This window comes from Coleofasciculus sp. A1-SPW-01, assembly GCF_040217205.1.
GTDB classification, from domain to species: Bacteria; Cyanobacteriota; Cyanobacteriia; order Cyanobacteriales; family Coleofasciculaceae; genus Coleofasciculus; species Coleofasciculus chthonoplastes_A.
In genome coordinates, this window is sequence record NZ_JAVJNP010000006.1 from 1 (window position 1) to 57671 (window position 57671).

General features: G+C 45.4%; 47 protein-coding genes and 1 pseudogene (1 of these 48 running past the window's edge). 26 read left to right on the forward strand and 22 right to left on the reverse strand.

Features of this window, described 5'->3' with window-relative positions:
• The 7 genes and pseudogenes from RH949_RS00415 to RH949_RS00445 form a co-directional block, all read left to right on the forward strand.
• Positions 1–286, forward strand: a pseudogene (locus RH949_RS00415) (photosystem II D2 protein (photosystem q(a) protein)); the annotation flags it as partial.
• Between the two features lie 475 nt (positions 287–761).
• Positions 762–1046, forward strand: coding sequence for a 4a-hydroxytetrahydrobiopterin dehydratase (locus tag RH949_RS00420; protein WP_446351590.1), 285 nt, complete (start codon positions 762–764; stop codon positions 1044–1046).
• Positions 1047–1298: 252 nt separating this feature from the next.
• Complete coding sequence (locus RH949_RS00425) at positions 1299–3140, forward strand: iron uptake porin (protein ID WP_446351591.1); 1842 nt, start codon at positions 1299–1301, stop codon at positions 3138–3140.
• Positions 3141–3297: 157 nt separating this feature from the next.
• Entirely contained in the window at positions 3298–3735 is a 438-nt protein-coding gene (locus RH949_RS00430; protein ID WP_446351592.1) for an RrF2 family transcriptional regulator, read from the forward strand.
• 101 nt (positions 3736–3836) lie between these two features.
• Positions 3837–4541 (forward strand): J domain-containing protein, encoded by a 705-nt coding sequence (locus tag RH949_RS00435; protein ID WP_446351593.1) that lies wholly within the window; start codon positions 3837–3839, stop codon positions 4539–4541.
• Positions 4542–4681: 140 nt separating this feature from the next.
• On the forward strand, positions 4682–5554 hold the full coding sequence (locus tag RH949_RS00440) for a 6-pyruvoyl trahydropterin synthase family protein (protein ID WP_006099672.1): 873 nt from the start codon (positions 4682–4684) through the stop codon (positions 5552–5554).
• Between the two features lie 414 nt (positions 5555–5968).
• Positions 5969–6484, forward strand: a complete 516-nt coding sequence (locus RH949_RS00445) for a CAAD domain-containing protein (RefSeq protein WP_006099737.1) — start codon at positions 5969–5971, stop codon at positions 6482–6484.
• Between the two features lie 360 nt (positions 6485–6844).
• Here the strand turns inward: RH949_RS00445 and RH949_RS00450 are convergent, their stop codons facing one another.
• From RH949_RS00450 to ruvC, 4 genes are all read right to left on the reverse strand, one after another.
• Complete coding sequence (locus RH949_RS00450) at positions 6845–7258, reverse strand: DUF309 domain-containing protein (RefSeq protein WP_446351594.1); 414 nt, start codon at positions 7256–7258, stop codon at positions 6845–6847.
• A gap of 69 nt (positions 7259–7327) precedes the next feature.
• On the reverse strand, positions 7328–7693 hold the full coding sequence (locus RH949_RS00455) for a ferredoxin-thioredoxin reductase catalytic domain-containing protein (RefSeq protein WP_006099813.1): 366 nt from the start codon (positions 7691–7693) through the stop codon (positions 7328–7330).
• A gap of 310 nt (positions 7694–8003) precedes the next feature.
• Entirely contained in the window at positions 8004–9170 is a 1167-nt protein-coding gene (locus tag RH949_RS00460; RefSeq protein WP_446351595.1) for a DUF58 domain-containing protein, read from the reverse strand.
• Positions 9171–9232: 62 nt separating this feature from the next.
• Entirely contained in the window at positions 9233–9748 is a 516-nt protein-coding gene (gene ruvC / locus RH949_RS00465) for a crossover junction endodeoxyribonuclease RuvC (protein WP_006099867.1), read from the reverse strand.
• Positions 9749–10198: 450 nt separating this feature from the next.
• On the opposite strand from ruvC, the gene RH949_RS00470 reads away from it, so the two are divergent.
• Together RH949_RS00470 and RH949_RS00475 are read left to right on the forward strand one after the other, a co-directional pair.
• Positions 10199–11569, forward strand: coding sequence for a gluconeogenesis factor YvcK family protein (locus RH949_RS00470; RefSeq protein WP_446342111.1), 1371 nt, complete (start codon positions 10199–10201; stop codon positions 11567–11569).
• 10 nt (positions 11570–11579) lie between these two features.
• Complete coding sequence (locus RH949_RS00475; RefSeq protein WP_006099832.1) at positions 11580–12044, forward strand: bifunctional alanine racemase/tRNA (adenosine(37)-N6)-threonylcarbamoyltransferase complex ATPase subunit type 1 TsaE; 465 nt, start codon at positions 11580–11582, stop codon at positions 12042–12044.
• Positions 12045–12293: 249 nt separating this feature from the next.
• On the opposite strand, the gene RH949_RS00480 is transcribed toward RH949_RS00475, so the two are convergent.
• From RH949_RS00480 to RH949_RS00510, 7 genes are all read right to left on the reverse strand, one after another.
• Positions 12294–13232 (reverse strand): ParA family protein, encoded by a 939-nt coding sequence (locus tag RH949_RS00480; RefSeq protein WP_006099660.1) that lies wholly within the window; start codon positions 13230–13232, stop codon positions 12294–12296.
• 400 nt (positions 13233–13632) lie between these two features.
• Positions 13633–14496: a ParA family protein gene (locus RH949_RS00485; RefSeq protein WP_446351596.1), complete on the reverse strand. Its 864-nt coding sequence runs from the start codon at positions 14494–14496 to the stop codon at positions 13633–13635.
• A gap of 213 nt (positions 14497–14709) precedes the next feature.
• A complete protein-coding gene (locus RH949_RS00490; RefSeq protein WP_446351597.1) occupies positions 14710–17328 on the reverse strand; it encodes a DNA translocase FtsK in 2619 nt (872 codons plus the stop codon).
• Positions 17329–17458: 130 nt separating this feature from the next.
• Positions 17459–19444: a P-loop NTPase fold protein gene (locus RH949_RS00495; RefSeq protein ID WP_446351598.1), complete on the reverse strand. Its 1986-nt coding sequence runs from the start codon at positions 19442–19444 to the stop codon at positions 17459–17461.
• 59 nt (positions 19445–19503) lie between these two features.
• Positions 19504–20367 (reverse strand): transcription factor RcaD, encoded by an 864-nt coding sequence (locus RH949_RS00500; RefSeq protein ID WP_446351634.1) that lies wholly within the window; start codon positions 20365–20367, stop codon positions 19504–19506.
• Positions 20368–20539: 172 nt separating this feature from the next.
• Positions 20540–21526: a glycosyltransferase family 2 protein gene (locus tag RH949_RS00505; protein WP_446351599.1), complete on the reverse strand. Its 987-nt coding sequence runs from the start codon at positions 21524–21526 to the stop codon at positions 20540–20542.
• Between the two features lie 54 nt (positions 21527–21580).
• The gene (locus tag RH949_RS00510; protein ID WP_006099736.1) at positions 21581–22537 is read right to left on the reverse strand and encodes a glycosyltransferase; all 957 of its coding nucleotides are present in this window, start codon (positions 22535–22537) and stop codon (positions 21581–21583) included.
• A 144-nt stretch (positions 22538–22681) separates the two neighbouring features.
• On the opposite strand from RH949_RS00510, the gene RH949_RS00515 reads away from it, so the two are divergent.
• The 5 genes from RH949_RS00515 to RH949_RS00535 all read left to right on the forward strand — a co-directional run bounded on the left by RH949_RS00515 (position 22682) and on the right by RH949_RS00535 (position 28880).
• On the forward strand, positions 22682–23662 hold the full coding sequence (locus tag RH949_RS00515) for a glycosyltransferase (RefSeq protein ID WP_446351600.1): 981 nt from the start codon (positions 22682–22684) through the stop codon (positions 23660–23662).
• Positions 23663–23842: 180 nt separating this feature from the next.
• Positions 23843–24775: a glycosyltransferase gene (locus tag RH949_RS00520; protein ID WP_446351601.1), complete on the forward strand. Its 933-nt coding sequence runs from the start codon at positions 23843–23845 to the stop codon at positions 24773–24775.
• Between the two features lie 178 nt (positions 24776–24953).
• A complete protein-coding gene (locus tag RH949_RS00525; protein ID WP_446351635.1) occupies positions 24954–25919 on the forward strand; it encodes a GDP-mannose 4,6-dehydratase in 966 nt (321 codons plus the stop codon).
• Positions 25920–26122: 203 nt separating this feature from the next.
• Positions 26123–27337 (forward strand): glycosyltransferase family 4 protein, encoded by a 1215-nt coding sequence (locus RH949_RS00530; protein WP_446351602.1) that lies wholly within the window; start codon positions 26123–26125, stop codon positions 27335–27337.
• A gap of 325 nt (positions 27338–27662) precedes the next feature.
• A complete protein-coding gene (locus tag RH949_RS00535; protein WP_446351603.1) occupies positions 27663–28880 on the forward strand; it encodes a glycosyltransferase family 4 protein in 1218 nt (405 codons plus the stop codon).
• A 212-nt stretch (positions 28881–29092) separates the two neighbouring features.
• Here RH949_RS00535 and RH949_RS00540 read toward each other — a convergent pair whose 3' ends face one another.
• The 3 genes from RH949_RS00540 to RH949_RS00550 all read right to left on the reverse strand — a co-directional run bounded on the left by RH949_RS00540 (position 29093) and on the right by RH949_RS00550 (position 32140).
• Positions 29093–30475, reverse strand: a complete 1383-nt coding sequence (locus RH949_RS00540; protein ID WP_446351604.1) for a cytochrome c biogenesis protein — start codon at positions 30473–30475, stop codon at positions 29093–29095.
• Between the two features lie 3 nt (positions 30476–30478).
• Complete coding sequence (locus RH949_RS00545) at positions 30479–31219, reverse strand: cytochrome c biogenesis protein CcdA (protein WP_446351605.1); 741 nt, start codon at positions 31217–31219, stop codon at positions 30479–30481.
• Between the two features lie 270 nt (positions 31220–31489).
• Entirely contained in the window at positions 31490–32140 is a 651-nt protein-coding gene (locus RH949_RS00550; RefSeq protein WP_006099779.1) for a DUF1361 domain-containing protein, read from the reverse strand.
• 318 nt (positions 32141–32458) lie between these two features.
• Here RH949_RS00550 and RH949_RS00555 point away from each other — a divergent pair, with 318 nt between their 5' ends.
• Positions 32459–33265 carry a metallopeptidase TldD-related protein gene (locus RH949_RS00555; RefSeq protein ID WP_446351606.1) on the forward strand — a complete coding sequence of 269 codons (807 nt, stop codon included), beginning with the start codon at positions 32459–32461 and terminating at the stop codon, positions 33263–33265.
• Positions 33266–33412: 147 nt separating this feature from the next.
• On the opposite strand, the gene RH949_RS00560 is transcribed toward RH949_RS00555, so the two are convergent.
• The 4 genes from RH949_RS00560 to RH949_RS00575 all read right to left on the reverse strand — a co-directional run bounded on the left by RH949_RS00560 (position 33413) and on the right by RH949_RS00575 (position 35853).
• Positions 33413–33607 (reverse strand): hypothetical protein, encoded by a 195-nt coding sequence (locus tag RH949_RS00560; RefSeq protein ID WP_446351607.1) that lies wholly within the window; start codon positions 33605–33607, stop codon positions 33413–33415.
• A 43-nt stretch (positions 33608–33650) separates the two neighbouring features.
• On the reverse strand, positions 33651–33812 hold the full coding sequence (gene pirA, locus RH949_RS00565; RefSeq protein ID WP_006099655.1) for an arginine synthesis PII-interacting regulator PirA: 162 nt from the start codon (positions 33810–33812) through the stop codon (positions 33651–33653).
• Between the two features lie 255 nt (positions 33813–34067).
• Positions 34068–34661 (reverse strand): cysteine hydrolase family protein, encoded by a 594-nt coding sequence (locus RH949_RS00570; protein ID WP_446351608.1) that lies wholly within the window; start codon positions 34659–34661, stop codon positions 34068–34070.
• A 409-nt stretch (positions 34662–35070) separates the two neighbouring features.
• Positions 35071–35853: a lipoate--protein ligase family protein gene (locus tag RH949_RS00575; protein WP_446351609.1), complete on the reverse strand. Its 783-nt coding sequence runs from the start codon at positions 35851–35853 to the stop codon at positions 35071–35073.
• Between the two features lie 397 nt (positions 35854–36250).
• Here RH949_RS00575 and RH949_RS00580 point away from each other — a divergent pair, with 397 nt between their 5' ends.
• The 9 genes from RH949_RS00580 to RH949_RS00620 all read left to right on the forward strand — a co-directional run bounded on the left by RH949_RS00580 (position 36251) and on the right by RH949_RS00620 (position 48846).
• Positions 36251–37450 (forward strand): response regulator, encoded by a 1200-nt coding sequence (locus tag RH949_RS00580; protein ID WP_006099787.1) that lies wholly within the window; start codon positions 36251–36253, stop codon positions 37448–37450.
• A gap of 84 nt (positions 37451–37534) precedes the next feature.
• Positions 37535–37900 (forward strand): response regulator transcription factor, encoded by a 366-nt coding sequence (locus RH949_RS00585; RefSeq protein WP_006099927.1) that lies wholly within the window; start codon positions 37535–37537, stop codon positions 37898–37900.
• 116 nt (positions 37901–38016) lie between these two features.
• The gene (locus RH949_RS00590; RefSeq protein WP_006099921.1) at positions 38017–38382 is read left to right on the forward strand and encodes a response regulator transcription factor; all 366 of its coding nucleotides are present in this window, start codon (positions 38017–38019) and stop codon (positions 38380–38382) included.
• A 119-nt stretch (positions 38383–38501) separates the two neighbouring features.
• Positions 38502–39077: a chemotaxis protein CheW gene (locus RH949_RS00595; protein ID WP_006099762.1), complete on the forward strand. Its 576-nt coding sequence runs from the start codon at positions 38502–38504 to the stop codon at positions 39075–39077.
• Between the two features lie 447 nt (positions 39078–39524).
• Entirely contained in the window at positions 39525–42371 is a 2847-nt protein-coding gene (locus RH949_RS00600) for a methyl-accepting chemotaxis protein (RefSeq protein ID WP_446351610.1), read from the forward strand.
• A gap of 230 nt (positions 42372–42601) precedes the next feature.
• Complete coding sequence (locus tag RH949_RS00605) at positions 42602–46087, forward strand: response regulator (protein ID WP_446351611.1); 3486 nt, start codon at positions 42602–42604, stop codon at positions 46085–46087.
• Positions 46088–46220: 133 nt separating this feature from the next.
• On the forward strand, positions 46221–46754 hold the full coding sequence (locus tag RH949_RS00610; RefSeq protein ID WP_006099970.1) for a chemotaxis protein CheW: 534 nt from the start codon (positions 46221–46223) through the stop codon (positions 46752–46754).
• A 331-nt stretch (positions 46755–47085) separates the two neighbouring features.
• The gene (locus RH949_RS00615) at positions 47086–47679 is read left to right on the forward strand and encodes a Uma2 family endonuclease (RefSeq protein ID WP_446351636.1); all 594 of its coding nucleotides are present in this window, start codon (positions 47086–47088) and stop codon (positions 47677–47679) included.
• 321 nt (positions 47680–48000) lie between these two features.
• Positions 48001–48846: a dual specificity protein phosphatase family protein gene (locus RH949_RS00620; protein WP_446351612.1), complete on the forward strand. Its 846-nt coding sequence runs from the start codon at positions 48001–48003 to the stop codon at positions 48844–48846.
• Positions 48847–49002: 156 nt separating this feature from the next.
• Here the strand turns inward: RH949_RS00620 and RH949_RS00625 are convergent, their stop codons facing one another.
• The 4 genes from RH949_RS00625 to RH949_RS00640 all read right to left on the reverse strand — a co-directional run bounded on the left by RH949_RS00625 (position 49003) and on the right by RH949_RS00640 (position 53767).
• Positions 49003–49578, reverse strand: a complete 576-nt coding sequence (locus tag RH949_RS00625) for a Uma2 family endonuclease (protein ID WP_446351613.1) — start codon at positions 49576–49578, stop codon at positions 49003–49005.
• Between the two features lie 59 nt (positions 49579–49637).
• On the reverse strand, positions 49638–50975 hold the full coding sequence (locus RH949_RS00630) for a leucine-rich repeat domain-containing protein (RefSeq protein ID WP_446351614.1): 1338 nt from the start codon (positions 50973–50975) through the stop codon (positions 49638–49640).
• Between the two features lie 181 nt (positions 50976–51156).
• Positions 51157–52701, reverse strand: coding sequence for a leucine-rich repeat domain-containing protein (locus tag RH949_RS00635; protein WP_446351615.1), 1545 nt, complete (start codon positions 52699–52701; stop codon positions 51157–51159).
• Between the two features lie 181 nt (positions 52702–52882).
• Complete coding sequence (locus RH949_RS00640; RefSeq protein WP_446351616.1) at positions 52883–53767, reverse strand: leucine-rich repeat domain-containing protein; 885 nt, start codon at positions 53765–53767, stop codon at positions 52883–52885.
• A gap of 490 nt (positions 53768–54257) precedes the next feature.
• Between RH949_RS00640 and mutS the strand changes: the two genes are divergently transcribed.
• Together mutS and RH949_RS00650 are read left to right on the forward strand one after the other, a co-directional pair.
• The gene (gene mutS / locus RH949_RS00645; protein WP_446351617.1) at positions 54258–56978 is read left to right on the forward strand and encodes a DNA mismatch repair protein MutS; all 2721 of its coding nucleotides are present in this window, start codon (positions 54258–54260) and stop codon (positions 56976–56978) included.
• Between the two features lie 568 nt (positions 56979–57546).
• Positions 57547–57671 carry the 5' portion of a hypothetical protein gene (locus tag RH949_RS00650; RefSeq protein ID WP_006099798.1) on the forward strand. 514 nt of this gene lie beyond the right edge of the window, so 125 of the gene's 639 nt are visible here — the first part of the coding sequence; its start codon is at positions 57547–57549; its stop codon lies beyond the right edge, outside the window.

Genomic DNA, 57671 nt, shown 5'->3' on the forward strand with positions numbered 1-57671 from the left:
GATTGCCTTTTCCAACAAGCGCTGGCTGCACTTCTTCATGCTGTTTGTCCCAGTGACAGGCTTGTGGATGAGTTCAGTGGGTGTGATTGGCTTAGCGGTAAACCTGCGGGCGTATGACTTCGTGTCCCAGGAAATCCGGGCGGCAGAAGATCCCGAATTTGAGACATTCTACACCAAGAACATTCTGCTTAACGAAGGTGTCCGAGCTTGGTTGGCGCCTCAAGACCAACCCCACCAGAAGTTTGAATTCCCTGAGGAAGTTCTACCTCGCGGTAACGCACTCTAATAAGTTGGGTTTAGTCATCAACTTTGCTCCCCTGCCTTCGGGTAGGGGTTTTTTTCTGTTCATGGTTAATATGACGAATGACGAAAAACTTTCCTGGCTTCCCCTTGCCAAATCTAAATGGTGTGTTATTCTAATTGAAGGTGAATAAACACCAAATAACTAACGGATTAAAAAACCGTACAGGGATTAAGGAGGTGATGCCCATGAGCGATAGTAGTAAAAGCATGGGTCATCTGATTGGAGTTAGCCGGCTGTGCGCCGGGGCTGTTCTCTAACAGTTAGCTCAGTTCTCTTCGGAGAACTCATATATTGAGAAACTGGGCTGGTTAAGGAGTTCCTTCCGGCAGTCTGGTTTCAATCAGAAGACCCGCTAGACCGCTCTCACTATAAGTGCTATAGATTTTATCTAAGTGCTTCCCGTGAGAGCGGATAGTTTTTTGGGCATTTTTTTAAAGTTGAAGGTGGGAGAAAAGGTATGGCTGAGTTACTCAGTGACGCAGAAATTCAAGAAAAAGTCAAGTCATTAGAAGGCTGGACTGTTGAAGGCAAAGAGTTACACACAACTCGCCAATTCAAAGATTTTGTCGAAGCGATCGCCTTTGTCAATAAGATTGTTGAACCCGCAGAAGCGGCTGGACATCATCCTGATTTAGCGATTTCGTATAACAAGGTGACAATTAGTCTCACCACCCATGATGCTGGGGGTTTGACAGCTAATGACTTTGAGATGGCTCAAACGCTGTCCCAGTTAAGCGCATAGCAGTAAAACGCTGATATGGCAAGGGCTTAAGTACCAGTTTAAAAAGCTTGACATCTAAGACTGCTTGTGTAATAAGCAGCCATTTTAGATATATAATTGGCAGTATTAGCAAAAGCTGACTGACTGGCAGATGGACAAGAGTTCCAAGATGAACCGGAAAATTAAGCGAAAAAATACCATCTGCCAATAGACGATGTACCATAGTGCGAGAAGGGCAATCAAATTCTTTCTGTAAAGGTGTGAGGACAGAAGATGTCGAAATTACTGTGGAAGTCTCTACTTATTAGCCCAGCGGTATTAGGTGTAACCTTGGTTGCATCTACGGTGGGAGTACGTGCAGCCGATAGCGCCAATCTGCCTATCACTGACACTCAAACAGCAACGCCAGAAGTTCAGTTCGATGGTGTTGCTGATATTACGGTTTCAGAAGAAATTGCGGTTAATCCGGAACAGTTAACTCCAGCCAGTCTAGAGGTGAAGCCAGAGGTACAACCGACCTTGGCTCAAGCTGTACCTGCTGCGCCCAATGACGCTGAGATTTTAAATCAAATCAATGACTACAGCAGCGAAGGCGGAAACTCCAGCGGGCAAGTGACAAGTGTGGGTCAGTTACGCGATGTTTCTCCGGGAGACTGGGCGTATGAAGCGCTACGCAGCCTAGTCGAACGCTACGGTTGTATCGCTGGGTATCCAGATGGTACATACCGGGGCAATCGGGCGCTGACTCGTTACGAATTTGCCGCTGGCTTGAATGCTTGTTTGAACCAAATTGAGCGTTTGATTGGTACGGGTGGTTTTGACGATTCTGAGTTAGAAACCCTGCGGCGCTTAATTCAGGAATTTGAAGCGGAACTAGCAACCCTAGGGGCGCGAGTTGATAATCTAGAAGGTCGTGTGGCGTTCTTGGAAGATAATCAGTTTTCCACGACGACTAAGTTACGGGGTGAAGTGATTTTTGCGCTCACCGACGAGTTTAATTCTGACTTTGACAATAACACTGTATTCCAAGACAGGGTTCGTCTAGAACTTAATACGAGCTTCACCGGTCAGGATCGGTTAGTGACTCGTCTAGCTGCCGGAAATGCAGATCTACTGAATACGGGTGCAGGTTTTGAAGCGACTCAAACCTTCAACATCGGAAATACAGATGGCAATGATGTCATTGTAGACTGGCTAGCATACTACTTTAATTTTGGCAGCTCCAAAGTTTACGTAGCTGGCGCAGGTGGGATTCATAGCGACTATGCTCCTACCCTGAATCCTTACTTTGAAGACTACGACGGTGGTAATGGTGCATTGTCTGCTTTTGCTTCTGAAAGCCCCATTTATCGTATCGGTGGTGGTGCAGGTGCAGCTATTAGCTTAGGTGCAGGTCCACTAGAACGAGTCTTAGGACCAAGTACATTGACTCTCGGTTACTTGGCAGGTCCTGGTGCAGAAAATCCCGGTGAAGATTTGGGGATCTTCAACGGTGAATATGCGGCACTAGCCCAGTTAAATTTCAACCTTGGTGATCGGATTGGTATTGGTGCGACTTACGTCCACGGTTATCATAATGCTGGCAGCGCCATATTTGATATTGGTGGTGGTGGTTCTGATGAGGGCTTCCCCAACTTTGGTAATGGTATTGTCGGTACTGGGCTCGCTAATAACCCAGGTTCCTTTGCCGGGGACGCCAACGACCGAGTTCCTATGGTAACTAACAGTTACGGGATACAAGCAGCATTCCGCTTGAGTGAAACAATTTCAATTAGTGGCTATGGTGCCTACACCGATGCAATCCTAATTGGTCGAGGCGATAGTGAAATCTGGACGTATGGTGCTGGCGTAGCCTTGTCTGACTTGGGTAAGGAAGGTAACGTACTCGGTATTTTTGGCGGTGTACAACCCTACGCCGGAAGTATTAATACTCCAAGCGATAATTTTGGACGAGAGGATGACGAGTTACCCTGGCACGTTGAAGCTTTCTACAAGTACCAACTCACGGATAATATCTCGGTTACTCCAGGTGTCATCTGGCTGCTTAATCCCGATCAGGATGACAATAATGAAGATGCAGTCATTGGTACCCTGAGAACGACTTTCACGTTCTAAGTCAATTCCGCAAACGGCAAAACTAGCCTGAAAATTCGCGAATGATATCACCCCGCCAGCAAGCGGGGTTTTTTCAGCTTGTCTAAGCTAAACCAACAAACCCCACCGGAAAACCGGGGTATACTGGGAATGATTGACCTGACATGAATCAATTTCTGTGGAACTCTCCTGTAAGACTGAATACACCCTACTTGCTCTCTTAGAACTCACGGGTCATTACAATCAGGGAGAACCCTTACAAATCCGACAGATTGCCGCGCAACAAAATATTCCCGATCGCTATTTAGAACAACTTCTGGCAACCTTGAGACGGGGCAATATAGTCCGTAGCCAACGGGGGTCTAAAGGCGGCTACCTCCTAGCGCGGGAACCCTGGACAATTACTCTATTGGATGTTATTAACTGCCTAGATGGTTCAACCGCCACAACGTCTGGTAGCCAAACCAATGCGATAACTGAAGCCAGTGCTATCGTCCAAGAAACATGGCAAGAAGTCCGCGATCGCACTAATGATATCTTGCGAGACTATACACTGCAAGATTTATGGGAGAAACTGAATAACAGGCAACAGTTGAACATTATGTATTACATCTAATATTACGATGTCCCTGTTTCCCGTTCCCTAACAAAGGACATAAAACGTAGCTTGCTTCTTTTTGGGAGTGAGTGTGACATAAGACGAATGACGAATGACAAATGACGAATGACAATCATTACCACACATTAGATATCCATCCGCAAGCAACAGTCCAAGAAATTAAGCAAGCCTACCGACGTTTAGCTAAACGCTTTCACCCCGATAGCCAAACTAAAACCGCTAACTCGGACAAAATTATCGAGATCAATGGGGCGTATGAAGTTCTCAGAGATCCTCAGCGACGCCATTCTTACGATCAACAGCTTTTCTATCCCCAGTTTTCATCCAAACGCCGCACTCACCAACAGCGTCACGAAGCGGCTCGAAAACAGTATAAACGTCAACGGGCGCGATCATACAATACTGACACTCACCTAGAAATCTGGTTGCAGCAAGTCTATAAACCAGTGAACCGATTGATTATTCCCATTCTCAAATCCCTAAACACTCAAATCAATCAACTCGCGGCTGATCCCTTTGATGACGAACTCATGGAAGACTTTCAAACCTATCTAGAAAACTGTCGTCATGATCTCAATCAGGCTCAGATTACCTTTCGTTCCCAACCTAATCCCGCCCCTGTTGCTGGTGTTGCAGCTTCCTTGTATTACTGTCTCAATCAGTTGGGAGATGGTATTGATGAGCTAGAACGGTTTACCTTCAATTACGACAAACATTACCTGCATACCGGTCAAGAACTCTTCAGAATCGCCACCAGCTTACGCCACGACGCTCAAGATGCCATTAAGCATCTAAATTATTAATTATAAATTCTATAATGAATGATTAACAAAAAACGAATTGCCAATGACAAAGGACGAATGACCAATTAACCAATATTCGTTTATTCTAGAAATAATGCTAATTTACAGAAATTTAAGATTCTGACTTGCCTCAAAAACGCATGAAATGCATCATTAACCGCCGAGCCCAGTTCTCTGCCAGTCATCGCTATTGGTTACCTGAACTGAGTGAAGCTCAAAACCAGCAGCAATTTGGTCGGGGTGCTCAGTTTCCTGGTCATGGACATAATTATGTCCTATTTGTTTCCCTTGAAGGTGACCTAGACGAATACGGTATGGTGCAAAACCTATCGCAAGTCAAAAAAGTGATCAAGCAAGAGGTTACCAGCCAATTGGACTATGCCTATCTGAATCATACTTGGCTAGACTTCCAGGAAACCCTACCTACGACCGAAAACATTGCGCGTGTCATCTGGCAAAAGCTAGCACCTTATTTGCCGCTTGTCAAGATACAGCTATTTGAACATCCAGAACTTTGGGCTGATTATTTAGGAAACGGAATGGAAGCATATCTCACCATATCGACCCACTTTAGCGCCGCTCATCGGCTGGCTCATCCCCAACTCAGTTATGACCAAAACTGTGAAATCTACGGCAAATGCGCTCGTCCCAATGGTCATGGACACAATTATCATTTAGAGGTAACCGTAAAAGGGGAAATTGACCCACGTACTGGGATGATTGTCGATTTGGGAGCCTTGCAGAAGGTAATCGATGATTATGTCGTCGAACCCTTTGACCATACCTTCCTGAACAAAGACATCCCTTACTTTGACCAGGTTGTGCCGACGGCAGAAAATATTGCCATCTATATTCGGCAATTACTCCAGTCACCGATTCAAAAATTAGGAGCGAAACTGCATAAAGTTAAACTCATTGAAAGTCCCAATAACTCCTGTGAAGTCTATTGTACAGGTGACACATCATCGGTAGAACCGGACGCGATCGCATCTCCTGTTCTAACATTTGTTTAGGGGAGAGTACCCCATCTACTCTATGATGATGTTGGTCTAGTAGTCAGCGCTCAAACCCCTGCCCCTGCCTTCCATAGTCGTTAAGAGTATAGATCCCCGGCTTTTTAGAGAAGTCGGGGATCTGGGTGCTGTTTGGCTTCCGGATGCTTCTTTCCCATTCACGTAACGAGTGAATAGAAGAGGGGAACATTGACATTCTCCCACCGTTAAATCAAAGATTGTAGCGGGATCATTCTCGCTGATTGAGGTAAATGAGCCAGGTATGGCAGAGTTTGAGTATCAGTTTTTTGCTTTCACCGAAGTCATGAGAAAAACTTTTGGTAAGATAGGCGAAAGCTTAATATTCTGCCTATTATACCCATCCTGCTCAGACAAACGATAAAATGTCCTACTTGAGGTCACAGTAGAGGAACTATGGAACCGAATCCACAAAAATCTGAATATACTGAGGGTAATCCCCCAGAGGTCAAGACGGCTCAAGCCGACGCTACAAAAAGCCCAGAGTCTAAAGTAGATGTCAATGTTGACCAACCTGGGACAGTTGCCCAACTCCCGCCTAATAATCAAGCCAAGCTTCCCGCTGCGGGTCAAACCACGGATCAAGCTTGGCAGGAATGGGTACAGCCTGTGTTTGACTTCCTGTCCAAACTTCCGGCGATAATCAGTGCATTTTATTACGAGTACCAACAAGCCATCATTTTGATTGGGCTAGTGATAGCCGGCTTTATCACCGTGTATGTTACCCTAGCTGTACTGGATGCCATTAACGACATTCCCTTATTAGCCCCAATTTTTGAACTTGTTGGGATTGGTTACACAATCTGGTTTATTGCCCGTTATCTTTGGAAAGCTGAAAGTCGCCAAGAATTGGCTCAAGAGTTTGATTCTCTTAAAGGGCAATTGCTTGGCAAAGACTCGACTCAGAGTTAAGTTAATCTCTATCCCTACCTGAATCTCGGATTTGGGTGGGGATAATTCTAAAAAACCAGTCCTGGGACTTATGAATAAGGGCGGGTTTTGTTGTTCTGTTATTGGTGAGGAGGGCGGGTTTTGTTGTTCCGTTATTGGTGAGGAGGGCGGGTTTTGTTGTTCCGTTATTGGTGAGGAGGGCGGGTTTTGTTGTTCCGTTATTGGTGAGGAGGGCGGGTTTTGTTGTTCCGTTATTTCAGCAATAGCTGACTTTAGTCCCTAAACCCGCCCCTACAGTCCCTAAACCCGCCCCTACAGTCCCTAAACCCGCCCCTACAGTCCCTAAACCCGCCCCTATAGTCCCTAAACCCGCCCCTACAATTAACTTAAATTAACTCGAGTAATTTTAGGTAAACGAACAATGTCTGACGCCCCCTCCTGACTGAGTTGATTTGCTGTTAATGATTTTACTAAATCAGCAATGCCTTCTGCTCCGATTTTTTGCAGGGTTTGCAAAAGCTGATAACTATGGCTAATTAACTCTGTAACCTGAATTTCCTCATAAATAGGTTGGTAGTCACCTAAGCGTCTAATTCCCTCCCCAAGCAAGATGACAGCGCCACGCCAGTTAAGATTATTGAGATGGTAGCAAGCTACCGAAATTTGTAATATACCTTGATAAAACTGTTTGTTTGGTTCGGCAGCCTCCATCCACAATGCCTCTAAGGTGTCATGACAGGCATAAAATTCCTGTTGATTAAATTGCTCGACACCTTGCCAAAATTGCTCAGTCATAGGTGATTAATTCCAGAGTATGAGTCATTGGTCATTTAGAGTTGAAAATGACCAATGACTTAAAGACAATTAAGCCATGCTATCTCGAACGGATTGAAGCTCCTCGATGGTAATTTCCTGCTGTTCTCCAGAAAATTCGTTGTCTGGTGTCAAAAACAACATACAGTGGCATTCTTTGCGCTCACGCATGGGGATGCAAGGACAATTCCAGTAGGTGGCTTTCACCTCCGCTTCTTTGTCTTCGTAATGACGGCATGGACATAGGGGTGAACCTAAATCATCTTTGTGTTTCGCTAATCCTTCGATGACGACAGCCGTTACCGACGGGTCAGCACAAAAGTAGGTGTCTGTTCGTTTAGCATAGGTTTCGGCGAAATTCTTCATCGCCGCCAGTGTTTTCTCATTGGAAAGATTTGTGCTTTCTGATGTACTCATAAGTAAAATTCGCTAGATACCTTATTCCTTAGTGTGGTTGTTCACTTTTCTTTGCATTTTAACGCAAGCCTTCTAAGTAGGGCTTGCTGCATAACCCAAAAACCTTGAGCCATCAATGCTTTGAGCAGTAGAGAAGGTTGTTCATCTTCAAGGAAATGTGAGACTATCTATCAAAACTATGGCGATAGAATCACCGAAAATGTACCCCTGCTCCCCCTGCGTCCCCCGCTTCCCCCGCTCTTCCTGCTTTTTACCTTAAGTTGACACCAAGGGTACTGCTCACCCGCCTCATCTGAGGGTGCCATTCCGGTTAAATCCGGCTAAGGGACTGTTGTAGCTGACGTTGTAAGGGTTCCTCTTTATCAATAATTTGACCCGCGCAATTGGTCAGTCCTGAGGTGTGCCGTTCAGGTTGGGCTACTGTGGATGGTGACCAAAATAACCAACGACTACCCGGCGGAAGGGAATTGAGACTGGCGGATTGTTGGGTGAGCCAAATTAAGGGAAGATGGGGAGGATCGCCAGCGTCTGCATCTTCTCCCGGTTGGGTCGCAGCTAGGGCTTCTAAGACAACTTGATTTCCGTGTAATAATCCGGTTCTAGCTGTCCAGAGTCTAGCGTCAAGCTGACGAGAACAGGCATAGAAATAGAGGGAGGCGGCGGCAATCACGGCTGATTCAAAATCCTCGGATTGCCAACTTACCGCACTATCAAGGCAAATTACAATTTCTTGAGACCCCGTAAAGACTTCTAACTCCCGTACCATCAATTCTCCATACCGGGCGCTGGTACGCCAATGAATCAGACGAGTTGGATCACCTACGCGGTAAGGTCGTAGCGATCGCGTCAGGTCTTCTGTGGCGGATTGAGAACGGCGATCGCTTAACAGTTGTAGACTATCATCTGTGCCAATTTCGTCAACGATTGGACAACTGGTTAAGGGTAATACCGTAGGATACACAATTGCTGTGGCTGGCGCATGGCGGCTACGACGACACCAAAATAATCCTAAGGGGTTTCCAGTTCTTAGTTGGATTTCATGCCAGTGGTAGACGCCCCGCTTAGTGGTGGAATGGAAATAAACCCAGTGATAGACCCCCCTCGGCGCAATCGTTTCGATCGCGGTTTGCACGGGTTTTCCCAGTTCCGATTGGAGAATGTCCTGAACTTGTAATAACGTTTTGGGTTTAGGGGTAGGATTTTCAATATCGATTTCAATGGTGAGTTCGTCACCCACACTAACCGGAAAGAGGGGACGGCGGTGGACTTGAAGATGACGTAGCGATCGCGGCGGTAAGATAACCGCTAACCCCAATAGCGCAAACGTTATACCACTGATGACATACAGCCACCCTGACATAGTATTGGTCGCCGCGCCAAAGAAACAAATCGCAATACCCGCTAATATCCATCCAGCATAAGCAGGAGTGACCCAATGGGTTTCTAACCAATCCGTGATTCGAGTGATGATGCCCATTTGACACACTCCTTACACCGCTTAGGCTTTTATCTTCTCACATTAAATCAAACAATAGATTATTACTGCTGGTGAAACCATGCCGTTAACGCCACCGCCAAAGCATCGGCTGCATCATCTGGCTTAGGTATACTCTCTAAATTTAACTCTCGCGCCACCGCTTGCTGTACCTCGTGCTTGTCTGCATTCCCATAACCTGTCAACGCTTGCTTCACCTGTCCAGGTGTAAACTCTACCATTGGCACCTGATGCTGGGCTAACACCAAGGTGACAACCCCCCGTGCCTGAGCCACGGTAATTGTATTACCCATCCGGTAAAAAAACAGCTTCTCTACGGCAACTAGATCCGGTTGGCACTGCTCCAGGATAGTATGTAAATCTTCGTAAATTGTACAGAGTCGCTTTCCCAGTTCCGTCCGCGCTGGCGTCTGAATGACACCAAAATCCAATAACTGTACAGATTCAGATGTCGATTTTCCCCGAACCTTGGTCATTGGTTTAACTTCAGCTTGGCAGATAATTGCCCCAAAGCCTAAAATCGCTAACCCTGGGTCTAGTCCTAAAATTCGCTTTCCCATCGACCTTGCTGTCTCCTAGAACACCAGTCTAGTGCATGATGGCAAACGTGTCTGAACTCAAAACTCATACCAAGTTGCGTTCTAACGTGTCATTCTGAGCCTAGCGTTGGGTCAAAACGTCCTCATTCAGGCAGATGCCATGAACAGTAAGACCTGCATTCAAGGGATGATTGTGTAGCTCGTGTTACAGTTTTGAGGAATTATAGCATCGACTTCGATGACACCGACTGGTGTTCTAGTCGTTGTGATTATTGACGTTCTCCGTTGGATTAATCAGTCGTCCCGGTATAATTTCCAAAATGTATCCTGACCAACCCATCCTCCCAGCTAATAAAAGAATATGGCACAGTTGACAGCAGACAATCCGACACCTCCCGTCAAGGACTTGAGCAATTGCCCTGCTCTTAGCTAAAGTCTATCCAGTTTTGTTCTCCGTTTCTGGTATCAGCAATGTCCTCAATTAGTCTCCTCAAACGCGCTCTACGAACCCTGCATAACGAGTCAAGAGGTAGGACGCCCCGACAAGTGAATCGGTGGTTTAAGTGGTTAGCCCCTGGACTATTCGTCAAACGCTGGTTGCTTCTCAGTGCCATAGGTGTACTACTAACGAGTCTGGGGGTAGCGATTTGGGCAAAGCTGACCCCCATTTTTTACTTAATCCAACTCACGTCCACCATTCTGGAAACCATCACCACAGTTATTCCCAACTATGTATCCGGACCGATCGCGATTATTTGTGGTCTGATGTTTATCTTCTGGGGACAAACCCGGACGGTGGGTTCGATTACGGAGGCATTAAAACCCGGAGGCGATGAAGAACTGGTAGACGTGCTGATCGCCCATCGTCGCCTGTATCGTGGTCCGAAAATTGTCGTCGTGGGCGGCGGTACTGGGTTGTCTACCTTACTCCGAGGACTGAAAATTTACAGCGCCCATATCACTGCCATTGTCACCGTAGCCGATGATGGCGGTTCCTCTGGGCGGCTGCGGCAAGAATTTGGGGTTCTGCCTCCGGGAGATATTCGCAACTGTTTGGCAGCTTTAGCAGACCAAGAAAAACTATTAACCGAACTGTTTCAATACCGTTTCTCAGCGGGGAATGGTCTAGTGGGTCACAGTTTTGGTAATTTATTTTTGACGGCAATGAGCGAGATTACGGGGGACTTAGAACGGGCAATTGCCGCCAGTTCTGAAGTTTTAGCGGTGCGAGGACGAGTTCTTCCGGCGACATTGAGTGATGTCTGTCTCTGGGCAGAATTAGAAGATGGGCGTCGGATTGAAGGCGAATCGAATATTACGGCTGCCAATGGTAAAATCGTCAAGATGGGTTGCACGCCAGAAAATCCTCCAGCTCTTCCCGCTGTTCTCAAAGCGATTCACGAAGCCGATTACATTATTATTGGTCCGGGTAGTCTGTATACCAGCATCCTGCCGAATCTGTTAGTGCCAGAAATTACGGATGCGATCGCGGCAAGTACTGCTCCCCGAATCTATGTGTGTAATATCATGACTCAACCGGGTGAAACGGACGGATATACGGTTGCTGATCATATTCGCGCCCTGGACAATGGTTGTGGTCACTCTTTGTTTGATGCGGTTTTGGTGCATCGAAAAGTGCCTTCTGCCGAAGCATTGATTAAGTATGCCCAAGTCAATTCCCACCCTGTTTTTCTGGATCGCGAAGCAACCGAGGAGTTAGGACGCCGCATTGTTTTAGCGAATGTCATGGATGAAGATGAGCACACGAATCTAGTCCGCCATAATCCGGAAAAGTTAGCACGGGTGTTACTACGCTGGTACAGTCGCGCTCATCTGATGTAAAAAGGTAGGAATGACTAAATTCCGTCTAACCGATGCACAAGCCACGCGATCGCTAGGTGTTCGTCTGGGGGAATCTTTGCCCCCAGGTACTGTGATTCTGCTAGAGGGGGATTTAGGTGCGGGTAAAACCACACTGGTGCAGGGAATTGGTGCAGGCTTGGGAATCACCGACGCGATCGTCAGTCCCACGTTTACTCTGATTAACGAATATCCCGAAGGACGCATTCCCCTCTATCATCTAGATTTGTACCGCCTAGAACCTGAAGCCGTAGCCGCGTTAGACCTAGAAAGCTATTGGGAAGGCGTGGAAATGCCCCTAGGAATCGTCGCGATCGAGTGGGCGGATCGATTACCCTATTTACCAGAATCTTATCTGCATTTGAATTTAACCTATTTAAGCGAAGGTGGACGTCAAGCCCAACTCATTTCTGTCTCAACGGGGAAATCTGAGGCGGCGATGGAACTGCCTCTATAAGGATAAGTAGTCGGACTTTCATTAAAGTTGACGGTTGAGATGGGGGAACAGGGAATAGGGAACAGGGAACAGTAAAGATTTGAGGCTTGTTAACATTTCTTAGTACAGCGGACAAATGATAAGCTATTCGGCATTTAAACCTTAATATCAATAATGGCGTAATCCTTGTAGTGCGTTTAGCGAAGCCATGCCGCAGGCTTTGCATCTTGCTCGCTACTAATACCCAATTTAAATGCATGACAGCTTAAATCACTCCAAATTCGCCAAATTCATTTTACTAGAGCCATTTTTAAACTCATTCTGATAGGCATTTATTTTCTCGACAAATTCTTCGGTCAACCGCATAAACGCTTTTGCCCCTGAAGAATTGGGAGAAGCGATAACCGCCGGCATAAAACTATCAACAGCCTTAGCCACATTCACATCCATCGGAATGCGATTCTTAAACAATTGCGTCGGAACAAAATCTTCGGTTACCCGATTCATCACCTGCTTGTAATATCGACCCAGCAATCCTCCGGATAAAATAAAGACAATGCCTAATAACTGTAAGTCGAGAGACGTGCCAGACTTATGGCTCTCCTTCAATTTGGCAATCCGCCGTTCTAAGAGTTGAATTCCCACAACCGATAACGGTTCAGGGCGAGCCGGAAGTAAATAAAAATCACTGGCAACAATACCGCTACGGGTTAACAGATTATAGCCAGGAGCGCAATCTAAGATAATAAAATCATAGTTATCTATCACAGGTTCTAAAATACTTTTAATCAACAGCCGCTCAAACCGATTCCACACCTGATTAAAATTGGGAGTCTCTTCGCGACTGGCTTCTTGATGCAGCATCTCGGAGACTAAATACTCATCATACAGATCAATGTCTCCCGGCAATAAATCCAGTCCTTTTACCGAACAAACGTAAGATTTAATAACATCCTGAATCGTCAGTTTGGCGTGGCGATTGGGACGAATTGCCTTATCAATTAACTGATTCAGCGTGCGTCTCGCTTTTCTGGCTTTAGCAAAATCTTGAGGGGCGATTAAGCTGAGTGTAGCGCTGATTTGGGTATCTAAATCAACCACTAAAACCCGTTTTTGATGCTGTTTCGCCAAGCAAGTTGCCAAGTTGACGGTTAGCGTCGTCTTTCCAACGCCGCCTTTCATGTTAACTGTGGCAATGACAAATCCCATGATAAAATCCTCTTGGAGAAACGTTACCCAGTTCGGTATCAGCCAGCCTAGATTATCAACGCTGTATTGCGTCTGAAATTTCCCTAGCTTTAGGCAACAGTCTACTATGGTAAGCGATTTTACCCATCAAGTGAATAAGTTTCTGTAGGGGCGGGTTTCACAATTATCGTTTCTTTCCCCACCCATAAGTAACTAAACCCGCCCCGCCCCTAGGGTATAATTATCACAGGGTACATTTTATCCCTGGTTTCCATCAGAAGGGCGGGTTTAGTCAAGTGATGGGTTTGTGGCAAACTGTTAGCGGTAAAACCCGCCCCTACAACCATGCGTTTCTACCTTTTACTATCTCCCCCATCTCCCCCATCTCCCCCATCTCCCCCATCTCCCTCAATCCCTAACCCTAAGCAATTCGCTGGAGAAATTCTTTGGTTAACTCAGTAAACGCTTTCGCCCCCGTGGAAGCGGGTTCAGTGAGAACCACGGGTTGAAACTCATCAACGGCTTTAGCGATGGCGACATTGGTGGGGATTTCGGTGATAAAGACTTTATCGTCACCAAAATCAGAACGGACTCGCTTCTTGACTTTTGCCGCCATCGTTGTCGCATGACCGAGGGAAGAAAAGACAATACCCAGTAGATTGAGTGTAGCGCGATCGCTCTGCTTTAATCTTCTGATGCGACCTTCCAAAATCCCCATCCCTACAACCGATAAAGGTTCAGGCTTGGCGGGAATCAGATAAAAGTCACTGGCAATTATACCACTGCGCGTCAGCAAATTATCTCCTGGCGGAAAATCCAGCAGAATCCAGTCATAATTAGAGACAATCGGTTGAATAATCCGCTTCACTAACGCATCTTCCAGATGATTCCAGCCTTTTTCAAAGTCTTGCTGATTGCTATGGGCTTGTGTATAAATCTGGGTAGCTAATAAGAAATCGTTGTACAGTTCGATATTACCAGGGATCAAGTCCAATCCTTTGACCTGACAAATGTTGGGGACAATCACCTCGTTAACAAGCAGAGACGACAACGAATGGGATTGAAAGGCTTGATTAACTAATTGTTGTAGCGTGCGCTTTTGTTTACGGCATTTCGTAAACTGTACCGGAGGGATAAGGCTGAGAGTCGCATTAATCTGGGTATCGAGATCAACGATTAAGACTCGCATCCCATGTTCTTTAGCTAGACTTGTCCCCAAGTTGACGGTGAGTGTGGTTTTGCCCACACCTCCTTTCATATTGACGATTGAAATAACGTGTCCCATTCATGGTTGTTTTGACGATGCTTATATCATACTCTGATCTGCCTTATACGGTGGAGAGGGAGGGCGTTAGTCAGGGCGAGTTTAGTCACTTATGGGTCAAAAATAAACGATAATGGTAAAACCCGCCCCTACACAAAACTATCGCACTCCCTCTGCGTACCTCTGCGTTAAAACCTCTGCGTACCTCTGCGTTGAAAAAATATCCTTCCCACTTTACAATTCAATCCTTCGAGCAAATAAACTCTGCAACCGCTGCAACTTCGCCCCAACTTGATACAGTAAATCTCCTTTCCCTAAAAGATAAGCCGCTTCCGATTGTTTCCCGCCTAAAATAATCTCAGAATCCGCTTCGCTAGCTGTCCGCAACGCTACTCGCCCCGGCAAATTTGAACGGATAATCGGTGTAACCACTTTCGCTTCGGGGCGTTGCGTGGCAATAATTAAATGGATACCCGCTGCTCTCGCCATTGAACCTAATCGTTTGATACTCAATTCTAAAGCATTGCGGATATCTTTTTCGGTCATAAAGTCAGCATATTCGTCAAAGATACAGACAAGACGGGGTAAAGGTGGGTTATTCTGTTGATTATAAGCGTCGAGATGAGAACATCCCGCTTGCTCAAATCGCTGATAACGCCGTTCCATTTCCGCGACTAAATTTTCCATCAACGCGATCGCATCTTCGCTATCCTTAACGATGGGAGCGTACAACCAGGGGATTTGCGCGAATTCGGGAAAGGTGACACGCTTGGGATCAACCAGGGCGATTTTAAGCTGCTGAGGGGAATGGCGATAGAGTAAGGATAACAGGAGCGATCGCAAAAATTCACTTTTCCCGCTTCCGGTGGTTCCCCCCACCAGAAAGTGACAGGTATTCGCATCGGATAAGTCGGCTTCCACGAGGTTCCCATCTAAATCCACACCAATGGCAATTTTTACGGGAGCCTGAGTCGATGTCCGGGATGTGATATATTTCTCAAACTGCGCCACTTGTCGATCTGGACGTGGTAAATCGACGCTGACATAGCCAGGTTGGGGCGCAATTAGGGGAGGATGAGTAATCCCAAGCTGTACCTGTAAATCAGCCGATAATCTCAGCAACCTGTTAACCGTTACCCCCAGACTCGGTCTCAGTTTCACCCGAATAAACGCTGGACCAACGGCTGTTCCCACACAAGTCACGTCTATTTTAAAGGATTGTAACGTCTCAACTAACTGTTGCGCGATCGCATCACTGTTCGTAGTAAGCGCTTTAGCGCCATCACTGTTCGTAGTAAGCGCTTTAGCGCCATCAGTCTTTGTCGTAGACACTTCAGCGCCATCAGAAGTCCCCTCATCTTCCCTTTTCCTTGGCTGTGTATCTGTACTCCTCACATCAAAGTAGGTTTGACAGGTTTCCTGTTGAGGACAGATTTCACACAAGTGAGCATTCGACGTGAGCGGCGGCGGATTTGAATGAGTCTGTCGCCAACTCACCCAATCCTGCATTTGCTGTAACTTATGAGGAATCAAATCATGGACAGCCGCTTCCAACTGTTCCCAAGAATACGCATACTCCTTAAACTCTGGGAGAACACAATACACCGCTGAATCAACCACCACTCCTTTCGTTTTATTGAGCATATAACCATAGAGTGCCACTTGAGCCAACTGCGCTGATGGGTCAACGGGTTCGTAGGTCTTATAATCAATTAAACAGAGACGATTGCGTTCAAAATTAAACACTAAACTATCAAATCGCCCTGTCACCTCCTGGGATGTACCATTAGGTAGATTAAAGTGATAACTAAGCTTATTTTCTTCTAAAATAAAGGTTTGATGAATAACCATTTGATGCAAACAATAGCGGCGATTTACCACTAATAATTCGACCCAACGCTGAATTAGAGCGGTTAAGCCTTGCCACAGCTTTGGCAATACCGTCGCCATTTCGGGATGGGATTCGATGTAGGGAAAAAATACCTGTTGATAAAATATTTCCTGCATTCCCATGGCGACAGCTTCGCGATTTAATTGCTCAGCGGACGGTTCTAATAAGTCGGAAACGTGGGAATTTGCTTGAGCGAGTTTGATAAATTGTTCGGCTAAGGTGTGAAACGCTGTACCAATTCCGATAGATTGACCGGGTGGAATAAATAAAGTGTTCCCATCAAAATGTTGTTTTAAATAGAATAAACGTGGACATTCAAACGCCACGCGCACTTTAGTTGCACTGAAGGGAGGATGTTCGGCTGTTTCGGGTTGTGGCTTGGGTGTGATCACGACTGGGGGTGGAGTAGGGGGCTGTGTTAATTGTAATAAATGGCGATGGACATGAGCTAAATAAACTGTGTCCATTTTGGCATAGTGCAGTTGTTTGGCGGTGAGGGGGCGCTGTCCCCAATCACTGTTTTGTTCGGTTTTATCAACGTTGGTGAAGTGACAGAGTTCTACGGCGAGGGTTTTGAGTTGTTTGTTGGAGACTTGCAGGGGATTTTTGCGGGATTTTTTGGTTAGTTTCCGAACGAGTTTGAAGGTACAGGTAATATTTTGGGCTTGTTGGCTCCCACCGAGAAATTTTAGATCAAAGCTGGCGTTGTGAAAGACTTTCTCGATGTTGGGGTTAACCATAATCTGAGCGACGAAATCCCTGACGATATCGGGGTTATCGAGGACATCAAAAATATAAGCGCGATCGCCTGTTCTGTCTGTGGGATCTGCTAATATTTGAATCAGGGAAAGTCTGGGGTTTGATGTTTGCCAGTCAGCGACTTCTGTGTCTAGCCAGAGAGTTGGATAGGTGGCGAGTTGGGATATAGTTTGGCGGATTTCATTGGGGGTGGTGAGGTACATGGGAGGATTTTTTTAAACGCAGAGTAACGCAGAGGTAGGCGCAGAGGGCGCAGAGGGTTTAGTGAGGTTTAGTGTTGCTTGTTTTGGGTTATAAATAGTCATGTTGCTGACGACGAGTTTTGAGTTAGTGTTATTTGGGTTGGGGGGATGTGTTGTTTTTGGTTGGGGGTTTCCAGCAGACGGATTGATCTTGGGGTTTGGCGTCAGGGGGGATGAGGGTGATTTGGTTTTCTTGACAGAGTGTCTGAATTTGCTGATTGATTTGGGATTCATCGATATGGGAGAAGTCTTGCATGGTTAAATCAACGAGTTTTTTCCGTCCAATCATAAATTGGGTTTTGACGAGGTTTAAGAGGAAGTCTTTGATTTTTATTAAATCGGGTTCAGGCTTAATAATGGGTTTAGATACAATTCCTATGTCTTGTAACAATGGACAATTCTGTAAAACGTGAGAGTCTCGAATCAATTTTTCTAACGTAGGGAGATCGAGGGTTTGTTGGTGAATGACTAATTCCCCAGCACCGGCGGAGTTGACTAAAAGCTGATAGGTTCTCAGATAATGGATAGAGTCGAGATGGGGGGTAAGATGACGATGCGGTGAGCCGTTGAAGAGTTTTTTGAATAGTTTATATCCTTTATTCTTGGCTTGACCCAGTTTTTCGGCTCGAACCAGAATCAGAGTATCACAACAGTTTTTTTCCAGGTCTTTTTCGCAGGCGTTCATCGCTGCATTGAAGCTTGTCATGTTGGGTTCTTCGTTCCAGAAAATTCCTAGTCGTTCAGTTTTATCGGGATGCTGATAACTGAAGGAATAACTACTATACTTAGCATGATTTAAAAGATGAGGGTCAGTGTTGATCTGCAAGGCGTTCATTGCCTGTTGCAACATTTGTGTCAGATCAACCGATGAAAATTGACGAATTCGCTCGACTTTTTGTTGGGTTTTGTGGAATTCTTTAAGCCAAATTAATTTAAAAGTGGCAACGGCATCTTCTATTGGTGGTTTATGACCTAATTTATGTTCAATAAATAATTCTCCGCCAAGTCCTAATACATTTCGCAAATTGGCTCTACCCCCAGGAAATTTTTGCTCCAATGCTTGTTTCTGGAGAGGATAAAGGGGAGAGTCGGGCTTGGGATTGGCTTGCTCATGCAGGGAATAGAGTCGGGTTATCCAGAGGGCTTCAGCTTGTTCAAGGTTTATGGATTTTAGACGAACTTGTTTTTCAATTCCGGCTAAATCGGATTGTTCGAGACGTTCTTTACTCACCTTCCATTGATTCGTTACAATGCTGATAATAACCAGAATATTTTTAAGATATTGATTGTGGAACGTTCTATTAAGATTAAATAAAGATTGTAAGTTGGGAATTCCATCAGCAAACTTCGGTGTCATTTCCGCTTGATCGAAGCAGAGAACAATGGGTTTTGTCGATGCTGAAATTCTGCCAAAGTTGCCGATTATTCCCCGCGCGGCTTCTTCATTATCGATAGGCTGATTAACCCCTAATGCATTGAGGTCATCTCGATCTAAATTTTCTCCTCGCAACCAGTCACAAGCCAAAAAATATAAATCCTGATTCGTGAGACCATACAATACACCAAAGAAATCTCTTGCCTGATAAATACCCGAGGGATAAGTGCTTCTAAAATTGCGAATAAAAAGTCCTCGTTCCCCCAGGATTCTCCTCATCATGCTGCGATCTTTAAACGCTGATAGTCCTTTCAACCAAAGAATTAACTGAGAACTTTTTTGTCCTTCCGGCTTTTGCATCAGACTATCTACCATTTGGCGCAACGTATGTCGCCAAATATGCTGATTATCTGCCCAGGGATCGATATAAATAAAAAAAGCGTAAGGGTTAAGCTTTTGCTTAAGACGTCCTAATAAATAACTTTTCCCTGAACCCGAGTCTCCATCCAGTAATATCGTCCGTGTCCGCTGATCTCTGGCGACTAATCGGAGAACCTCAGTCACCTGAGTAATTGCTTCTTGGTGAATTGAATCAACTGTGGCGGCGACTTGTTGATCTTCTCGCCAAAAGTTTCCAGTTTTAAAGGTTACGGGATCAAAGGGGTTGACTTCTTGTTTTATAATTTCATCAATAGTTGCCATGATTATCCCTAGAAGTGATTACAAACCGAATTTGGCGGGTATGGTGAAAAATGAGTCCGCTAGTTGACAATAATAAAAAATAAAGATCCCCCAATTTCTTGAGGAATCCCAGCTTGAAGTTGTTCTGAGGTATAGTGCATCGCCTCAACTAATGAACTCAACTCAATTTTGCCTTCCCGTTGCAAACGATAGAGGGCTTGATCTAAGTCATCCCTAGATAAGGGAGGTTGTAATTTCTGACGCAGATGAAAAATGGGTAAATAATTGTCGGTTCCTAATTCTTTATCTAACTGCTGAATCAGTTGTAAAATTTCTGTATCTGTGGGTTTCTGGGTTAGTGCAGGTTCTAAACTCAATGAAGGTTGGGTTTGGGTGACACTTACAGACGGATTCACTTGAGGAGACAGTGATTTTCGCAAAAACCCCAGATAATTCCCCAGCAGTTCTAAACTAATCACTGGATTTGTGCCTTTTTTCGGGATATAATCCTCTCGTAGCTGATCGAGTCCGCGCTGAGTCATCCACACTTCAGCCTTTTGGCGTTTCAGTTGTTTTTCGACTTCAATGAATCCCCGTTCATCGAAGCGTTGTAAAATAGCATCGCGTTCGGCTGACTTCAACGACTTGATATCGATTTTGCTGGGTTTAACTTTTCCCGATGCTTTACCGATACTGTTGAGTACCCTAAGTTCACTGGGAGAGAGAGGAACTTGATCCGGTTCTATGTTCAACAGAGCGCGACCGGGTGGTAAAATTTTAACCGATGCGATCTCACGGGAGAAATCGACCCAACCCCGTTCTTCTAAATCGCGGACAATTTTGTTTTTGCCTTTGATACTATTGAATAGTTTTGCCGACAGTGGAGAACGGTAGTTCGGACATCCTAGTAGTTTCAGGAGAAATTTTAGCTCCTTGGTTTCCATGGAAATGTTTAACCTCATTTATCGTTCATTCTACTTTAACTTGAGGGGGGAACACAACGGAAGGGTATCAACGTCTTCATCAGTTAGGTTTGTAGTCAGCACGAAGCGTGCTAGCAGCGCTGAAGCGCTTACTACAAACTGTGCGATCGCACTCTCCATTCCCCAGAAAGGCTTAACCCGCTTCTCGCACCTGATCGGTATAATCTTTGGGACGCATTTGACGAAACACCTGCAACGCCGCTTGGCGTAAACTTAGGGGTAAATAGGATAAGATTACTCCCAATTGGGCTTTCCGAGAACTGCCAATAATCTCCGCCACCTCTTGCAACATTATTCGTCCCTGAACCGTATCCCCATTTTCAATTAACCGTAATCCCAACGCTTCTTTTGTCCATGCCAATTTTTGTATCCGTAGTGTCTCTAATTCTTGATCAGGAAATCGATAACTATCAATACAAAAAACCTTAGCCTTCAAAAAATGCAGATTCTGCCTTAAACTCGTCTGTCCCCCGTGAAACCGATACTCCATCAAATACTCTGGCAAAAAATACCCCTGCTTAAGCGCGATCGCTAATCGTACCAGTAAATCAAAATCCTCGCAGCCATCGGCTTCTGGGCGCATATAGTCCACATCCTGCAAACAGGCCCGACGAAACAAGGTTGAACCCACCTGCAAACTTTGATATTGAAACGTTTGTCGCATTAAATCAGGAATTATACCCTGCTTCAGTTTATCCTTTCCCCACTTCGCCGCATTCTCTTTCGTCGCTGACTCATCACGATTGCCGTTTTTATCAATAACCCAGTGATTCGTACAGACAAAATCAACTGTTGGTTCCGCTTCTAATACTGCCACCGTTTTTTCTAAGAACTCCGGCGTTAGGGCATCATCATCATCAAATTTGATAAAATAGTTTCCCTGGGCAGTATCAAAACCAGAACGCATATTTTTACTGCGCCCAATATTTTTAGCATGGCGGATATATCGAATTCGGGCATCATTCCACTGACTAACAACCGTAGGTGTCTCATCAGTTGAGCCATCATCGCAAATAATTAACTCAAAATCTTTATACGTTTGACTCAGAACACTTTTTACTGACTGAATCAGATAGTTGGCACGATTGTAAGTAGGAATACAAACACTAACTTTAGACATGAGCAATTCGTTATTGGTTATGGAGCAAAATTCATTAATTATACAGGTGTTAATTTAAATGTTATTGATAACGTCAACAATTCTATGCCTAAAAAAAACATCATTGTCTTCATACCAAGCACGAGCATTATCCCCCCATTCTTTTTTAGTTCCATCATCCGTCCCTAAGACTTGGTGTATGGTTTGTTCTAATGCCTGCCTATCAACATAATAATTTATGCCGACTCCCTGCACCTGAGCTTTATTACAATCCACTAAAATGCCTCGATCCGGTGTAATTAATTCATTCATCGGCGGAGCATTAGTCGTCAGAATCACGGAACGACAGCTCATGGCTTCGACAATCCCATGACCAAAGCCCTCTGCTTCTGAAGGACATAAGTGAATGCCATGACTGTTCTGATAGTTTCTTAACACTATATCATCTAGATGCTCCGTAATATACTCAATATTAGCTGCACCGATTCGGTCAAGCTCTTGCCAATTGCGTCGAATAGTCAGATCAGGCAAACCAGGATTACGCTGCCAAATTCCCAGAATGGCATTTGTACCTTTTTGAGGGCTTTTCCCCGCTAAATGGAAAAACTTGTCATAACGTTTGGTTTGGGTTTCGTCTAAGCGGTCAAAACTGGTGAAGCTGATAAACTCAGTCCGGCATCCTAGCTTGTTAAAAATACGTTGAGCAAACCGTGTTTTACAAAGGATATAGTCAAAATGAGGGAGATCAGGAAGCCACTCTTGCCAAAACCATTCTTGATTGGTAATTAAGCAATTTAGCTTGGCACAGGGAAATAAGGGAGGAACGACGTGTTCGAGGAAAAGATTAATATCATAGATAGGTGTCTTCGGTAAACCTGAATTGAGCGGTTGACCTCGATGATCACGGGTGAGTGAATTGATGTCAAAAAAAGTCACATTAAAATTGGCTTGCTTGAGAATAGTCGTGACAATAGTCGCATCTCGACTTAATCCAGAATTATTATCTGCTGTTATTATATTGATATGCCGCATACGCCATTTTTTCAAGCGTGACTGTTGCTAGGGGGAAAGAAAAATCATGCCGCCAAGGAACCAAAAAAAATCTAGGGCTAAGGTTCCCTGACTACAAACCCTTGATAAAATATGACAAGCCTTGAGCTAAACTAAAATAAAATTATGTGTCCCGATCGCACCACTGACAGCCAACCTGGTTCCTCCTTTATCCCCAAGGTATCCGTCGTTGTCCCCATCTATAACGGTGCTGCCGATATACATGACTTAATCCAGTGTCTCTTCTGTCAAACGTACCCCAAGGATCAGGTAGAATACCTACTCGTAGACAATAATAGCCGCGATCGCACACCTGAGATACTGCACCAAGCCGCTCAAGACGCCAAAGCTCAAGGCATCACGCTTCACCCCCTCACCGAAAACCAGATTCAAAGTTCCTACGCAGCCCGCAATACAGGCATAAAAGCATCCACTGGTGAAATTCTAGCCTTCACCGATGCCGATTGTCGCCCCCTTCCCCAGTGGTTAAGTCTCTTAGTTCAGCCCTTTGTCAATCCCAAAGTCGGATTAGTTGTCGGTGAAATTTCCGCTTTACCCGGTAAAACCTTGCTCGAAAAACACGCCGAACGCCAAGGAACATTAAGCCAAAAAAATACCCTTGATCACCCATTTTATCCCTATGGTCAAACCGCCAATTTAGCCATTCGTCGCCAAGCCTTACAAGACGTCGGCTTATTCCGCCCCTACATGACAACTGGAGGAGATGCAGATATTTGTTGGCGAATTCAGCGCCAGACTCAATGGCAACTTAAGTTTGCCGAAACAGCCATTGTTCAACACCGCCACCGCGCCAACCTACGGGAATTCCGCAGCCAATGGCAACGCTATGGGCGTTCTAATAAATACTTGCACGAACTGCATGGCGTCGAATTGCAACCAAAATTAACCTCAAAAAAATCTTTCTATTTAATCAGTCGTTGGTTGCTCAAGGAATTGCCACTAACTAGCGGACAAGTTATTGCCGGAAAAGCCTCTTTGGGGGATGTGCTAAAAACTCCAATTAATCTGTACGGCGCTTGGTATCGCGACCTCGGACAACAACAAACTCAACTCGATGAAAAAGCGAATAAAATTGATTGGTTGTAAAGAATTTATTAATTTTGAAGGGTGTAGGGGCGGGTTTTACCATTATCGTTACTTGTCACCCAGATGTCACTAAACCCGCCCCCTCTGAATGACAGCGTAACGCCGATTTGCCGATTCGTTTGATTCTTGTGTTATAACAGAGCTGGTTAGACTCCCTAGCGACAACTCACCCCGACAGTTATGCCAACGCCTCAGATTGCTGCGATTATCTGTACTCACAACCGAGATGCGTATCTAGGCGCTGCCATCGATAGCCTATTAGCCCAAGATTGTGATAATTTTATCGTCGTAGTGGTCGATAACGCCTCTAGCGATCGCACTCGTGAGATTGTTGAAGCCCGTATCTCTCACCCTCAGTTAAAATACGTTTACGAACCCGTTATCGGTCTTTCCGTAGCACGCAATACGGGCGCAAAGGAAACCACTGCTCCCATTCTCGCCTATTTAGATGATGATGCCGTCGCCAGTCCCCAATGGCTGAGAGTTCTCCTAGAGGCTTATCACCAAAATGAAAAATTGGCAGTAGCTGGCGGTAAAGTCACCCTAATCTGGCCCCCCGGCGTCGAACCCCTCAGCTGGATATCCCCAGAACTTGCTGGCAATTTGGGACTTTATGATCTCGGAGATAGCGTCGTTTATATCAAAGAACCTGGTTTAACACCCAGAGGCTTAAACTACTCCATCCGGCGTACCTTCCTAGAACAAATTGGCGGTTTTGATCCTAATCTAGGGCGTCAAGGTAAAAAATTATTATCCAATGAAGAATTATACGTGACTGAACTTGCCCTCAAACAGGGTTGGCAAGTTGCCTATCTCCCCGATGCCGTCGCTGCCCATAACGTCGCCCCAGAACGCCTCAAAGCAAGCTGGTTTTTGCAGCGTAGCTGGTGGCAAGGGATTAGCGAGTGTTATCGCGAAGAAGTCGCAGGTCGAACTGGGATACGTCAGTTAGGACGAGGAGGAGAACGCATCGCCCGGGGACTCTATAAATCCGCGAAACATTTGACTGACCCAGCTAAACGGTTTGATAATCTAGTTTATGCTTATGGGCAGATTGGTTATCTAAGCGCCGCCATTCAAGCTATGCTACTTAAACCCAAAGATGAGGGCTGAATTATGAGGGAACAAGGAAGATAGGGAAGCAGGGGGAGCAGGGGGAGCAGGGGGAGCAGGGAAAGCAGGGGGAGCAGGGGGAGATGAGGAAGTCGTGAGTTAACTCAAAACTCTACCTTACACTGTTGCCTATTGCCTGTTGCCTCACGAATGACAAATGACCAATGACCAATGACAAATCATGAAAAAAGCACTAATATGCGGCATATCCGGTCAAGATGGCGCTTATCTAGCTAAATTACTTCTCAACGAAGGGTATAGCGTCTGTGGTACATCACGGGATGCTCAAATGTCATCCTTTCAGAATCTAGTCCGCCTGGGTATCCGTGACCAAGTGAAACTAGAATCCGCCGCCCTGACCGATTTTCGCAGTGTGCTGCAAGTTCTGAAGAAAAATCAACCGGATGAGGTCTATAACTTGGCGGGACAAAGTTCGGTGGGATTGTCATTTGAACAACCCGTAGAAACCCTAGAAAGTATTTCTATTGGTACGTTAAATCTTTTAGAAGCGATTCGGTTTACAGGTGAGCCAATTAAATTTTATAATGCGGGATCGAGTGAATGTTTTGGCGATATTGGCACAGAAGCGGCGGATGAAACAACTCCATTTCGCCCAAGAAGCCCTTATGCAGTGGCAAAATCTGCGGCATTTTGGCAAGTGGCAAACTATCGGGAAGCTTACGGTTTGTTTGCTTGTTCCGGTATTCTGTTTAATCACGAATCTCCCCTGAGACCCCAACGATTTGTGACCCAAAAGATTGTTGCGGCAGTGTCTCGCATTGCCCAAGGTAGCCAAGAAAAGCTTTATCTGGGTAATGTTGATATTAAACGCGACTGGGGATGGGCGCCTGAATACGTCGAGGCAATGTATAAAATCTTGCAACAAGAGGAACCTGATGATTATGTGATTGCAACGGGAGAGAGTTACACCCTAGAAGAGTTTGTGGTAGCAGCTTTTGATTCAATCGGCTTAAATTGGCAAGATTATGTGATCACGGATAGGAGTTTGTTCCGACCAACCGATTTAGCAATCAGTCGGGGAAATCCTGCCAAAGCCAGAGAAAAACTCGGATGGCAAGCTCAGTATAAAATGCCTGATATTGTGCGGATGATGGTTCAAGCCAAGCAAGATTCGGCACAATAATAGCGAGGCTGTAACAACCATTGTTTCAGGCTTTTTTATTAGGGGTGATTTGGCGGACTTCATCTCAGTTGTTATATAGCAACCGCCATGACTGTTAGGACACATCATTTATGTAGAGACGCGCCATGGCGCGTCTCTACAATGGTGCTTAACTAAAATAGGTTACGTTTTGTATACACGCCTTAAACCCTCACCCATTACCCATGAAGATTTTGATGCTCTCTTCTACGTTCCCCTATCCCCCAACCCAAGGAGGGACTCAGGTAAGGACGTTTAACTTACTCAAACATCTCACTGGACATGAGATTACCCTACTCACTCAACGCGCTGACGATGTAACCGATGCTGACATTGAAGCATTACGAGAATGGGTGGCTGAGTTGGTCGTTTTTCCCCGTCCCACAACTTCCAGTCTGAAGGGAGGATTGTTGGGCAAGTTACAGCGCTTTGGTCAGTTTTTACAGCAGGGGATTCCTCCCAGTGTCCTCTCGATTTATTCTCCACAATTACAGGATTGGGTTGATCAGTGTGTCGAGAAGAATAACGTTGATGTGATTACCTGCGAACATAGCGTCAACGAAATTTATGTGCGTCCGGAGTTTCGCAAACAACTGCGAACAGTTGTCAATATCCACAGTTCGGTGTATGCTTCTTGTCGCAATCAGTTGCAAACGGGTACAAGTGAGAATCTCTGGCGCGATCGCTTGAATCTGCCTCTACTTTATCGCTATGAACAGCGCTACTGTGATAAGTTTTCCCATATTGTAGTGACGACGGATGATGATCGCCAACAGATTCAATCCTATAATCCCCCCAGTCAGATTGCCGTGATTCCCAATGGTGTAGACTTTAACCAATTCCCTTATCGAACCGTTGATCCCGGTGGACATCGCTTGACGTTTATCGGCGCGATGGATAATTTAGCCAATATTGATGCGGTGAGGTTCTTAAGTTTAGAGGTATTCCCCGCGATTCAAGAACGGTATCCAGACACAACCTTAACTCTGGTTGGCGCACGTCCTACCTCTGAAGTATCGGCGCTGGGAAATCGTCCCGGTATTACAGTAACGGGGCGGGTTCCGTCTATGGCAGACTATTTACATCAAGCCACGGTATGCATCGTCTCGATGCGAACAGGGTATGGGATCAAGAACAAAACCCTAGAGGCGATGGCGGCGGGTGTACCTGTGGTGGGAAGCGATCGCGGTTTAGAAGGACTGGAGGTTGATAGTCCCAATGTACCATTGAGAGCATTGAGGGCAAATTCGGTTTCCGAGTATGTTGATGCGGTGACTCGCTTATTTGAAGAGTCTCAACTGAGACAACAATTGTCACAAAGTGGACGCCAGTTTATTGAGAAGAATTATACATGGGAACGAGCCGCCCAGCTTTATGAACAAGTCATTTGTGCAAAGTGAACAAACAAATACCTGTAGGGGGTGTGGGGTGTGGGGTGTAGGAGTATGCATATTCAATCCGCGACAGCTTACCCTTCTACCCTTCTACCCTTAAAAATATCTGCCTCAAGGAATAGCTTACCAATAATTTGTGATCAAAAATTAATGATAAATTATCTATATAAATAATTTATCATTGAAAATTTAAAATGTTTATATAATAAGGTAAAACTGTTTGATGAAATAGATATAATCCATTAGCAAATTTTAATAAATGCCATCTCAATTCATCATTAATCCCGATAAAACCGAATTTATGACCATTTTGGGGGGAATCTGAAGATTTATGAAAATTCTCATCCTCTCTGCCACATTTCCCTATCCACCCACCAGCGGTGGAACTGAGGTTAGAACATTTAACTTACTCAAGGCTCTGAGTGAGCGTCATCAGATTACCCTGGTGACTCAACGCACTGATGATATTTCCGAGACTGACGTGGAAAAGTTGCAGGAGTGGGTCGAAGAACTCGTCGTTTTCCCTCAACCCAACGGCTCAGAGAACAACAGTGGACTGCGGTCAAAAATGCAGCGCTTGAGTACATTCCTGCAACAAGGAACGCCTCAAAGTGTCTTAAAACACTACTCCCCGGAGATGCAGGAATGGGTGAACCAGGCAATAGAGTCAGGAAACTTTGACGTGATCACCTGCGAACATAGCATGAATGAAATTTATGTTCGCCCCCAATGGCGAGAGAAGTTGCGAACCGTCGTCAATATTCATAGTTCCCTCTATCGCAAGCAGCGCCATCAGTTAGACGGAAAACCAGCGGATAAGCAGCTACGAGAGCAATTAAATTTACCTCTACTGCGTCGTTACGAAGAGCGATATTGTGGCAAGTTTACCAATATTGTCGTTGCCACTCCTAAAGATCGGCGTCAGATTGAGGATTATGAACCAGAGGGCAAGATTACGTTAGTTCCCAATGGCGTTGATTTTAAGCAGTTTCCTAAGCGTGTCTCTGATCCGGGAGGACAGCGATTGGTGTTTGTGGGTGTTATGGATAGCCCGACAAACGTTGATGCGGTGCGTTTCTTCAGTTTAGAGGTATTCCCGGAGATTTTACGACGGTATCCAGAGGCAACCTTAGAAATTGTGGGCGCACGCCCTGTACCTGAGGTGCTAGAGTTGCAGGAACGTCCGGGAATTACGGTAGCAGGTCGGGTGAGTTCAATCGTAGACTATTTGCATAAGGCAACGGTTTGTGTAATTCCCCTGCGGACTAGCTATGGGATTAAGAACAAAACCCTAGAAGCAATGGCAGCAGGAGTGCCGGTGGTAGCAAGCGATCGCGGTTTGGAAGGATTGCCCGTCGATGGCGGAGATGTCCCCCTGCGGGCATTACGGGCAAATGAAACCGCCGAGTATGTGTACGCCGTGAGTCGCTTATTCGAGAACCGTCAACTTCGCAAGCAACTCTCAGAAAATGGGCGATCGCTGGTTGAGCAGAAATATACCTGGAAACGGGCGGGGGAACTTTATGAAAAGGTATTAATGGGGAATTGAGGCGGTTGAAACCGCAACTACACAAACAAAACCCGCCTTCGCGGGTTCCAAAACTCTTCACTCTGTTTCAGGTAACCGTTTCAACGTCTACCTAGTGCAGCGGGCATAAAAATACTTGAGCAGCTTCGTAGATACGATGAAGCAGGGGGAGCAGAGGGAGCAGGGGAAGCGGGGGGAGATATTAGCTGTTCAGTTATTTCTGCCTTCTTGCACTAGACTTGCATCGCTTCTTGTAACGGAACGTCAGGGGTTGATTTATCCTCATGCAAACGATCTAAAATCTCAATCACTTCTCGCTCGAAGGATACCTGGGCGCGGTTAGTTCTCCCCCCCACATAAAAGCGATCGCCTTTTTGTAATGCCCAAATTTGGGAGTGAGACACGTAACTCATAATTACACCCACCATCAGCAAACCAAAGCCAGTATACACAATCGGAATGCCGGGATCAGCTTTTATTTGTAAGCCCGTACTGCCAATTAATTCCTTCAGACGCAACGTTACCCCATTCACTTGGGTACTCATTCCAGAACGCACGGTGGAGACTAATTTGCCCTTGGCATCATAGACCAAAACCGTCCCCTGTAAATCTTTTGCCAACAATGAAGCCCCTTCACTTAAATCCGGTTTCGTCGGTACCCATGTCCCCCAGATACGCCCATTCCCTTGGATATCCAGTTTCGCCATGGGTAACTGAAAAATCGGACTATTATTTAACTGTACCTGCACCGCCGCGATTCCCCAGTCGGTTTGGTAGAAGGTGACACCTTGATGGCGCAGGGGTTTATTTACATAGATGGTTTCTCTGTCAATTTCTTGTTCCTGATTATCCACTACCGATAAATCGGAATAAAACTGATCAATTCCGCCTTCGGGGGTGTAGTCAATCCAGAAGCGATTAACATGAATCCCCCAATCTTGAGGAACCTGAGATTTTGCCCAGGGACCGGCATCAATAATATTTCTGACGTGAAAGGTTTTGCCACTAGGAACCATTTCCTGTGCCATAAATCCCGTCATTGCACCCCAAATTGACCCAGCCAGAATAATCAGCATACTGGCATGAACCACAATCGGACCAATCCGCCCCACGATTCCTTTGCGGGCGTAGAGGCTATCTCCTTCTTGAAATACCCGATAGCGCTTGGCTTGTAGCAGTTGGGATAAGGAATTCACCGAACCCGTTTCTAGTTCAGCGCTGAGTGCCAGTTTCTGAAACTGACGTGGTTCTTTGTAATAATTCCAGCGACGGGCGGCTTTCAGGGCGGGAAATTGACGAGTAAACGTGCAAGCCGTGAGGCTACTACCAAACAGAACTAGGATTGACAAAAACCACCAGGTTCGGTACACATGGTCTAATCCTAAGAAGAGGAGAACTTTCCAGGTTAAGAAACCAAATAAGGCGGGATCTTCGGGATAATTAGCTTGATAAAAGGCGAGAGACTGACCCTGTTCGATAATGGTACCACTGATACTGAAAAGAGCGATCGCGAGAAGGAGTGCGATCGCCAATCGTAAATCTGCTAGAAATGATAGGATATAACGCCGGAACCAACGTCCGACAGGATTAGACACAGATTGATTATCTAACGTCATTAATTAAAAAATTCCCCCAGGAATCCGAGACAGCAGCGAAAAGACGCCGAATCCGACTAATAAAGCCCCACTAACGGGTGTAATCCAACTTGACCATTGGCGTACTTCTAATAACTTCTTTATTGAAGCAGTAAATGTACCTGCCACAATTAACGGGGTAACATAACCTGCCGTATAGGATAATAGCAAAACCCCACCGAGAACCCAGTCTTGTGTACTTGCCACCCAAGCCAGTAATGTTGCCAAAACGGGTGTACTGCAAGGAGAGGCGACTAAACCAAAGGTTAACCCAATCAGATAGGAACGTATCCCCTTGGGCAAATCGGGGGAAATCCACTCCATTCCGTCAAAGGATGGTAATTGCAGGGGTAAGGCTTCGAGTAGGTTTAGCCCCATGATAATTGCAATCAGGCTAACAATGATGGGTAACCCGATACCCACTTGCCCATAAACTCGTCCCACCGATGCGGCTAAAATCCCCAATCCAGCTAGGGTGGTTGCCAAACCCAGTGCAAACCAAGTAGATTGAGTCGCCGCTTGCAAGCGTCCTTTGGCTTCATAGCCGCCAATGTAGCCTATTGTGATCGGCAGCATAGATAGCATACAAGGAGTGAGGCTAGTCAGCAACCCAGCCGCAAAGATAATGCCAATGCTTAATGCACTCAGATGGGTAAGCTGATTGCCAACCAGATTATCGGCAAATTGTTCCAGTTGGTACAGTTGAGTTTGTAAGGTGTCAATCATGCGCTGGGTAATTCACCAAATGCCTGTTCTGTGAGCATTTTAACGTATGAGATTGTTTGTAGTAAGCACTTTAGTGCTTCAAAGCATAGCTGGAGTTGGCTCAGTTCCCTTACTACAAAACAAATCTAATCCACAATTTTAGTAGTAACGCACCGATTTTCAAAGGATTGGGGTGCGTTACGCTGTCGCTAACGGCACCCTACTCACTCGCTTCACAGGTATAACAAATGACGAATGACAAATGACAAATGACAATCACCACCGTTAACTTTAATTCTCCCCACCGGCTTCGTGAAGAACTTTCCGATAACGCATTTTGAGAATGAGTCCCAGCGTGATTTGCTTCATCACCCAATACAATACCGTCAACACGATAAAGGTGACAAACATAACCAACAGGGGGCGTTTAGCCGTCAAGTCATCCACAATAGTTTGGGCTAAATCCTCCGGTTGTGTGACTAAATCCCAACTATTAAATCGGAGGAATCGTCCTAAATAGATACCAACCGCGCACAGAGCATGAGTAATCAGTTCAGCCGGAATGGTAAACTTACCCATGCCTTGTTTTTGTAAATAGTATCCTAAATTAATTAACGAGATAACATAAGCTTCAAAGCCCAATAAAATAACACTGAGATGTTGCGGAATTAGCACTAACGTAATCACCCAAACGGAATAGTCACGACGCACCGCATCAATCAGGTGGATGATATCCGTCAGCAGATAAGGTGCATTGGGTAAGAACGCCATGAAAACAATGAAACCCACCCACCACAAAAGGTTACGGTTTCCAGATGAGCGACGAAAGAGCCAAACACTTAAAGCTAAGGGGATAAAGGCAAGAAATAAATTCCAAGCCATCCAACCGCTATGGCGATGCCATGCTTTCCAGGCATCCCTTAATAGAAATCTTAAAGACATTTTTTTACGGGTATAAGTCTGCTAAAGCAATCGGTTATTTACCAGTATAGCTAATGGCTTCAAGACGCCGTGAGCAGTTATTAGTGATTCCTTATCAGCGAAATCTTGTCAATTTTCAGGAAGCTAAATCGTAGCCAAGGGGTAGGGTAGGGTAGCGTAACGCACCACTTCTCAAGGGTTGGGTGGGTGGCGAGAATTTGAGTTTTTGGCGGATGACAGCATTTATGGCGAAGACAGCGCTGACTACAAACGCTTAATTGAGTGACATTTTACTTAAGATAGGAAGAATAAGTTTATAGTAAGCGGGTGGAGATAGTCATGCAGGAACAATTGCAACTGGCGATCGCACCCTATCGAGACGCCGTTGATTATGTGGAAATTCGGGTGGAGCAAAGTGAGCAAACGGCTATCTCGTTTCGGGGAGAACAACTGGATGCGGTAGACCGTAGCTTGAGTTTAGCGGGGGGAATTCGCGCTTGTCATCAGGGGGGATGGAGTTTTGTCACGTTTAATGGGTTGGCGGAGTTGCAGGATCGGATTGAAGCGGCGATTTCCCAAGCGCGGTTAGTGGGGAAAGACACCACAAGTTTAGCACCACTGGAACCAATTCAAGATTATGTGGCGGTGGAACTGGGTCGCGATCCCCGTGGTTTATCTCTGTTAGAAAAGCGTCAGTTAATCGCCGAGTATAATCGCCTATTACTAGAGTACGATCCGCGAATTCAAACCACAATGGTGGGATATCGCGATCGCTTCGGGATTACCTATTTTGTCAATTCTACAGGTTCCTGCATTGTCCAAGAACGGCTGGATATATCCGCCCGGTTTGGCGCGATCGCGCGAGGGGATGAAGGAATCGTGCGTCAAGGTTTTGAGTCGGTTCACTCCCGTTCCGATTACGATGCATTAGTGGGGTATATGATTCGCAATGGTAAGATTGCAGAACCTGTCAGCGATGTTACTCTCACCGGGAATGTGTTTCAAACCCTGAAAGATATTGACGCGATCGGCAATGATACACTCTACGTCAGTGGCGGGTGTGGTAAAGGCGGACAAATGCCTTTAGCCGTCAGCGTTGGTGGTCCCCATGTTCGGATTAAGGATGTCGTGGTTGGGGGGCGCTAGTGCAGCTTGGCAAAAATACTTGAGCAGCTTCGTAGATACGATGAAGCAGGGGGAGCAGAGGCAGCAGGGGAAGCAGGGGAAGCGGGGGAAGCGGGGGAAGCGGGGGGAGTTTAGCCACAATTGTAGGGGCGGGTTTAGGGACTAACCTTAGCTTGTCACCGATAACTGATCAACAAAACCCGCCCTCCTCACCGATAACTGATCAACAAAACCCGACTGATCAACGAAACCCGCCCTCCTCACCGATAACTGATCAACGAAACCCGACTGATCAACAAAACCCGCCCAAATGCCAACATTCAAAAAAGGTATTTTGGGGGGGTTGTTAAATTTTCCTGACATTCGGGGAATTTGATTGTCTCCTGTGTCAGGATTAATTGATATCTTAACTGAGTTTCAAATAGCTAGCTTCGGCTTCTAGCTGACGAACCAAAGCGTCATTGCCATTGGCTCTAGCGACTTCTATACGATGCTGCAAGTTCTTGTGCAAGCTTTGGCGATGGGTAGCTGCGGCTTCTTTTGCTTGTTTTTGTAGTTGTTTGTTCATGGTGAACAGTCCTTTAGCTTTACTTCTGGTATTGACTCTAATTTAAAAATACCACGAATAAAATAAAAAAAGATCACCTAAACGTAGTATTTAATACAGAAATTAGTAAAATTTTGATGTGGATAACCGTAAACAGAAGGCAGTGGTTCGACAGGCTCACCAACCAGGTTCGACAGGCTCACCAACCAGGTTCGACAGGCTCACCAACCAGGTTCGACAGACTCACCAACCAGGCAGAAGGTAGGGAGCAAGGCGTCAACCTAACCGCTCAATTTGCCCAACCCACTCTCCCCACCGTTGCGGAAGTTCATCAAGACAGGCTAATTCAAGCATAAAGCCTCGGTAACGACGGAGTGCGATCGCGTGAGCTTCGGGATAATCGGCGCAGCAATCAGAAATCACGGTAACCAAAAATCCCAACTGAGACGCAGAAGCGGCGGTTAACAGGACACAAACCGATGTCACCAATCCCGCCGTCAGGATGTATTTTTTCCCAGTGGAGCGCAGATAATCCAGCAACGGAGGATGATGGAACCCATCTTGCGTTTGCTTTTCCATAACCGTTTCTCCAGATTGCGCCGTCGCCACACTTAATACCTCGGCTCCTGGCGTTTCCCTGATACAAACCGCACGTCCCCGCAACCGATATCGCGGTAACCAATCGGAACCATCGGGGTTAAAAACTTCCCGCAGATGCACTACCTCGAGTCCCTCTTGACGACAGAAGCAAAGCAAACGAGCAATATTTGACTGGAAATCTGGAAACGCTTGTTCGAGTTCCGGATTCCAGAAATCCTGTTGCACATCGATTAACAGTAGGGCAAATTGCTGCCAATCTCGATTAACCATTTTTGATTTCTTCTGCTTTATAGCACTACGCAGACACGTTAGGACAAATTAAGAAAAATTCAAAATCGCTCAATCCCCTGATTTAGTAAGCTTTTTTCTTTACTATTGCCTAAGCTGTTCGGCATTTAAACCATAATGTCAAGAATTGCGAGATCCTTGTAGTGCGAGCATCTTGCTCGCTACTAATACCCAATTTAAATGCATTACAGCTTATTGCCTATTGCCTATTGCCTGGCGCGTAGCGCTATATCTATCATGGCGTGTGTGTAGGGGCGGGTTTCACTATTATCGTTTTTTGCCTCACCCAGATGCGACTAAACCCGCCCTGACCGAGTGCAAAAATTAAATCATATCTTCCCTATATCTTCTCCCTTGTCTCCTCCGCTCCCAGACGTGCCATGGCACGTCTCTACATTCCTAAAATTTCTTGCCACTCCTGATCGGATAACGGTTGGACAACAAACTCCACACCAAAACAATCAACTGCGGCTTGGGTTAGTGCTTCAATCACCGTTTGCCTTAAATTATCCCCTCGCTGAGTCAGAGGTAAATTGACAGGAGATGATTCGCCAAACACCTGAGCAAATAACTGAGTATCTGGCTCTAAGCGCATTGAACCATGTTGTAATATAGCGTCGCCACGTCGTAACTGAGCGCTGCCAATCAGTTTATACCCTTCAGTTGTGACCAAATCGGCACCTGTGGCTGTGGCAAAACAATTGGGATTGTGGTGATAATCTCGTCCCGCCTTACCATAGTGCAAATCGACGCCGAGCGATCGCCACCCCTGAATCAAAAATTTACAAATCTGCTGATAGGCTTCTATACGCTTATTACTGAGTCCTGAAGTTACCACCATATAGGTTAAATCACCTTGGTGTAGCACAGCACGTCCTCCTGTGGGACGCCTGACTAAGGGAATTGGTTTTCCGTTCCAGGTCAACGTTTGCCAAGCCGGAGACCAACGACGTTGATGATATCCGAGGGAAATTGTCGCAGATTCCCAGGTGTAAAACCGCAGAACTGGAGCATTCCTAGCACCTGTGTACCCAGAGGTGCCATGGCACGTCTCTACATTGCTCCCCTGCTGTTGTTCCAGAAGCCATTGGTCAATTGCCATCTGAAGCTGTCCGGAGAGGCATAGGGGAGGAATTAAACGCCACGGTGATTGGCTCGTCAGGATTGGTTTCATCGCTTCATCGAATTTTTAAAATTGTTGTCATACAGTAGACAAAACTTTACATTTTAATTTTGCCATTTCCATCTCCTTTTATCCTGTTTTAGCAGAACTGTAATACGTTTTAATACGACGCAATCTTAGAATTAATCTATTTATATTAGGTGCAAATATATTATCTATTATTTGATTATAAAAGCAAATAAGTGTATGTATTACAAACAAAGCAATGTATTACGATTTTCCTCTATTGCAAAAGGAAAAAAGTTTTTATAAAACTCTTAGTTATTTACCCACAACAACCTATCCACAGTGCTATTAATTGAATAGGAATGAATCAGGAAAAATAGAAATGCTAAATAGGGTGTAGCCGATCAGTCTTCCGTTAATTTGTCCAAGCTATGGTGCCGTCATGACCGTTAAATCAATTAAACCGAATGTTTCTTTTAGTTTGTTTACAGCATCTAAGCAAGTTCAATTTATTCAAACCTTAAAGCGGATTCGGTTTAGCGGTCATCTGATACTGACGAGTCCAGACCAGCAAAAATGGTTGTTTTTTCTATGCGATGGTCATCTGATGTATGCCATGGGTGGCACTCATCCAGTGAGACGGTGGCTGAGAAATATAGCCACCCACAGTCCTCAGTTAACGTTAGATCGATTAACCATACAGCGTGATTTAAGCGAATTCAATCAAGCGAATTGTCAAACGTCTTGGCAATATTATCTGTTGAGTTTATGGGTAAAACAACAGAAGATCACACCTGAACAGACGAAGAACTTGATTCAATCGGTGATTACGGAAGTTTTGTTTGATATCGCCCATGCCAAGCAAACCACCTACCAAATTAAACAGGATAACACCTTATCCACCCAGCTTCCTGTTGTTGATGTAGAAATGGCGATCGCACAAACTGATAAGTTATGGCAGGCTTGGCATCACGATTTGGTCGCAGAATATTCTCCTAACCTGGCTCCCGTTATTAGACAGCCCAAAGCCTTGGAAGCCCGGACGTCAGAGGCAGTTTACCACCTCCTGAGCAAACTTTTGGACGGCAAACATACACTGCGGGATGTGGCGGTGCAGATGAAGCGGGATGTCTTGCAAGTAACTCGTTCTCTGTTGCCTTATATTCGCTGGGGATTAGTGGAGTTAATTTCTATCCCTGATTTACCGAGTCCCGTCAAGCAAGAGAGTTCAGAAAATCCATCCACTACCACACAATCCACCCAGCCACTAATTGCTTGTGTGGATGACAGTCCCTTGGTTTGCCACACCATGGAAAAACTCCTCACCGCCAGTGGTTATCGATCGCTGGTTATCGACGATGGCTTACGTGCGATCGCGCTTGTGATTGCTCGTAAACCTGATGTAATCTTTCTCGATTTAGTGATGCCGAATACCAATGGCTATGAGATTTGCGCCAAATTACGCAAATTGCAAGCATTCCAAACTACGCCAATTGTGATTTTGACTGGGAAAGATGGCATTGTTGATCGCGTTCGAGCCAAATTAGTGGGCGCATCTGATTTCTTGAATAAACCCATTGATGCGGGAACTGTACTTAATGTGATCAGCAAGCATCTTAAGCAGGGTGTTGTTGGTCATTAGTCAGTGGTTTTAGGTGAAAATCACTGACTAACAACAAAAATTCAATCAAAACCATCCATTCTTATTTTACGCGAGGTAAATATCATGGGAACTGTTCTAGTTGTTGAAGATTCTGCCACCGACATGCAAATCATCATTAATTGTCTCCAGCAAGGAGGTATTAATGTATTGACGGCTGACAGTGGTGAAGCCGCCCTAGAAAAATTGAATACCCACAAACCAGATGTGATTGTCCTAGATGTTGTCCTTCCAGGATGCAGTGGGTTTGAAGTCTGTCGTGATCTCAAAGCTGCCGCGAATACCAGCAAGATTCCCATTGTAATCTGCTCAACTAAAAGCGGTGAGATGGATAAATTCTGGGGCATGAAACAAGGAGCTGATGCCTATCTGGCGAAACCCGTTGATCAAGAGGAATTGCTCCGTACCGTTAAACAATTAACGCTGCGATAGGCGTAATGTCCATTCAGTCTAGATTAGTTATCCATGGATTGAGTTGCCAAGACAAGCCTTGATCCGTAAATAATCTAGACTAACCCTTCCATTTATTTTTTCATGAGGTTAAGACTATGGGGACTGCTTTAGTTGTTGAAGATTGCTTGACAGATTTACAAATCATTACTCAATGCTTACAGCAAGAAGGAATCAAAGTTCTCACTGCTGATAGTGGTGAAGATGCGTTGATGAAATTGAGCAGCCAAAAACCAGATGTCATTGTTCTAGATGTTGTGCTACCGGGTCGGAGTGGATTTGAGGTTTGCCGAGACATTAAAGATGCCGCTAATACCAAAAGCATCCCTGTGGTTATTTGCTCGACCAAACATGGCGAAATGGATAAATTTTGGGGAATGAAGCAAGGTGCTGATGCCTACATTGGTAAACCGATTGATCAAGCCGAACTTTTACGCACAGTGAAACAGCTAATCAGAAGCTAATCAACGAGAGAAAGTAGAAGGATCTCATCTAAGTTTAGCCAAGGTCGTACAAGTATCTTTCTCCTTTGACAAAATAGGTCAACAAGATACTCACACTGCCTAAGTTGTAGAGAATGTCAATGTCCAACGTCTTACTCAGCTCAAATAGTTCATTACCGACTATCCCAATCTCAGAACAATTATCGAGTCTGGCTACCCAGGCAAATGAACAGTTTTTGCGCTTTCATTTGTTACCGGATACCACCGCTTTATTACCCATTCATCAACTGACTGAAGTATTGACGATTCCTAGAGGTCAAATTGTCCCAATTTTTCAAATGCCAGCTTGGGTAATGGGGGCTTACAATTGGCGGGGTGAAGTCTTATGGATGGTTGATTTAGGTCATTTAGTCGGGCTTACGCCGTGGTATCAACAAGCGGCTAGTGGTTCAGCTTATACGGCGATTGTGCTGCAAGCCAAAACCAAATCGTCAACTTCAACCCAAGCCAACAGCGAAATGCTAGGACTCGTGGTAAACCGAGTTGAAGATATTGAATGGTGTCATGCCGATTGGATTCAATCTCCTCCCTCCGCTAGTGTTACCCCGGAACTGGTGCCATTCTTGCGCGGGTACTGGTTGAAAAATAATGGTGAAATGCTCGTGATTATTGATGGAAACGCGATTATTGCATCGATGCCCAAGCAATCTGTTTAAGGGGTAAGGTAACAAATGTGTAATGTCGAGGAATTTTCGCTTATCCCATTTTGTAGAAGCGTATCATCTTAGTCTGTAGGGGCGGGTTTAACTATTCCCTTGGCTCTTTCACCCCGATGCGACTAAACCCCCCCTGATCAAGTGTTTAGTTTTCCATGTTTTCGATCTAACTCATCAAGTTCAAATCAGGGTGTTCTACCTTTCCACGATTAATTCATTGTTGTTTCAGTTTACTGAATTTACACGACCGATTATTGAATAGGACTGCCTCGCATTTAGTGGCAGTTAGATTTTCCGCCAAAAGGCTTATCAGATTTTATCTCCTATCGTAGAAGCCCTGCCAATGGAAATAGGCACGGTGGCAAACCGTAGGAAATGAATTCTCATAAGTCCAGTTTTGAGCAATTTGCCAACTTCTCCGTATTTTGTATTAAAGAGGTTCGATTCATGACTAGACTTTCTCCCAAACCTGATACCAATGGTCGCGGTTCTTACTCGCAGAATCTACCCCCTGAGACTCAACCCTATTCCAGTGACTATCCCCCATCGATGCCCTATCGAACGTCTGGGACTGCTGATCAATCTCTACCTAAATTGCCTGCACTCGAGGCGATGGGAAAAACGCCAGAACAGCGTTCAAACCGTCGCGGGTTGCTGTCTAGTCTGCGAAGTAAAGCGATTGGTTTAGCACTAGCCATTGGAACATTACCCGTATTGGCAGTGGGGGCGACTGCCTACTTTACAGCCAGTGGCGGGATGTATAAACAAGTGGTGAGCAACGAACAAACGAACACAATTGACTTGGAAGACAAGTTAGAGGCATTCATGGCAGAACGCTACAGTGACATTCAAGTTATGGCAGAAGTTCCGGTGTTTAATAATGCTGAACTGGTGAAGAGTACACCCAAGGCAGAAAAGGAACGTCTGCTTAATGCCTATGAGAAACTGTACGGCAGTTACGACAGTATTGGTGTGTTTGACCTCCAGGGTAACGTTCTTGCCCAATCAGACTCTGGAGAAATTCTCGAAAATCACTCTGACCGAGACTATTTTCAAGAAGTATTGAGAACGGATCAGATCTACATCACGGAACCACGGCTCTCTGAAACGACTAACAGGTACGGTATCTATATAGCCGCACCGATTAAGGATTCCGTGACAGGTAAAACCATTGGCATTATCCGCACCCGTGAGCCGATGGAACGAGTGAATGGAATTTTCGGTGTAACCAAAGAGCGACAACAAGAATTTCACCTGATTGATTCGTCAGGTAACGTGGTGGCTGCAGAAGATCCTAATGATGTGGGTCAAACATTTGAGGAAAAGTTTCCCAAGCTGTATAGTCAAGTTCAACAAAACCAGGCAGAAATCTTGACCATTGTTGAACAGCGAACTGGACGGGAAGACGTTATTACTTACGCCCCTACAGAAAACTTAGCTGAACTGTATAACCTGAACTGGGCGCTAATTATTGTCCGTCCTTCTGAGGTGGCGTTTGCACCGCAACGGAATATGCTCTGGACTCTGGGATTAGGGACAGGGGGTGCCGCCTTAATGGTTGGTGCAGTCGCGACGTTCGTGGCAGGTAACGCTACCCGACCGATTGTGGATGCAGCCGGTGCGGTGTCAAAAATTGGTCAAGGTGACTTGGATGTTCGCTTACAGGTGAAAGGAGAGGACGAACTGGCTACTCTCGGTGCAAACATTAACGATATGGCGGGTCAGTTAGAGGTATTTATCCAAGAACAAGAACTCGCTGCCGAACAAGCCCGTTTACTGGCAGATATTACAGGTTCTCGCACCTTGAAATCCCAGGAAATCCGCGATCTCTTCCAGAAAGCGGTTGAGGAAACTCGTAAAATCCTTAAGGCTGAACGAGTGATGATCTTCCAATTTAACCCCGATGGTAGCAGCTATGTTGCGGCTGAATCTGTCGCCATGGGTTGGCCCCGTAGCCTGAATGACAAGATTGAAGAACTCACTCTGTCTGAGGAACGACGCCAGACGTATAAAGAAGCCCGTGTTGTCGCCACCAATCATGTCTTTGAAGCGGATTTAGTACCAGAGGAACAAAAATTAATGGCACGTTTGGGTGTCAAAGCCAACTTAGAAGTGCCGATTCTCCACGAAGGTCAACCTTTTGCTTTGATCATGGCGAACCAATGTTCGGTTCCTCGTGAATGGCAAACTGCAGAAGTCAACTTCTTTAAACAGTTAGGGGGTCAGATTGGACTGGTAATCGACCGAGTAATGCTCCTAGAAACTACCGACAAACTGGCGCAAGAACAACGGGAGTTGAAAGAAGGCTTACAACAACGCGCTTTAGAACTCCTGAAGGAAGTAGACCCAATTAGTAAAGGTGACTTAACCATTCGGGCGCGAGTCACAGCGGATGAAATCGGTACGGTTGCTGACTCGTACAACGCCACGGTAGGAAACTTACGCAAGATTGTCGAACAGGTGCAAAAAGCGGCGACTCAGGTGGCAACAACCACAAGCAGCAACGAAGTGGCGGTTCAATCCCTATCCCAAGAAGCCTTGATGCAAGCCGAGCAAATTTCCTACGCTCTTAGCCGTGCCCAAGAAATGGCAGAAACAGTACGCATGGTTGCCGCCCACGCTGAACAAGCAGAATTGGCAGTGCAAGAAGCCTCTCAGACTGTGGCAGAAGGGGACGACAATATGAACCGCACTGTTGAAGGGATTCTAGCAATCCGTGAAACTGTAGCAGAAACAGCGAAAAAAGTCAAACACTTGGGTGAATCATCCCAAAAGATTTCCACCGTTGTTAACCTGATTAGCACCTTTGCCGCCCAAACCAACCTGCTAGCGCTGAACGCCTCCATTGAGGCAGCCCGCGCCGGAGAAGAAGGACGAGGGTTCGCGGTGGTTGCGGACGAAGTACGTGCCTTGGCGCGGCAATCGGCAGAAGCGACAGCAGAAATTGAAAAACTGGTGGCGGCGATTCAAGGGGAAACCAATGAAGTGGTTGCGGCGATGGAAGCAGGGACAGAACAGGTGGTTACGGGTACAAAATTAGTGGACGAAACTCGTGCCTCTCTGAACAAAATTGCCACAGCTTCTAACCAGATTAACCAATTGGTTGAAGCGATTGCCAACGCCACAGTTGTTCAATCCCGAGCCTCTGAAGATGTGACCCAAACGATGACCAATGTGGCAGACATTGCTGCCCGAACATCAGAAGAAGCACGTTTCGTTTCGTCTTCGTTTGAACAACTACGAAGCGTTGCCCAAGCCCTCCAAGCTGACGTAGGTCAGTTTAAGTTGAAGTAACCATCAGTTATTGGTCATTTGTTGATTCATTTCATTTAAGAGTTTAGGGGCGACCCGCTTGCATCAATCAACAACTGTGTCCACTCAATTTGATCGGGTCGCCCTTTATTCAACTTAAGGCTGGTGGGCAGTGCCCACCCTACAGTAGACATTCAACTTAAGGCTGGTGGGCAGTGCCCACCCTACAGTAGACAAATGACTAATGACCACGGACAAAGGACGAAGGACAAATGACACTCAACCCCGATATTCGCGATCAAGCCTATCAATTCTTTATTGAAGAAGCACCGGAACTCTTACAAAATATTGAAGCGGGCTTGCTTAACCTGCGTCAGGATCGGAGCACGGCAAATGTCCATGGAATGATGCGAGCAGCTCATTCCTTAAAAGGAGGTTCAGCGAGTGTAGAATTGGAGGCGATTAAGACTATCGCTCATCGCCTAGAAAATATTTTTAAGGCACTCTACAACAAAACTGTTGAAATTGATACAGACTTAGAGAGTCAATTGCTGCAAGCGTATGACTGTTTGCGTCTGCCATTGATGGAGCAAATTGCCACCAATCAGTTTGATCAAGAGCAATCCTTAGCGATTGCTGAACCGATTTTTGCTCAGATTGAAACCCGGTTAGGTGATGCCTTAACTCAGGCAGATAATTTTATCCCCAGTTCATCAGAATTAGGGGTAGATATGGCATTATCCATCTTTGAAGTGGATGTGGAACAAGGTTTGGAATTACTGTCTCAAGTTGTAGCAGATCCAGATCATCATCCGGTAGCCGGAGAGTTACGGGCGCAAGCAGATGTATTTGCGGGGTTTGCCGAACTTTTAAATCTACCCGGATTTGGCGCGATCGCACAGATGGCAATTACGGCGCTAAATGCCCACCCAGACAAGGCGTTAGAGATTACTCAAGTTGCCCTGGCTGATTTTGATGCAGGTAGACTGGCAGTGTTAAATGGCGATCGCAGCCAAGGTGGTACACCATCGCCTGAGTTAGTCGCCTTAGCTGGGGAAGCTGGGGAAGCTGGGGAAGCTGGGGAAGCCGGGGAAGCTGGGGAAGCTGGGGAAGCCGGGGAAGCCGGGGAAGCTGGGGAAGCCGGGGAAGCTGGGGAAGCTGGGGAAGCTGGGGGAGAAGAATTTAAATTTAGAGCTTATCCGAGCAGTATTGAGACCCCTCCCCCAGCCCCTCCCCTCAAAGGAGAGGGGAGTCAGACTATCTCTTCTCCCTCTTCTCCCTCTTCTCCCCCTTCCCTTGCAGGGAAGGGGGCTGGGGGGTTAGGTTTCCCAGCATCCGAGGAATCGCTGTCTCCTTCGTCTTTGGATGCCGATGCTGAACCGCTTGTAGCCGATTTAGAAGAGGAGGTTCCCTCCTTAGAGGATGTGTTTGGGGAAGTAGAAGCCGACACCAGTCAGGAAGAAGAAGTAGAACCAGAACCGGAAGAGGAATTAACAGCAGCGTCGGCATCGAGTCTAAGTATACCTGCACCAGAAACCCTGGAAGACGCGATCGCATCCATTGGACAAGTGTATGAGGAATTGCCAGAAGTTGAAGATCTGCCTGCACCTGCGGCGAGTGATGACGCAACTCTCGCCGTTACCTCTAATAGTCTGGTTCCCTCAAAACGGGGTTCGAGTGAACTCTCTGCCACTCATCCATCAGCCCAACCCACATCCGAGAACCAAGAACCTGAATCGGTATCGCCGAAACGTTCTAAATCTAAACAGGAAGCAGCGACACCTCACCTATCCGTGCGGGTTGACTCGGAACGCTTAGAACGCATGAATAACCTGGTGGGTGAGTTAGCGATTAACCGGAATGGGTTATCCCTGCAACACCAGCAACTACAACGATCTGTGCGAGAGTTATTAGAACGATTTAGCCGGGTGCAAACCATGGTGAATCATTTGCGGGAACTCTCGGACAAGATGCTAATTTCACCGGAACGTTATAACCCCCAGATCAATATCGCCCTGCTGAATCAACTGACGGAATTTGTCAGTCGCACCGAAGAGTTTGATTCCCTGGAATTGGATAACTATAGTATCCTCAATTCTCGACTGCAACAGCTTATTGAAGATATGGTGCAGGTGGAAGAATCGGTGGATGATGTCGCCCTATTTGCCAAGCAATCGGATCAAACTCTGGAACAGCAACGGCAAATGCTGACCAGTTTACGGGATGAGTTGATGTGGGCGCGGATGTTGCCCTTGGGTGAGGTTCTCAACCGTTATCCGCGTGTGATCCGCGATTTGTCTACTCGGTATAAAAAATCGGTTAATTTGAAACTGAATGGGACGAATGTTCTGGTAGATAAAGCGGCGTTAGAAAAACTCTATGATCCGCTAATGCATTTACTTCGCAATGCCTTTGATCATGGCATTGAATTACCAGAGGTGAGGCGTCAGCAGGGGAAACCTGAAGTCGGGCAAATTGAAATTCGCGCCTATCACCAAGGCAGTCAAACCATTATAGAGGTCAAAGATGATGGTCAAGGATTAAATACTAAACGGATTGGTCAACAGGCGGTTGATATGGGATTGGTGTCACCGGAACAACTGACGACGCTGACGCCGAATCGATTATTTGAGTTTCTGTTTGAACCTGGATTTTCTACGGCGGAACAAGTGAGTGAATTGTCGGGGCGAGGAGTAGGATTGGATGTGGTGCGATCGCAGATGCGTTCCTTAAAAGGGACGATTTCGGTTCATTCATCTCCTGGTGTGGGGACAACGTTTACCTTACGCCTACCGTTAACCCTTACCATTGGTAAATTACTCGTCTGTTTCGTTGGTTCTACGGCGTTGGCGTTACCCTCAGACAGTGTAGAAGAAATTGTTATTCCCAAAGGGAATCAAGTCAAAACCACCGGAGAACAGCGATTTCTACGCTGGCGGGGTCAAATTGTTCCCACCTATCGGTTAACGGATTTATTGGATTATGCTTGTCCCTTACCCGAAACCTGTCCCAGTCAGGCGTTGGTTTCGGTTCCCTCACCAACCGATTGGGCGTTACCGATGCTGGTTTTGCGTCAAGATCAATATGTTCTCGCCCTAGAAATTGATCGCCTGGTGACAGAACAGGAATTAGTAATTAAACCCTTCGGCAGTGCGATCGCGCCTCCTAGTTTTACTTATGGTTGTACTATCTTAGGGGACGGCAGTTTAATCCCCGTGATTGATGGCGCTGTGTTAATGGATCAGCTTTTAGGTCAAAGCAGCCAGTCAATCTCAATTACATCCAGCAACCGCACTCTTGTGAGCATGAGCGACTCTCCTACTGCTCACACAAATGATAAAGTCCAAACCGCGAAAGCCCCCACCGTCTTAGTCGTAGATGACGCGGTAGCATTACGGCGAACTCTCGCCCTCACCTTAGAACGAGCTGGATGTCGGGTATTACAAGCCAGAGATGGACGAGAAGCGCTGGAACAATTACGGCAAACCTCAGCGATTAATTTAGTGGTTTGTGACATTGAAATGCCCAACATGAACGGGTTTGAATTTCTCGGTCAACGTCGCCAAGATCCCCAGATTTCAAAAGTTCCCGTGGTGATGTTAACCTCCCGCAGTAACGATAAACATCGCTGGTTAGCACGGCATTTAGGCGCAAATGCGTATTTCACCAAACCTTATCTGGAACAAGAATTTTTAGGTGCGATCGAACAAATTTTAACCCAGGATAAGTCACAACAGCCGCAATTGCAACCCTCTTGATCTTGATGGGGTAAACGGGGAAGCTGAGGGAGCCAAATCTCTGTGTAATCAGTGTAACTAACTTCTCACTTCCCCACCCCACTCTCGCCAATGAATCTGTGAAATCAGTGTTTTGACAAAGGACAAATGACAAATGGCAACATTAGTTACTCAATTTCAACCCAACGATACTGATTTAGCCCAATCTAGACAGGTTATTCCATCTTTAAAATTCATTGTCTTCAGTATGGGAAATCTGCATCTAGCCTTACGCATTGAGTCAGTTTATAAAGTCGTGGATCACACGCCAATCTACAGTAGTGGGCTGAATCATGTCGGCGTTGCTCATTTAGGCGATCGCGAAGTTACAGTTGTAGACTTGTATTGGCGATTTTTCAAGCAAAGCCCGATTCAGGAATCCAGCACGGGCGGGTATTTGATTGTGGTTAGAAACACGACAGGGGACTTATATGGAATTCCGGTAACTGACACACCAATGTTAATGGAAATACCCTTATCAGCCATTCGTTTACTACCCGAATCCTATCGACGAGCCGATACCCTAGAAGTTGCAAGTCATGTAGCCGTTATTCCCCAGGATAAAGAATCGATTACTGTATTTTTACTCGATGTCGATTTACTGATGCCAATCTTCCAGGAAATTGGCATCTTAACACACAACGTATGAAACAAGTTTGAACCTGAATTCGTGGAAAAACCGTAGGGGCGCACAGACGTGCGCCCTTTGCCAATGTGTGTCCTTACCGCCTGTATAGCGCTATGCGCTAGGCTTTCTTTCAATACTCGGACTTCGGCGTGAGGCTTCGACGGTGAGCGCGGCAACTGAACCTGTCGAAATTCAGGGTCAAAGCGATTTCAATTTTTCTTCTTTTGTCCTAGCGTGTGTGCGTAGTGCTATATCTCATCCATTTAAGAAACGCGATAATAATCCAGTCGAGTATGGTGTTTTGCCCCAAAAATCACCGATAATAAAATTAATTCAGCTCGTTTACACAGCGATGGACACTCTAACTCTAAACGTACCCCCCACCGTCGGTCTAACCGACGAGCAATTTTACCAACTTTGTGTCGCGAATGAGCAATGGTGCTTAGAACTAACCGCTGATGGAGAACTAATCATTATGCCCCCAACAGGTGGAGAAAGTGGTATTAGGAATGCCGATTTAACCACAGATTTGACGCTATGGAATCGTCAAAACAGACTGGGAAAAGTGTTTGACTCATCCACTGAGTTTCGATTACCCAATAATGCCAAACGTTGTCCCAATGTATCCTGGGTAATTCTTCAACGATGGGAAGCCTTATCTCCTGAACAACGGCGACGTTTTCCTCCCTTATGTCCAGACTTTGTGATTGAACTTCGTTCTGAAAGTGATTCGCTTAAAGACTTACGTGCCAAAATGTTAGAGTACCGAGATAATGGCGCTCGTTTAGGTTGGCTGATTGACCCCCAAACCCCCCTGGTGGAAATTTATCGACCGACTGTTGATGTAGAACAAATCAATTTCTCGATTGACGAACCACCTACACTGTCAGGTGAAGATGTGTTACCTGGCTTTGTCCTCGATTTAACTGTCATCCTGAACCCTTAAAGTTCACTTATTGGTGAGGGAGGGCGGGTTTTGTTGAACATTTATTGGTGCATATTTGAATTAAGTCCCTAAACCCGCCCCTACCATCAGGGTTTTGTTTATGGGTTACAGCTCTTTGCGCTGTAATAAAGTACAAAATCCTGGTAGTGCGAGCATCTTGCTCGCTGCTAATACCCAATTTAAATGCATGACAGCTTAAGCTTACCTTAAGACCAAACCAAATCTAGCTTAACTACCCCTTTGTAATCCAGTCCTGGTTAAGCGGAATTTGTTTGTGTAGCCGCGACTTCCAATCGCCAGAGCAATTTATTAATTAAAACTATGGTGCAGAATTCCAATCTTTCACTGGTGCAAATTCAAGACATTTATCCTTCCTTACATTCCCACATCACGCTTTATATGTTGGAGAATTTTGGGGCAACAGTTAAAATTCTGAGTCCCCATCCGCCTCAAGACCTAATTGTGCAAATCTGGACGAATGCTTTAACCAAATTCAATAGTGAAGGGGATTGGCATGGTATCAATTTAACCTACACTCCCGAAGAATCCCAGCAAGTCTCTGTATTCCAAGGCTCATTTATGCCAACGGCTCCAGGAGACTTTCAATTTACCTATCGATTTAGCCTGAAAAATGACGAAAATACATGGCAATGGGCAGGACAATTTCAGGAAAATGGTTACCTTAAAGTAGAACTGCCTTCTCCAGACAGGCAATGGACACAAGGACCCAATTTTGTCGAAGTTTTTCCTAATATCTATGTCGGCAATTTTATCGCCGCATCCCAAGCGGCATCTCTAGGTATCGATGCTGTGCTGAATTTAGGGGAGGAATTGACCTTAATGTTTCCCGAATCTTATCCTATTGCTTATAGAAAAATGGGGACTTTAGACGGCGCATCGAATCCGATTGCCGATGAATTGTTGTTAGCCGCTGTTCAGTGGATTGATGAACAAGTGCAGCAAGGCAAAAAGAAGATATTGCTTAATTGTCGTGCTGGGATTGGTCGCAGTGGTTCCGTAGGTGTTGCCTATTGTTTCTGGAAAAATCCCCAGTGGACTTATCAACAAACCTTAGACTACATTTGGAGTAAAAAGCCCAATATTTATCCCCACTCTCAATTGCAAGACAGCTTAGAACGCCTCTTTCCTCGCTCAACGTCAAGGTAAGGGAAAAAACCTGCCCTGACCCCAACCGCTAATTTGTATAATTCAGTTGGTGTGGGTTTTAGGTGAGTTGGTCGAGTTGCGTTAGTTCTCTTCGATGTAATTTGTTTAGGGTTAAGGTTCCCTGACTATTAACGGTGCGATCTCCTGAATTTACCTTCACCAAATAGAGCTTAAATTCAGAATGAATCCGGGTAAAACCGATTCTCCTGAGAGAGTAGCCGGAGCCTCTAAAACTTCAACAGCTTGCTGAGGACGATAAATTTCCACTCGTCTCATTCCTGGCGCAATTAACCAACCCAAACGAGCGCCATTCTCGATATATTCCTTCATTTTATCTTGCGTGTCTTTTAAGGTATCCGAAGGAGACATCAATTCCACCACAAAATCAGGGCAAATGGGGGGAAACTTGGTGCGTTGTTCAGGAGAGAGAGCCTGCCAGCGTTCCTGTATCACCCAAGCCAAATCTGGAGAACGATTAGCACCATTGGGGAGTTTAAAACAGGTGGAAGAGTCAAAGCCAACCCCTAATTTAGTTTGGCGATTCCATATCGCTAAATCAGCACCAAACTCAAAATTTTGATTTCCGGTTTCTCCGCCAGTTGGGGGCATAATAATTAATTCTCCTTGGGCATTGCGTTCAAATTTAAGCTCTGGATTCGCCCGACACAACTGATAAAATTGGTCGTCGGTTAGCTGAATGATTGGGTTGAAGTCTATCGTATAAGCGGTCATTTTTGGTTTACCTATTTAACTCCAATTAATTTTTGGTGCGCCACCTGTCCGTGTTATGGTCAGAACTCGCAAACATCTGGGGGACTGACTGGACAAGTTTGCTGTGGTATGGGATTGTCTCCGAGGTAAAGCCTCCTCAGATTGGTAAGTCCAGATAGAGAACTGACATCTTTTATTTGATTGTTGTTGAGATAAAGCATAGTCAGATTGGTAAGTCCAGATAGAACACTGACATCTGTTATTTGGTTAGAGATGAGGTTAAGCCCAGTCAGGTTGGTAAGTCCAGATAGAGGACTGACATCTGTTATTTGGTTATTGCTGAGGTTAAGCACAGTCAGATTGGTAAGTCCAGATAGACTGACATCTGTTATTTGGTTATTGCTGAGGTTAAGCACAGTCAGATTGGTAAGTCCAGATAGAGGACTGACATCTGTTATTTGGTTGTTGTTGAGAACAAGCCTAGTTAGATTGGTAAGTTCAGATAGAGAACTGACATCTGTTATTTGGTTATTTCTGAGATAAAGCTCTGTCAGATTGGTAAGTCCAGATAGACTGACTTCTGTTATTTGGTTGTTGTCGAGGGAAAACCAAGTCAGATTGGTAAGTCCAGATAGAGGACTGATATCTTTTATTTTGTTACTGCCGAGGTCAAGCCCAGTCAGGTTGATAAGTCCAGATAGAGGACTGATATCTTTTATTTTGTTGTCACTGAGGTAAAGCAAAGTTAGATTGGTAAGTCCAGATAGAGGACTGATATCTTTTATTTGGTTACTGCTGAGGTAAAGCCCAGTCAGATTGGTAAGTCCAGATAGAGGACTGACATCTTTTATTTGGTTATACTTGAGGTCAAGCTCAGTTAGATTGGTAAGTCCAGATAGAGGACTAATATCTATTATTTGGTTGGTGCTGAGGTAAAGCCTCCTCAGATTGGTAAGTCCAGATAGATTGACTTCTGTTATTTGGTTGTTGCTGAGGTAAAGCTCTGTCAGATTGGTAAGTCCAGACAGACTGACTTCTGTTATTTGGTTGTTGTAGAGGTTAAGCTCTGTCAGATTGGCAAGCCCAGATAGAGGAGTGACATCTATTATCTGGTTGTTGTCGAGGGAAAGCTCAGTTAGATTGGTAAGTCCAGACAGAGGACTGATATCTGTTATTTGATTAACCTTGAGGTCAAGCTCAGTGCGACTTGATAGGTTTTCATTAGCTTGTTTACAGTCACTCGTGCCGGCTATTTCTAACAACACTTCCACTGTTTTCCTTGCCTCAGCCGATAAACGGGTTTTGTTCAGACACCACTCTTGAAAAGAACTCCCCAAGCTAGGGTTAGCTGCTTGAGCAACCTCCCATCCTAATATCCACGTACTAATCGTTAGAGCAATGACAGCCGTTTTTGGCATTTCCTTTCTCTCCCTCAAAGATATAGCTATCTTAACGGTAAAGTGCGATCGCACAATTTTCTGGTATACTTTTCATCTATGAAAATGTGTCTGCCTATAACCTTTCGATTAAGTATTTCAGACACAGATAGTAGACAAGGCGGTAATAGCATCAATCGCGGTAAACACTACTAAATTAGGGTCAGAACTCGCAAACATCTGGGGAACTGACTGGACAAGTTTGCTGTGGTATGGGATTGTCTCCGAGGTGAAGTTCAGTCAGATTGGTAAGTTCAGATAGAAAACTGACATCTGTTATTTGGTTATTGCTGAGATAAAGCACATCCAGATTGGTAAGTGCAGATAGAGAACTGACATCTTTTATTTGGTTATCGTTGAGGTAAAGTTCAGTCAGATTAGTAAATCCAGATAGAGAACTGACATCTTTTATTTGGTTATCGTTGAGATAAAGTTCAGTCAGATTGGTAAGTCCAGATAGAGGACTGACATCTGTTATTTGGTTAGAGATGAGGATAAGCCAAGTCAGTGAGGTAAGTCCAGATAGAGCACTGACATCTTTTATTTGGTTATTGCCGAGGGAAAGCCAAGTCAGTGAGGTAAGTCCAGATAGAGCACTGATATCTGGTATTTGGTTATCGTCGAGGTAAAGCCAAGTCAGTGAGGTAAGTCCAGATAGAGCACTGACATCTTTTATTTGGTTAGAGATGAGGATAAGCTCAGTCAGATTGGTAAGTCCAGATAGAGAACTGACATCTTTTATTTGGTTATCACCGAGGTAAAGCCTCCTCAGATTGGTAAGTTCAGACAGAGAACTGACATCTTTTATTTGGTTAGAGTTGAGATAAAGTTCAGTAAAATTGGTAAGTTCAGACAGAGAACGGACATCTTTTATTTGGTTAGAGTTGAGATAAAGCTCAGTCAGATTGGTAAGTCCAGATAGAGCACTGACATCTTTTATTTTGTTATTGTCGAGCTCAAGGTAAATCAGATTGGTAAGTCCAGAGAGAGGAGAGACATCTGTTATTTGGTTATCGTTGAGGTAAAGCACAGTCAGTGAGGTAAGTCCAGACAGAGAACTGACATCTGTTATTTGGTTATCGTTGAGGTAAAGTTCAGTCAGATTGGTAAGTCCAGACAGACTGACATCTGTTATTTGGTTGTTGTTGAGATAAAGCTCAGTCAGTGAGGTAAGTCCAGATAGAGAACTGACATCTTTTATTTGGTTATTGCTGAGGTAAAGCACAGTCAGTGAGGTAAGTCCAGATAGAGGACTGACATCTGTTATTTGGTTAAACCCAAGGGAAAGCATAGTCAGTGAGGTAAGTCCAGATAGAGAACTGACATCTGTTATTTGGTTGTCGCTGAGGTAAAGGTCAGTCAGATTGGTAAGTTCAGATAGAAAACTGACATCTGTTATTTGGTTGTTGTAGAGATAAAGGTCAGTCAGATTGGTAAGTCCAGATAGAGGAGAGACATCTGTTATTTGGTTACCGTAGAGGAAAAGCTCAGTGCGACTTGATAGGTTTTCATCAGCTTGTTTACAGTCACTCGTACCAGCTTCTTCTAACAACACTTCCACTGTTTTCCTTACCTCAGCTGACAAACGGGTTTTGTTCAGACACCACTCTTGAAAAGAACTCCCCAAGCTAGGGTTAGCTGCTTGAGCCACCTCCCATCCTAATATCCACGTACCAATCGTTAGCGCAATGACAGCCGTTTTATCCATTTCCTTTCTCTCCCTCAAAGATATAGCCATCTTAACGGTAAAGTGCGATCGCACAATTTTCTGGTATACTTTTTACCTATGAAAATGTGCCTACCTATAACCTGTCGATTAAGTATTTCAGACACAGATAGTAGACAAGGCGGTAATAGCACCAATCGCGGTAAACACTACTAAATTAGGGTCAGAACTCGCAAACATCTGGGGAACTGACTGGACAAGTTTGCGGTGGTATGGGATTGTCTCCGAGGTCAAGGTAAGTCAGATTAGTAAGTCCAGATAGAGAACTGACATCTGTTATTTGGTTATTGCCGAAGGAAAGCCAAGTCAGATTGGTAAGTCCAGATAGAGGACTGACATCTTTTATTTGGTTGTCGCTGAGGCCAAGCCAAGTCAGATTGGTAAGTCCAGATAGAAAACTGACATCTTTTATTTGGTTGTCGCTGAGGTAAAGCCAAGTCAGATTGGTAAGTCCAGATAGAGAACTGACATCTGTTATTTGGTTATTGCCGAGGTTAAGCCCAGTCAGTGAGGTAAGTCCAGATAGACTGACATCTGTTATTTGGTTATTGCCGAGGTTAAGCCAAGTCAGATTGGTAAGTCCAGATAGAGCACTGACATCTTTTATTTGGTTATTGCCGAGGTTAAGCACAGTCAGATTGGTAAGTCCAGATAGAGCACTGACTTCTGTTATTTGGTTATTGCTGAGGTCAAGCCAAGTCAGATTGGTAAGTGCAGATAGAGAACTGACATCTGTTATTTGGGTATAGCTGAGGGAAAGGTCAGTCAGATTGGTAAGTCCAGATAGAGGACTGACATCTGTTATTTGGTTAAACCCAAGGTAAAGCTCAGTGCGACTTGATAGGTTTTCATCAGCTTGTTTGCAATCACTCGTACCAGCTTCTTCTAACAACACTTCCACTGTTTTCCTTGCCTCAGCTGACAAACGGGTTTTGTTCAGACACCACTCTTGAAAAGAACTCCCCAAACTAGGGTTAGCTGCTTGAGCCACCTCCCATCCTAATATCCACGTACCAATCGTTAGCGCAATGACAGCCGTTTTATCCATTTTCTTTCTCTCCTTCAAAGATATAGCTATCTTAACGGTAAAGTGCGATCGCACAATTTTCTGGTATACTTCTCAACATGGAAGAATATGTCCACCTATAACCTTTTGATTCAGGATTTTAGATTTAGAGTGTTAAAGAGGCGATCGCATAATCTGCCTGTTGATTTTATTTCCTCTGAATTTGACAATTTAATCAAAATATGAGTGAACCCGTAGGGGCGGGTTTTACCGTTATCTTGTGGCGAGAAACTTCTCAATTCAATAAACCCGCCCCGCACCCAACCGTTAACGGGTAGAATCCAGGTGGTGTAGGTTTGAGGTGAGTGGGTCGAGTGATGTTAGTTCTCTTCGACGTAATTTGTTTAGGGCTAAAGCCCTTACTACGAACGACGGACAGCCCACTCTCCGGTAATCCCCAGAAACCTTTCATGCCAATCCTGCCCAGATTACGGTAAAGTCATGAGTGTTGCTGGCAGATCAAAGACGGTTCATGAGCGGATATTCCAACGCATCTACTCCCGAATCCAACGGTGCTACTGACGTTCGCGCGACTGAGAGGGCGAAGCAGGTGGCGGCGGAAAATATGAATCATCGGACGGTAGACCGCCAACAGTTAACGCCGATGATGCAGCATTTTGCTGAACTCAAGGATCAATATCCGAATGCGGTACTGCTGTATCGAGTCGGCGATTTCTATGAAACCTTCTTCCAAGATGCGCGGCGAGTGGCTGAAGAATTGGAATTAGTCCTCACCAGTAAGGAGGCGGGGAAGGGTGTGGGACGAGTTCCGATGACAGGTGTCCCCCATCACTCGATTGAACGCCACGCCACTCAGTTAGTGGAAAAAGGTTATGCGATTGTTATTTGTGATCAGGTAGAAGACGCCTCCATCGCCGCTAAAGAAGGGCGTCAGGTGAAACGGGAAATCACGCGGATTCTTACCCCTGGTACGTTAACCGAAGCCGGGATGCTAAATGCTAAACGCAATAACTTCCTGGCGGCGGTGGTAATAGCGGGAAATCATTGGGGATTAGCCTATGCGGATATTTCCACGGGGGAATTTTTCACGACTCAAGCCACGGATTTAGAGTTACTGGTACAGGAACTGTTGCGCTTGCACCCGTCAGAAGTGCTGATTCCCACCAACGCCCCGGATTTGGGGAGTATGTTGCGTCCAGGGGAACGTTCAGAGTCATTACCGGATTGGTTCCCTAGTTCCTTTTGTTATAGCCTGCGTCCGCAAACCCCCTTCCGTTCCTCAGAAGCTAGACAACGACTCCTAGAACGATTTAAAGTGCGATCGCTAGAAGGGATGGGTTGTGAACATTTACCTCTGGGAGTTAGGGCGGCGGGGGGATTGCTGGAATATTTGGAAGAAACCCAAAAGGAAAATTATGTCGCCCTGCAACATTTACGCACTTATACTTTAGCCGATTATCTGATTCTCGATCACCAAAGCCGCCGCAATTTAGAAATTACCACCACGGTGCGGGATAATACGTTTCATGGTTCTCTTCTTTGGGCATTGGATCAAACCAGTACCTCCATGGGTGGACGGGCATTACGCCGTTGGTTATTGCAACCCTTACTCGATGTTAAAGGAATTCGGGCGCGACAGGATACGATTCAGGAGTTGACGGAAAATACCGGACTGCGGGAAGATTTACGTCAGTTATTACGGGGAATTTATGATTTAGAGCGATTAACTGGACGCGCGAGTTCAGGAACCGCGAACGCACGGGATTTGGTGGCGTTAGCGGATTCTTTGTTAAAGTTACCCGACTTGGCAGAACTTGCGGCGTATGGGGGTTCGCCCTATCTGAAAGCCTTGCAAACCTTTCCCCCTGAATTAGAACAGTTAGGACACAGCATTCGCGCCCATCTGGTGGAATCGCCGCCATTGCAGATAAAGGAAGGCAATTTAATTCGTCCTGGGGTGAATGACCAACTGGATGAAATGCGCCGTATGGCGGAAGCAGATCAGCAGTGGATTGCTAACTTAGAAGTCACCGAACGCGATCGCACGGGTATTGCTAATCTAAAAGTAGGATACAACAAAACCTTCGGCTATTACATCAGTATTGCTCGCTCTAAAGCCGACCAAGTTCCCGATGAGTACATCCGCAAGCAAACCCTAACCAACGAAGAACGCTACATTACTCCTGACTTAAAAGAACGCGAAACCCGGATTCTCACCGCACGGGATGATTTAAACCGCTTAGAATACGAGATTTTTGTCGGATTACGCACCCAAGTGGGGAATTATGCCCAATTAATTCGCAACCTGTCCCGCGCTGTGGCGGCGATTGATGTTTTGTCGGGTTTAGCAGAAATTGCTGTACGCCAGGGGTATTGTCGCCCCACAATGGTAGAGGGGCGGGAAATTACGATTATTGATGGACGCCATCCTGTGGTGGAAAAGTCTCTGCCAATCGGGTTTTTTGTTCCCAATTCGGCGTATTTGGGATGGGAGGAGTCAACGTCATCATCTGCGGAAAAGACCAAGACAGAGAATCATCAACGTCCCGATTTAATTATCCTCACTGGACCCAATGCCAGTGGCAAAAGTTGCTATTTACGCCAAGTGGGATTAATTCAAATTATGGCGCAGACGGGGAGTTTTGTGCCAGCGACATCGGCGACATTGGGAATCTGCGATCGCATTTTTACTCGGGTTGGCGCGGTTGATGATTTAGCTACGGGTCAATCCACGTTTATGGTGGAGATGAATGAAACGGCAAATATCTTAAATCATGCCACCAATAAGTCCCTAGTTTTATTAGATGAAATTGGCAGAGGAACCGCCACGTTTGATGGGTTATCTATTGCTTGGGCGGTGGCGGAATATCTGTCTCTGGAAATTCAAGCACGGACAATTTTTGCTACCCATTATCACGAATTAAACGAACTGGCGTCTATTTTAGAGAATGTTGCCAATTATCAGGTTACGGTGAAAGAATTGCCCGATGAAATTATCTTTTTACACCAAGTTCAACCGGGCGGGGCGGATAAGTCTTATGGAATTGAAGCAGGGCGTCTGGCGGGTTTACCCCCGGCTGTGATTCAACGGGCAAAGCAGGTGATGGGGCAAATTGAAAAGCACAGTAAAATTGCCATGGGATTGCGGAAAGGTATTGGCAAGAAAGCCAAGGATACTGAAACGATTACGCCAGACACATCGGTACAGCAGTTAGATATTTTTGCCGAATGATAGCCTGATTCTAGAGTCACACCCTTTTAAGGGGGGCGATTGAAATCGCGGCTACACAAACAAAGTCCGCCTGCGCGGACTAGGTTATAACGGGGTAGCTAATCCTATCAATTTATACAAACTTTTCATTGATGTTCCGAATTTATAGCAGTAGACACATCGATTAGGACTTTCGGCACCATTGTAGAGACGCGCCATGGCGCGTCTCTACTTAAATATTTTTTTTTGACATCTTCCTATATACTGATTTTATATACGGATTTTCCGATAAAATTCAGTGATTTTAGTTTTATTTTATCCTTTAGGCTTATAGAAAACTCCTACTTTCGATAGAAGGTTATGCCCTTCCCTAGGCAGATGAAACGGTCAATAGAAGCGGTTAAGTTGTTAGGTGGACAACGAAAATCAGAGGCAACTCGGTTCTGGCGCGAACAGTATTCGTATACCTTAAGCTGTTACGGATCTATTACGGATCGTAAAATAGTCTTGCCTGATAATTCAAACAAGTCAGTAAATTTAGTTTTGGTGGCAAAACTATCGTCCATAGATAATTTTAAAAGAGGTTTTCATGACAAAACAACATCAGAATAATCTAAGTAATCTCAAAAATGCCGGACTATTAGGAGCGATAGTCGGTGGTGTTCTAATTAGCTTACCAGCAACGATTTTAGAAGCATCAGCCGCACCTTTTTC

Coding starts and splice junctions, on each gene's coding strand:
- RH949_RS00500 (WP_446351634.1), bottom strand. CDS start 20,367: ATGGAAACCAAGGAGCTAAAATTTCTCCTGAAACTACTAGGATGTCCG.
- RH949_RS00495 (WP_446351598.1), bottom strand. CDS start 19,444: ATGGCAACTATTGATGAAATTATAAAACAAGAAGTCAACCCCTTTGAT.
- RH949_RS00515 (WP_446351600.1), top strand. CDS start 22,682: ATGTGTCCCGATCGCACCACTGACAGCCAACCTGGTTCCTCCTTTATC.
- RH949_RS00620 (WP_446351612.1), top strand. CDS start 48,001: ATGGTGCAGAATTCCAATCTTTCACTGGTGCAAATTCAAGACATTTAT.
- RH949_RS00420 (WP_446351590.1), top strand. CDS start 762: ATGGCTGAGTTACTCAGTGACGCAGAAATTCAAGAAAAAGTCAAGTCA.
- RH949_RS00535 (WP_446351603.1), top strand. CDS start 27,663: ATGAAAATTCTCATCCTCTCTGCCACATTTCCCTATCCACCCACCAGC.
- RH949_RS00485 (WP_446351596.1), bottom strand. CDS start 14,496: ATGGGACACGTTATTTCAATCGTCAATATGAAAGGAGGTGTGGGCAAA.
- RH949_RS00595 (WP_006099762.1), top strand. CDS start 38,502: ATGTCCAACGTCTTACTCAGCTCAAATAGTTCATTACCGACTATCCCA.
- RH949_RS00460 (WP_446351595.1), bottom strand. CDS start 9,170: ATGGGCATCATCACTCGAATCACGGATTGGTTAGAAACCCATTGGGTC.
- RH949_RS00520 (WP_446351601.1), top strand. CDS start 23,843: ATGCCAACGCCTCAGATTGCTGCGATTATCTGTACTCACAACCGAGAT.
- RH949_RS00450 (WP_446351594.1), bottom strand. CDS start 7,258: ATGACTGAGCAATTTTGGCAAGGTGTCGAGCAATTTAATCAACAGGAA.
- RH949_RS00605 (WP_446351611.1), top strand. CDS start 42,602: ATGACACTCAACCCCGATATTCGCGATCAAGCCTATCAATTCTTTATT.
- RH949_RS00480 (WP_006099660.1), bottom strand. CDS start 13,232: ATGGGATTTGTCATTGCCACAGTTAACATGAAAGGCGGCGTTGGAAAG.
- RH949_RS00475 (WP_006099832.1), top strand. CDS start 11,580: ATGACTAAATTCCGTCTAACCGATGCACAAGCCACGCGATCGCTAGGT.
- RH949_RS00560 (WP_446351607.1), bottom strand. CDS start 33,607: ATGTCAGGAAAATTTAACAACCCCCCCAAAATACCTTTTTTGAATGTT.
- RH949_RS00635 (WP_446351615.1), bottom strand. CDS start 52,701: ATGGATAAAACGGCTGTCATTGCGCTAACGATTGGTACGTGGATATTA.
- RH949_RS00435 (WP_446351593.1), top strand. CDS start 3,837: ATGACGAATGACAATCATTACCACACATTAGATATCCATCCGCAAGCA.
- RH949_RS00545 (WP_446351605.1), bottom strand. CDS start 31,219: ATGATTGACACCTTACAAACTCAACTGTACCAACTGGAACAATTTGCC.
- RH949_RS00575 (WP_446351609.1), bottom strand. CDS start 35,853: ATGAAACCAATCCTGACGAGCCAATCACCGTGGCGTTTAATTCCTCCC.
- RH949_RS00580 (WP_006099787.1), top strand. CDS start 36,251: ATGACCGTTAAATCAATTAAACCGAATGTTTCTTTTAGTTTGTTTACA.
- RH949_RS00570 (WP_446351608.1), bottom strand. CDS start 34,661: ATGGTTAATCGAGATTGGCAGCAATTTGCCCTACTGTTAATCGATGTG.
- RH949_RS00625 (WP_446351613.1), bottom strand. CDS start 49,578: ATGACCGCTTATACGATAGACTTCAACCCAATCATTCAGCTAACCGAC.
- RH949_RS00630 (WP_446351614.1), bottom strand. CDS start 50,975: ATGCCAAAAACGGCTGTCATTGCTCTAACGATTAGTACGTGGATATTA.
- RH949_RS00615 (WP_446351636.1), top strand. CDS start 47,086: ATGGACACTCTAACTCTAAACGTACCCCCCACCGTCGGTCTAACCGAC.
- pirA (WP_006099655.1), bottom strand. CDS start 33,812: ATGAACAAACAACTACAAAAACAAGCAAAAGAAGCCGCAGCTACCCAT.
- ruvC (WP_006099867.1), bottom strand. CDS start 9,748: ATGGGAAAGCGAATTTTAGGACTAGACCCAGGGTTAGCGATTTTAGGC.
- RH949_RS00550 (WP_006099779.1), bottom strand. CDS start 32,140: ATGTCTTTAAGATTTCTATTAAGGGATGCCTGGAAAGCATGGCATCGC.
- RH949_RS00445 (WP_006099737.1), top strand. CDS start 5,969: ATGGAACCGAATCCACAAAAATCTGAATATACTGAGGGTAATCCCCCA.
- RH949_RS00530 (WP_446351602.1), top strand. CDS start 26,123: ATGAAGATTTTGATGCTCTCTTCTACGTTCCCCTATCCCCCAACCCAA.
- RH949_RS00490 (WP_446351597.1), bottom strand. CDS start 17,328: ATGTACCTCACCACCCCCAATGAAATCCGCCAAACTATATCCCAACTC.
- RH949_RS00440 (WP_006099672.1), top strand. CDS start 4,682: ATGAAATGCATCATTAACCGCCGAGCCCAGTTCTCTGCCAGTCATCGC.
- RH949_RS00470 (WP_446342111.1), top strand. CDS start 10,199: ATGTCCTCAATTAGTCTCCTCAAACGCGCTCTACGAACCCTGCATAAC.
- RH949_RS00585 (WP_006099927.1), top strand. CDS start 37,535: ATGGGAACTGTTCTAGTTGTTGAAGATTCTGCCACCGACATGCAAATC.
- RH949_RS00425 (WP_446351591.1), top strand. CDS start 1,299: ATGTCGAAATTACTGTGGAAGTCTCTACTTATTAGCCCAGCGGTATTA.
- RH949_RS00555 (WP_446351606.1), top strand. CDS start 32,459: ATGCAGGAACAATTGCAACTGGCGATCGCACCCTATCGAGACGCCGTT.
- RH949_RS00640 (WP_446351616.1), bottom strand. CDS start 53,767: ATGGATAAAACGGCTGTCATTGCGCTAACGATTGGTACGTGGATATTA.
- RH949_RS00610 (WP_006099970.1), top strand. CDS start 46,221: ATGGCAACATTAGTTACTCAATTTCAACCCAACGATACTGATTTAGCC.
- RH949_RS00505 (WP_446351599.1), bottom strand. CDS start 21,526: ATGTCTAAAGTTAGTGTTTGTATTCCTACTTACAATCGTGCCAACTAT.
- mutS (WP_446351617.1), top strand. CDS start 54,258: ATGAGCGGATATTCCAACGCATCTACTCCCGAATCCAACGGTGCTACT.
- RH949_RS00455 (WP_006099813.1), bottom strand. CDS start 7,693: ATGAGTACATCAGAAAGCACAAATCTTTCCAATGAGAAAACACTGGCG.
- RH949_RS00510 (WP_006099736.1), bottom strand. CDS start 22,537: ATGCGGCATATCAATATAATAACAGCAGATAATAATTCTGGATTAAGT.
- RH949_RS00540 (WP_446351604.1), bottom strand. CDS start 30,475: ATGACGTTAGATAATCAATCTGTGTCTAATCCTGTCGGACGTTGGTTC.
- RH949_RS00600 (WP_446351610.1), top strand. CDS start 39,525: ATGACTAGACTTTCTCCCAAACCTGATACCAATGGTCGCGGTTCTTAC.
- RH949_RS00590 (WP_006099921.1), top strand. CDS start 38,017: ATGGGGACTGCTTTAGTTGTTGAAGATTGCTTGACAGATTTACAAATC.